Source organism: Micromonospora thermarum (assembly GCF_012034245.1).
In the GTDB taxonomy this organism is placed as follows: Bacteria; Actinomycetota; Actinomycetes; order Mycobacteriales; family Micromonosporaceae; genus Micromonospora; species Micromonospora thermarum.
In genome coordinates, this window is record NZ_JAATEO010000040.1 from 1 (window position 1) to 42,814 (window position 42,814).

39 protein-coding genes and 1 tRNA gene are annotated in these 42,814 nt (G+C 73.8%); 26 read left to right on the plus strand and 14 right to left on the minus strand.

Annotation, left to right across the window (positions count from 1 at the left end; all coding sequences use genetic code 11):
- Nucleotides 1-57 precede the first annotated feature (57 nt).
- The gene (locus HCJ94_RS26030) at nucleotides 58-975 is read right to left on the minus strand and encodes a cyclase family protein (protein ID WP_168003679.1); all 918 of its coding nucleotides are present in this window, start codon (nucleotides 973-975) and stop codon (nucleotides 58-60) included.
- Nucleotides 976-1,219: 244 nt separating this feature from the next.
- Nucleotides 1,220-2,104, minus strand: a complete 885-nt coding sequence (locus HCJ94_RS26035; protein ID WP_168003680.1) for a helix-turn-helix domain-containing protein — start codon at nucleotides 2,102-2,104, stop codon at nucleotides 1,220-1,222.
- A 152-nt stretch (nucleotides 2,105-2,256) separates the two neighbouring features.
- On the opposite strand from HCJ94_RS26035, the gene mfd reads away from it, so the two are divergent.
- The 4 genes from mfd to HCJ94_RS26055 all read left to right on the plus strand — a co-directional run bounded on the left by mfd (nucleotide 2,257) and on the right by HCJ94_RS26055 (nucleotide 9,522).
- Entirely contained in the window at nucleotides 2,257-5,973 is a 3,717-nt protein-coding gene (mfd, locus tag HCJ94_RS26040) for a transcription-repair coupling factor (RefSeq protein ID WP_168003681.1), read from the plus strand.
- A 13-nt stretch (nucleotides 5,974-5,986) separates the two neighbouring features.
- A complete protein-coding gene (locus HCJ94_RS26045; protein WP_168003682.1) occupies nucleotides 5,987-6,781 on the plus strand; it encodes a hypothetical protein in 795 nt (264 codons plus the stop codon).
- A gap of 2 nt (nucleotides 6,782-6,783) precedes the next feature.
- Nucleotides 6,784-7,773: a nucleoside triphosphate pyrophosphohydrolase gene (locus HCJ94_RS26050; protein ID WP_168003683.1), complete on the plus strand. Its 990-nt coding sequence runs from the start codon at nucleotides 6,784-6,786 to the stop codon at nucleotides 7,771-7,773.
- 129 nt (nucleotides 7,774-7,902) lie between these two features.
- Entirely contained in the window at nucleotides 7,903-9,522 is a 1,620-nt protein-coding gene (locus tag HCJ94_RS26055; RefSeq protein WP_168003684.1) for a DUF885 domain-containing protein, read from the plus strand.
- A 6-nt stretch (nucleotides 9,523-9,528) separates the two neighbouring features.
- Here the strand turns inward: HCJ94_RS26055 and nudC are convergent, their stop codons facing one another.
- Together nudC and HCJ94_RS26065 are read right to left on the minus strand one after the other, a co-directional pair.
- Nucleotides 9,529-10,368: an NAD(+) diphosphatase gene (gene nudC / locus HCJ94_RS26060; protein WP_168003685.1), complete on the minus strand. Its 840-nt coding sequence runs from the start codon at nucleotides 10,366-10,368 to the stop codon at nucleotides 9,529-9,531.
- A gap of 152 nt (nucleotides 10,369-10,520) precedes the next feature.
- On the minus strand, nucleotides 10,521-11,213 hold the full coding sequence (locus tag HCJ94_RS26065; RefSeq protein ID WP_168003686.1) for a hypothetical protein: 693 nt from the start codon (nucleotides 11,211-11,213) through the stop codon (nucleotides 10,521-10,523).
- Nucleotides 11,214-11,456: 243 nt separating this feature from the next.
- On the opposite strand from HCJ94_RS26065, the gene eno reads away from it, so the two are divergent.
- The 16 genes from eno (at nucleotide 11,457) to HCJ94_RS26145 (ending at nucleotide 25,527) form a co-directional block, all read left to right on the plus strand.
- On the plus strand, nucleotides 11,457-12,740 hold the full coding sequence (gene eno / locus HCJ94_RS26070) for a phosphopyruvate hydratase (protein ID WP_168003687.1): 1,284 nt from the start codon (nucleotides 11,457-11,459) through the stop codon (nucleotides 12,738-12,740).
- Nucleotides 12,741-12,772: 32 nt separating this feature from the next.
- Nucleotides 12,773-13,408, plus strand: a complete 636-nt coding sequence (locus HCJ94_RS26075) for an FtsB family cell division protein (protein ID WP_168003714.1) — start codon at nucleotides 12,773-12,775, stop codon at nucleotides 13,406-13,408.
- Nucleotides 13,409-13,449: 41 nt separating this feature from the next.
- Entirely contained in the window at nucleotides 13,450-14,007 is a 558-nt protein-coding gene (locus HCJ94_RS26080; protein ID WP_168003688.1) for a DUF501 domain-containing protein, read from the plus strand.
- Between the two features lies 1 nt (nucleotide 14,008).
- Nucleotides 14,009-14,521: an amino-acid N-acetyltransferase gene (locus HCJ94_RS26085; RefSeq protein ID WP_168003689.1), complete on the plus strand. Its 513-nt coding sequence runs from the start codon at nucleotides 14,009-14,011 to the stop codon at nucleotides 14,519-14,521.
- A 152-nt stretch (nucleotides 14,522-14,673) separates the two neighbouring features.
- Entirely contained in the window at nucleotides 14,674-15,603 is a 930-nt protein-coding gene (locus HCJ94_RS26090) for a Ppx/GppA phosphatase family protein (protein ID WP_168003715.1), read from the plus strand.
- A gap of 350 nt (nucleotides 15,604-15,953) precedes the next feature.
- Complete coding sequence (locus HCJ94_RS26095) at nucleotides 15,954-16,286, plus strand: PadR family transcriptional regulator (protein WP_168003690.1); 333 nt, start codon at nucleotides 15,954-15,956, stop codon at nucleotides 16,284-16,286.
- Nucleotides 16,283-17,329: an HAAS signaling domain-containing protein gene (locus HCJ94_RS26100; protein ID WP_168003691.1), complete on the plus strand. Its 1,047-nt coding sequence runs from the start codon at nucleotides 16,283-16,285 to the stop codon at nucleotides 17,327-17,329. Before HCJ94_RS26095 ends, HCJ94_RS26100 begins: the two co-directional genes overlap by 4 nt.
- A 153-nt stretch (nucleotides 17,330-17,482) precedes the next feature.
- A complete protein-coding gene (locus HCJ94_RS26105; protein ID WP_168003692.1) occupies nucleotides 17,483-17,965 on the plus strand; it encodes an LppU/SCO3897 family protein in 483 nt (160 codons plus the stop codon).
- A gap of 199 nt (nucleotides 17,966-18,164) precedes the next feature.
- Nucleotides 18,165-18,851 (plus strand): dienelactone hydrolase family protein, encoded by a 687-nt coding sequence (locus HCJ94_RS26110; protein ID WP_168003693.1) that lies wholly within the window; start codon nucleotides 18,165-18,167, stop codon nucleotides 18,849-18,851.
- A gap of 4 nt (nucleotides 18,852-18,855) precedes the next feature.
- A complete protein-coding gene (locus HCJ94_RS26115) occupies nucleotides 18,856-19,611 on the plus strand; it encodes a uracil-DNA glycosylase (RefSeq protein ID WP_168003694.1) in 756 nt (251 codons plus the stop codon).
- Nucleotides 19,612-19,690: 79 nt separating this feature from the next.
- Entirely contained in the window at nucleotides 19,691-20,422 is a 732-nt protein-coding gene (locus HCJ94_RS26120; protein ID WP_168003695.1) for a DUF4129 domain-containing protein, read from the plus strand.
- Between the two features lie 52 nt (nucleotides 20,423-20,474).
- Nucleotides 20,475-21,050 (plus strand): hypothetical protein, encoded by a 576-nt coding sequence (locus tag HCJ94_RS26125; protein WP_168003696.1) that lies wholly within the window; start codon nucleotides 20,475-20,477, stop codon nucleotides 21,048-21,050.
- Nucleotides 21,047-22,054, plus strand: coding sequence for an AAA family ATPase (locus tag HCJ94_RS26130; protein ID WP_168003697.1), 1,008 nt, complete (start codon nucleotides 21,047-21,049; stop codon nucleotides 22,052-22,054). The genes HCJ94_RS26125 and HCJ94_RS26130 overlap by 4 nt, the downstream gene beginning before the upstream one ends.
- On the plus strand, nucleotides 22,054-23,475 hold the full coding sequence (locus HCJ94_RS26135; RefSeq protein WP_168003698.1) for a DUF58 domain-containing protein: 1,422 nt from the start codon (nucleotides 22,054-22,056) through the stop codon (nucleotides 23,473-23,475). The genes HCJ94_RS26130 and HCJ94_RS26135 overlap by 1 nt, the downstream gene beginning before the upstream one ends.
- A gap of 58 nt (nucleotides 23,476-23,533) precedes the next feature.
- Nucleotides 23,534-24,094 carry a hypothetical protein gene (locus HCJ94_RS26140; protein ID WP_168003716.1) on the plus strand — a complete coding sequence of 187 codons (561 nt, stop codon included), beginning with the start codon at nucleotides 23,534-23,536 and terminating at the stop codon, nucleotides 24,092-24,094.
- Between the two features lie 101 nt (nucleotides 24,095-24,195).
- The gene (locus tag HCJ94_RS26145) at nucleotides 24,196-25,527 is read left to right on the plus strand and encodes an NAD(P)/FAD-dependent oxidoreductase (protein WP_168003699.1); all 1,332 of its coding nucleotides are present in this window, start codon (nucleotides 24,196-24,198) and stop codon (nucleotides 25,525-25,527) included.
- A 51-nt stretch (nucleotides 25,528-25,578) separates the two neighbouring features.
- On the opposite strand, the gene HCJ94_RS26150 is transcribed toward HCJ94_RS26145, so the two are convergent.
- Entirely contained in the window at nucleotides 25,579-27,474 is a 1,896-nt protein-coding gene (locus HCJ94_RS26150; RefSeq protein ID WP_309227438.1) for a hypothetical protein, read from the minus strand.
- Between the two features lie 147 nt (nucleotides 27,475-27,621).
- Between HCJ94_RS26150 and HCJ94_RS26155 the strand changes: the two genes are divergently transcribed.
- The 3 genes from HCJ94_RS26155 (at nucleotide 27,622) to HCJ94_RS26165 (ending at nucleotide 29,129) form a co-directional block, all read left to right on the plus strand.
- A tRNA-Leu gene (locus HCJ94_RS26155) sits at nucleotides 27,622-27,702 on the plus strand.
- A 103-nt stretch (nucleotides 27,703-27,805) separates the two neighbouring features.
- On the plus strand, nucleotides 27,806-28,621 hold the full coding sequence (locus tag HCJ94_RS26160) for a Bax inhibitor-1/YccA family protein (RefSeq protein ID WP_168003700.1): 816 nt from the start codon (nucleotides 27,806-27,808) through the stop codon (nucleotides 28,619-28,621).
- 181 nt (nucleotides 28,622-28,802) lie between these two features.
- Nucleotides 28,803-29,129 carry a hypothetical protein gene (locus HCJ94_RS26165; protein WP_168003701.1) on the plus strand — a complete coding sequence of 109 codons (327 nt, stop codon included), beginning with the start codon at nucleotides 28,803-28,805 and terminating at the stop codon, nucleotides 29,127-29,129.
- A gap of 204 nt (nucleotides 29,130-29,333) precedes the next feature.
- On the opposite strand, the gene HCJ94_RS26170 is transcribed toward HCJ94_RS26165, so the two are convergent.
- From HCJ94_RS26170 to HCJ94_RS26180, 3 genes are all read right to left on the minus strand, one after another.
- Entirely contained in the window at nucleotides 29,334-30,596 is a 1,263-nt protein-coding gene (locus HCJ94_RS26170) for an acetyl-CoA C-acetyltransferase (protein WP_168003702.1), read from the minus strand.
- Between the two features lie 89 nt (nucleotides 30,597-30,685).
- On the minus strand, nucleotides 30,686-31,489 hold the full coding sequence (locus tag HCJ94_RS26175) for an SGNH/GDSL hydrolase family protein (protein WP_168003703.1): 804 nt from the start codon (nucleotides 31,487-31,489) through the stop codon (nucleotides 30,686-30,688).
- Between the two features lie 31 nt (nucleotides 31,490-31,520).
- Nucleotides 31,521-32,573 (minus strand): SGNH/GDSL hydrolase family protein, encoded by a 1,053-nt coding sequence (locus tag HCJ94_RS26180; RefSeq protein ID WP_168003704.1) that lies wholly within the window; start codon nucleotides 32,571-32,573, stop codon nucleotides 31,521-31,523.
- A gap of 150 nt (nucleotides 32,574-32,723) precedes the next feature.
- Here HCJ94_RS26180 and HCJ94_RS26185 point away from each other — a divergent pair, with 150 nt between their 5' ends.
- Entirely contained in the window at nucleotides 32,724-33,080 is a 357-nt protein-coding gene (locus HCJ94_RS26185) for a YkvA family protein (RefSeq protein ID WP_168003705.1), read from the plus strand.
- A 77-nt stretch (nucleotides 33,081-33,157) separates the two neighbouring features.
- Nucleotides 33,158-34,528, plus strand: coding sequence for a cystathionine beta-synthase (locus HCJ94_RS26190; protein WP_168003706.1), 1,371 nt, complete (start codon nucleotides 33,158-33,160; stop codon nucleotides 34,526-34,528).
- Between the two features lie 62 nt (nucleotides 34,529-34,590).
- On the opposite strand, the gene HCJ94_RS26195 is transcribed toward HCJ94_RS26190, so the two are convergent.
- The 3 genes from HCJ94_RS26195 to HCJ94_RS26205 form a co-directional block, all read right to left on the minus strand.
- Nucleotides 34,591-35,547, minus strand: a complete 957-nt coding sequence (locus tag HCJ94_RS26195; protein ID WP_168003707.1) for a S1C family serine protease — start codon at nucleotides 35,545-35,547, stop codon at nucleotides 34,591-34,593.
- A gap of 61 nt (nucleotides 35,548-35,608) precedes the next feature.
- Nucleotides 35,609-36,118 carry a GNAT family N-acetyltransferase gene (locus tag HCJ94_RS26200; protein WP_168003708.1) on the minus strand — a complete coding sequence of 170 codons (510 nt, stop codon included), beginning with the start codon at nucleotides 36,116-36,118 and terminating at the stop codon, nucleotides 35,609-35,611.
- On the minus strand, nucleotides 36,115-37,044 hold the full coding sequence (locus tag HCJ94_RS26205) for a ribonuclease Z (protein ID WP_168003709.1): 930 nt from the start codon (nucleotides 37,042-37,044) through the stop codon (nucleotides 36,115-36,117). The genes HCJ94_RS26200 and HCJ94_RS26205 overlap by 4 nt, the downstream gene beginning before the upstream one ends.
- Before the next feature lie 402 nt (nucleotides 37,045-37,446).
- Here HCJ94_RS26205 and HCJ94_RS26210 point away from each other — a divergent pair, with 402 nt between their 5' ends.
- A complete protein-coding gene (locus HCJ94_RS26210; protein WP_168003710.1) occupies nucleotides 37,447-37,767 on the plus strand; it encodes a hypothetical protein in 321 nt (106 codons plus the stop codon).
- Here HCJ94_RS26210 and HCJ94_RS26215 read toward each other — a convergent pair.
- From HCJ94_RS26215 to HCJ94_RS26225, 3 genes are read right to left on the minus strand one after another with little or no spacing between them, the layout of a single operon-like run.
- On the minus strand, nucleotides 37,707-38,900 hold the full coding sequence (locus tag HCJ94_RS26215) for an osmoprotectant NAGGN system M42 family peptidase (RefSeq protein WP_168003711.1): 1,194 nt from the start codon (nucleotides 38,898-38,900) through the stop codon (nucleotides 37,707-37,709). The genes HCJ94_RS26210 and HCJ94_RS26215 overlap by 61 nt on opposite strands.
- The gene (ngg, locus tag HCJ94_RS26220; protein ID WP_168003712.1) at nucleotides 38,897-40,723 is read right to left on the minus strand and encodes an N-acetylglutaminylglutamine synthetase; all 1,827 of its coding nucleotides are present in this window, start codon (nucleotides 40,721-40,723) and stop codon (nucleotides 38,897-38,899) included. The genes HCJ94_RS26215 and ngg overlap by 4 nt, the downstream gene beginning before the upstream one ends.
- A 2-nt stretch (nucleotides 40,724-40,725) precedes the next feature.
- Nucleotides 40,726-42,510, minus strand: coding sequence for an N-acetylglutaminylglutamine amidotransferase (locus HCJ94_RS26225; protein WP_168003713.1), 1,785 nt, complete (start codon nucleotides 42,508-42,510; stop codon nucleotides 40,726-40,728).
- Between the last annotated feature and the right edge of the window lie 304 nt (nucleotides 42,511-42,814).

Here is a 42,814-nt window from a genome sequence, read left to right on the forward strand (position 1 = left end):
ACGGTGGGATACCGCGACTTCAGTGAAGTCGTGTGGATCTTGGCGGATTGTGCCGGGTCAGGGGCCGACGACGGCGAAGGCGCGCACCGGGAAGGTGCCCATGCCGGCCACCCGTGGCGGTGCGGCGGTGAACCGGAACCCGTTCGGGGGCAGGGCGTCCAGCCCGGTCAGGTGCTCCACGATCGGGATGCCGGCCGCCAGCAGGCCGCTGTGCGCGGGGCGCTCGCCGGCCGCGGCCGGGCTCATGTCGTCGATGTTGATCGAGTCGATGCCGACCAGGGCGGCACCCGCCTCGACCAGCGCCCGGGCGCCGTCGCCGGTGAGGTACGGGGCCTCCGGTGCGCCGTACCGGTCGGTGCCGAAGTGCGCCGACCAGCCCGTGTGCAGCAGCACCGCCCGGCCGGCCACGTCGTACGGGGCCAGCATCAGCCGGTCCACCGCGCGGGTGCCGGCGGGCACCCGGACCACCACGCCGGGCAGGTCGGCGAGCCGGTCCAGCGGGGTGCCGGCGAGGTCGGCGCCGTCGGCGTAGCGGTGCGCGGGGGTGTCCACATACGTGCCGGTGTTGGCGATCATGTCGATGCGGGCGACGTGGAACTCGGTGCCCGGCGCGTAGTTCGCGCGGGACGCCTCCCGGGTCAGCCAGTCGGTGATCCGCGGCGCCGGCCAGCCCGGCAGGGTGACCATCCCGTCCGTGATCGGGTGGCTCAGCTCGATCAGCCGGCGGCCCGGCGCGGCGTCGCCCGTCCGGGCCACGCCGCGCCCGCCCTTGTGCGATTCCTCGATGATCGTCTTGTTCGTGACGCGGACCTCGGCCACCATCAGCAGCCCGAGGTGCCGGACGAAGAGTGCGGCCACGTCCGCGTCGTCGATCTCCCGACCGGGAATGTCCAGCCGGAACCCCTCGGTGCGCAGCCCACCGCCGTTGGCGAAGGTCACCTCCGCGTCGAACTGCACGCGCCACTGTCCGCTCATGTCGCCCAGCCGATCATGGCTGCGGGGCCGGGTCAAGATCCACCAAGGGGCCGGAGGTGCCGCGAAGGGTGCGGCACCTCCGGTGACCGGCGTCGGGTCGCCGCCGGCGGTCCGCCCGGACAGGAGCTGCGGACCTCCCCGAACAGGTCCGCCCACCCCGACGTACCGGGTCGACGGGATCCATCCTCGGGTCCGCCGGGGTGTGAGGTCTTGAAGATTCTTGCTCGGTTGGCCCCGATGCGTCTCAGGCTGCGAGGAGTGCGCGCAGGCGCGCCGGCGGGTGGCCCACGTGGTCCCGGACCACGCGGGTGAGGTGCGCCTGGTCGGCGAAGCCGTACTGCGTGGCCACCTCCCGCAGCGGCGGCCCGTCCGCCTCGGCGAGCGCGTCCAGCACCGCCCGCACCCGCAGCCGGTTGCGGTACGCGGTCAGGCTGCTCCCGGTGACCCGCTGGAACACCCGGCTGAGGTGGTGGGGCGAGGCACCCACCTCCCGGGCGATCTCGTCGAGGGTGAGCGAGAAGTCGGTGCCGGCCAGGACCTCGCGCGCCCGGTCGGCCAACCGGCGGTGCGCCGCCAGGGTCGCCGCGCGTCGGCCGACCGCCCGGTCGAGATCCGTTCCGGGTCGGACGCCGGTGACGTGGCCGAGCAGCCGGTCGAGGAACCGGTGCAGGCGCTCGCCCATCTCGAACGGGTCCAGCCCCCGCCGGAACTCCGCGACCAGCAGCCGGTGCGCCAGGTCCAGTGACTCGTCGGTCGACCCCTCCCAGCCGGCCTCGTGCAGCCACCGGGCGGCGTCGGGCCGTTCGGCGAGCACCTCCGGGTCGACTTCCAGGCAGGTGTACGAGTCGCCGCCGCCGAACGGGTGTGCCACCGCCATCTCGTCCCCGGGCCGGGTGAGCAGCACGGCGGTGGCGTCGGAGAGGGCGGTACGGCCGTTCACCCGGCGCCGGTAGACGCCGGACCGGCCCAGCATGACCTTGTGCGTCGTCTCCGCCGCCGGCTCCGACCAGTCGTGGTGCTCGACGATGCACCGCACCTGGTACGCCAGGATTCCCTGGGGGTGGCCCAGCACCCGCCACCGGGCCGGCGAGGTCCGTCGTCGTGGATCACTGCCGATTCCCTCCGGCATCCGTCCTCCCCAGGTCGTGGCCGCCGGCACGGAGCGCGATCCACGCCACGCGGGCGTCGATCGTCTCCCCGGAGAGATAGTGTCGACTGGTGTACCCCCCGTCCAGCCCGGACGAGGGGTGATCGTCGTGCCGTCGCACTGGAAGTGATCACATGCTCACCGGACTCTTCGCCGCCGCCCTGGCCGACCCGGCCCTCGCCCGGGCCCGTGACCTGGCGCGATCCGGTGCGGCCCAGGTCGACGGGCTCGACCTGACCGCCCCACCGGCGCTGCGGCCGTTCGCCGTCGCCGCCGTCGCGGCCGACGAACCCTCGGGAGGCGCCGGCCGGCCGGTGCTGGCGGTCACCGCCACCAGCCGGGAGGCCGACGACCTCGCCTCGGCGTTGGGCAGCCTGCTCCCGTCGGAGCAGGTGGCGGTCTTCCCCTCCTGGGAGACGCTCCCGCACGAGCGGCTCTCACCGCGCTCCGACACGGTGGGCCGCCGGCTGGCCGTGCTCCGCCGGCTGGCCCACCCCGACTCGGCCGACGCGCACGGCCGCACCGGCCCGCTGCGGGTGGTCGTCGCCCCGGTCCGTTCCCTGCTGCAACCGCAGCTCAAGGGCCTCGGCGACCTGGAACCGGTGCGGCTGGCCGCCGGCGACGAGGCCGACCTCGAGGAGGTCGCGCGCCGCCTCACCGACATGGCGTACGCGCGGGTCGACCTGGTCACCAAGCGAGGCGAGTTCGCCGTACGCGGGGGCATCCTCGACGTCTTCCCCCCGACCGACGAGCACCCGTCCCGGGTCGAGTTCTGGGGCGACGAGGTCGAGGAGATCCGCACCTTCGCCGTCGCCGACCAGCGCACCATCGAGCAGGTTCCCCTGCTCTGGGCCCCGCCCTGCCGGGAGCTGCTGCTGACCCCGTCGGTGCGGAAGCGCGCCGCCGCGCTCGCCGAGGAGCACCCGGAGCTGGCGGAGATCCTCGACAAGCTGGCCGAGGGCATCCCGGTCGAGGGCATGGAGTCGCTCGCCCCGGCGCTGATCGGCGCCGACTCGATGGAGCTGCTGCTCGACACCATGCCGGCCGGCACCCACGTCCTGCTCTGCGACCCCGAGCGCATCCGCACCCGGGCGCACGACCTCGTGCGTACCTCCGACGAGTTCCTCCAGGCGAGCTGGGCCGCGGCCGCCGTCGGTGGCGCGGCCCCGGTCGACCTCGGCGCCGCCGCGTTCCGGACCCTCGCCGACGTCCGCGCGGCGGCCCGCGTCCTGGGCCAGCCCTGGTGGACCCTGTCGCCGTTCGGCCTGGCCGACGACCTTCATTCGGCCCGGAGCGCCGGCCACCGGCGCGGAGGCCGAATCATGGTCGACACCGCCGCCGCCCCCGCGCGACAGCCCTGGGAGGACGAGCCGGTCGAGGTCGACGTCACCCCCGACGACGCGATCGCGGTGACGCTGGCCGCCCAGCCCGCTCCGCTCTACCACGGCGAGACCGCCCGCGTGGTCGACGACCTCAAGCGCTGGGCGGGCGAGGGCTGGTCGATCGCGCTGGTCTTCGCTGGGCACGGTCCCGCCCAGCGGGCCGTCGAGGTGCTGCGCGACGCCGGCCTGGGTGCGCGGATGACCGAGGAGGTGCCCACCGCGCCCGCCCCCGGGGAGCTGCTGGTCACCTGCGGGTCGCTGACCGCCGGGTTCGTCGACGAGGCGTCCCGCTTCGTGCTGCTCACCGGGGACGACCTCACCGGCGGGCGGGGCACCTCGACCCGGGACATGCGCAAGATGCCGAGCCGGCGGCGCAACACCATCGACCCGCTGGAGCTGAAGGCCGGCGACCACGTGGTGCACGAGCAGCACGGCATCGGCCGGTACGTCGAGCTGGTGCAGCGGACGGTCAACGGCGCCAGCCGCGAGTACCTGGTCATCGAGTACGCCCCGAGCAAGCGCGGTCAGCCCGGCGACCGGCTGTTCGTCCCCACCGACCAGCTCGACCAGCTTTCCCGCTACGTCGGCGGTGAGCAGCCGACCCTGCACAAGATGGGCGGCTCGGACTGGCAGAAGTCGAAGGCCCGCGCCCGCAAGGCGGTCAAGGAGATCGCCGCCCAGCTGATCCAGCTCTACGCCGCCCGCAAGGCGTCCAAGGGGCACAACTTCGGGCCGGACACCCCGTGGCAGCGGGAGCTGGAGGACGCCTTCCCCTGGCAGGAGACGCCGGACCAGCTCGCCGCCATCGAGGAGGTCAAGCGGGACATGGAGCAGACGGTCCCGATGGACCGGCTGATCTGCGGCGACGTCGGGTACGGCAAGACCGAGATCGCCGTCCGCGCGGCGTTCAAGGCGGTGCAGGACGGCAAGCAGGTGGCGGTGCTGGTGCCCACGACGCTGCTGGTGCAGCAGCACTACAACACGTTCGCCGAGCGGATGAGCCAGTTCCCGGTGACGATCCGGCAGCTGTCCCGCTTCCAGACGCCGAAGGAGTCCGAGCAGACCCTCGCCATGGTCGCCGACGGCACCGCCGACATCGTCATCGGCACCCACCGGCTGCTCCAGGCGTCCACCCGGTTCAAGTCCCTCGGCCTGGTCATCGTTGACGAGGAGCAGCGCTTCGGCGTCGAGCACAAGGAGCACCTGAAGGCCATGCGGGCGGCGGTCGACGTGCTCAGCATGTCGGCCACCCCGATCCCCCGGACGCTGGAGATGGCGATCACCGGCATCCGGGAGATGTCCACCATCGCCACCCCGCCGGAGGAGCGGCACCCGGTGCTCACCGCCGTCGGGGCGTACGACGAGCGGCAGGTGGCCGCCGCGATCCACCGCGAGCTGCTCCGCGACGGTCAGGTCTTCTACCTGCACAACCGGGTCGAGTCGATCGAGCGGGCGGCGCGGAAGCTGCGCGAGCTGGTGCCCGAGGCGCGGGTCGCCGTGGCGCACGGCCAGCTGGGCGAGGAGGCGCTGGAGAAGGTCATGGTCGGCTTCTGGGAGAAGGAGTTCGACGTCCTGGTCTGCACCACGATCGTCGAGTCCGGCATCGACATCCCGAACGCCAACACCCTGATCGTGGAGCGGGCCGACCTGCTCGGCCTGGCCCAGCTGCACCAGATCCGCGGGCGGGTCGGCCGGGGCCGGGAGCGGGCGTACGCGTACTTCCTCTACCCGCCGGACAAGCCGCTCACCGAGCACGCCCACGAGCGGCTGGCCACCATCGCCCAGCACACCGAGCTGGGCGCCGGCATGTACGTGGCGATGAAGGACCTGGAGATCCGCGGCGCCGGCAACCTGCTCGGCGGCGAGCAGTCCGGCCACATCGAGGGCGTCGGCTTCGACCTTTACGTGCGCATGGTCGGCGAGGCGGTGCAGGCCTTCAAGGGGGAGCGTCCGGAGGAGGAGGTCGAGGTCAAGGTCGACCTTCCGGTGGACGCGCACCTGCCGCACGACTACGTCGGCGTGGAGCGGCTACGCCTGGAGATGTACCGCAAGCTCGCCGAGGCCCGCGACGACGAGCGGCTGCGCGAGGTGGTCGCCGAGATGACCGACCGGTACGGCGAGCCGCCCGCGCCGGTGCAGAACCTGGTGGCGGTGGCGCGGTTCCGGCTGCTCGCCCGCCGCTACGGCCTCACCGACGTCAGCATGCAGGGCAAGCACATCCGGTTCGGCCCGCTGCCGCTGCCCGACTCGAAGCAGCTCCGGCTCAAGCGGTACCACCCGGACGCGGTCTACAAGGCCGCGCTGGACCAGGTCAGCGTGCCGCGGCCGAGCACCCGCCGGGTCGGCGGCGAGCCGTTGCGCGACCAGGCGCTGCTGGAGTGGTGCGCCCAGCTCCTCTCCGACGTGCTCGGCGAGCCGGGGCGACCCGGTGAGGCGTGGGGGCCGTCACACCGCGCCGGGACGGCGTGAGAGAGTGACCCGCATGCGTGCTCGCCGTCTTGTCGCCGCCGCCAGCGTCGCGGTCCTCGCTGCCAGCTCCCTCGCCGCCTGCGGCCGGTCCGCGCCGGACATCGCCGCGTACGTCGGTGACTCCACCTACTCGCTGAGCCGGGTCGACGCGATCTACGACGAGGCTCAGGCGACGTACGAGGAGTCGGTCCGGACCGCGCTCCAGCAGCGCGGGGTGGAGCCGAGCCCGGAGCAGCTGAAGCTGAACGTGCAGCGGCAGGACATCCTCAACCTGCTGGTCGGCATCGACCTCGGCAAGCGGATCGCGGCCGAGAAGCAGGTCCAGGTGCAGGACCAGCTCAGCGCCGAGCAGCTCGGTCAGGAGCTGGGCGTGCCGAACACGGAGTACGCCACGCTCGCCGCCGAGTGGTACGACCTCTTCCTCGCCCTGCAGGCCGGTCTGCCGCCGGCCGACCTGACCGACGACTCGCGCGGCAGGCTCTACCAGGCGCTGGTCGACGCCGGGGTGGCCCCGGCCGGCTGGTCCGCCGACGAGCAGCGCCAGCAGCTCGAGCAGGCGCCGTTCACCAGGCAGGTCTCCGCGGTGAGCGTCGCGCTCCAGGACGAGGTGGAGAAGCTGGACGTCACGGTCAACCCGCGCTTCTCCTCGCTGGAGATCCCGGCGCTGCTGCAGACCCAGCAGGGTCTCCGCCAGTACAACCTGCCGTACGTCGACGGCTCGGACGCGGTCACCGACATCTCCACCCCGGAGCCGCTCCCGTCGGTCGAGCCGACCGGCGCCGAGGCGACCGAGCCGGTCGCCAGCTGAGCATGTCGGCGCGGATCGTCCTGCTGGTCACCTCGCCCCGGCTACCGGCCGGGCTGCTCACGGCGACCGCCTGGGACGTCGTACGCCGGCACCCGGTGCTGGCCGGGGCGGAGAGCGAGGTGACGGCGGCGCTCCGCGCGGCGGGCGCCGAGGTGACCGTGGTCGACGGCCCGGCCACCCAGGCGCTGCTGGACACGGTCGCCGCCCACGGCACGGCGGTGTGGCTCGCCGGCCCGGCCGGCGACGAGTCGCTCGCCCGCGAGCTGGGCCTCCGCCTGGCCCGGGAGCCCGGGCTCGCCGAGCTGGAGCTGATGCACGGCTCGTGGGACCCGCCGGGCGCCCGGCTGCTCGACGCGGTGGCCGTGATGGACCGCCTCGCCTCGCCCGGTGGGGATCCGTGGAAGCGGGCGCAGACCCACCAGAGCCTCGCCCGTTTCCTGCTGGAGGAGTGCTACGAGGCGTACGACGCGATCGGCGCCGGGGACACCGACGCGCTGCGCGAGGAGCTGGGCGACGTGCTGTTGCAGGTGGTGCTGCACGCCCGGCTGGCCGAGGAGCTGCCCCAGGACGAGCGGTGGACCGTCGACGACGTGGCCGGCGGCCTGGTCGACAAGATGGTCCGGCGTAACCCGCACGTCTTCGCCGACGGTCAGGCCGCTTCCATCGAGGAGATCGAGGCGAGCTGGGAGCGGATCAAGCGGGCCGAGAAGGCGCGCGACTCGGTGCTGGACGGCATCGCCATGAGCCAGCCCGCCCTCGCCCTGGCGGCGAAGATCCTCGAGCGCGCCGCCCGCATCGGCCTGGCGGTCCCACCCCCACTGGCGGAGTCGCAGGTAGACCCGGAAGCGCGCCTCGGCGCCAGCCTCCTGGCCACCGTCGCGGCGGCCCGCGAGGCGGGCCAGGATCCGGAAGCAGCCCTCCGCCGCGCCACCCTGGCCTACGCCGACGCGGTCCGCGCCGCCGAACGCACCATCGGGGACCAGCCGAGTTGATCATGAGGTTGGCGGGTGCGGAGGAGATCGAACCACCCGCCAACGTCATGATCAACGCGTCCGGGCGCGGGCGGGCGCGGGCGGGTCGTGCGGGCGGTGCGGTCACGTGGTGATCGGTAGGGTTCTTCCATGCAGGAGTTCGCGCCGCTGGCTGAGCGGATCGTCGACGCGTTGCTGGAGAGCCGGCCGGGACTGGCCGCCACGGCGGGGGACCACCGGTACGACGACCGGTTGCCGGATCTCTCCGCCGACGCCGTGGCCGCCGACCGGGCGATGCTCCGGGACGCCGCCGACGCGCTGTCCGAGGTGGACGGTGACGCGCTCGACGTCGACGACCAGGTGGACCACGCCCTGCTGACCGCCCTGGTCGACCGGGAGCTGTTCGAGCGGGACGAGATCCGCGCGCACGAGTGGGACCCGCTCCGGCACAACCCCGGCGGGCTGCTGCACGCGCTCGTCGCCCGCCCGTACGCCCCGGTCGAGGTCCGGCTGGACAGCCTCGCCGGCCGGCTGGAGGCCCTGCCCGACGCCCTCGCCACCGCGCGCGCGACGCTGCGCGACATGCCGCGGATCCACGCCGAGACGGCGGTCGGGCAGTTCACCGGCACCGCGGCGCTGATCCGCGACGAGGTGCCGGCGCTGCTCGACGCGGCGCCCGCGCGGCACGACCGGGTCGCGCCCGCCGCGGCCACGGCCATCGCGGCGATCGAGGAGTTCGTCGCGTGGCTGCGCACCGGCCTCGCCGCCGACGCCGGGCCGGGCCGCGACCCGCGCCTGGGGCGCCGCCGGTGGGAGGCGCGGCTGTGGCACACGCTCGACACCGAGCTGGGCGCCGCCGAGATCCAGCGGCGGGCCTGGGCCAACCTGGACCGGGTCACCGAGGAGATCCGCGCGGCGGCCGTCGAGCTGGTCGGTGGGCCGGCCGACGACGAGACGGTACGCCGGGCGCTGGACCTGCTCGCCGCCGAGCACCCGGACGACCACACCATCGTCGACCTCGCCTCGATCACGCTCGACGAGGCGAGCGATTTCGTCCGCGCCCACGACCTGGTGACCCTGGTCGACGACCCGTGCGTGATCCAGGTGATGCCGGAGTTCGCCCGGGGCGTGGCGGTCGCGTACTGCGACTCGCCGGGTCCGCTGGAGACGGCCGACGTGCCGACGTTCTACTGCATCGCGCCCACCCCGGCCGACTGGCCGGCGCAGCGGGTCGAGTCGTTCTACCGCGAGTACAACGACCACATGATCCGCAACCTCACGGTGCACGAGGCGATGCCCGGGCACTTCCTCCAGCTCGCGCACGCCCGCCGGCACGCCGGCGGCACCCGGGTGCGGGCCCTCGCCCGGTCCGGGCCGTTCATCGAGGGCTGGGCGGTCTACGCCGAGGAGGTGATGGCGGGGCAGGGGTTCGGGGGTGTGCCGGTGCGGTTGCAGCAGCTCAAGATGCAGCTGCGGATGACCATCAACGCCCTGCTCGACCAGCTCGTGCACTGCGAGGGGATGACCGAGGCGGACGCGATGGCGCTGATGACCGGGCGCGGCTTCCAGGAGGAGGGCGAGGCCGCCGGCAAGTGGCGGCGGGCGCTGCTCACGTCGACGCAGCTGTCCACGTACTTCGTCGGGTACAGCGAGGTCGCCGAGATCGCCGCAGCCCGCCCCGACGGGGTGTCCGTCCGGGACTGGCACGACGCGATGCTCGCCCACGACTGCCCGCCCCCGCGCCACCTGCGCACCCTGCTCGGGGTGTGAGCGGCGTCAGCGCCGCACGCCGGTGGCGGCCGCGTCGATCAGCCAGCGGGAGATCGAGTACGCGGGCGGCAGCTCCGCCGGCAGCCCGTCGAGCGGGAACCAGCGCGCCTCGGCCAGCTCCGCTCCGTCGACCACCGGCTCGGCCAGCGGGTCGGCGGCGCGGGCGGTGAAACCGGTCAGCAGCGTCCCTGGCCCGGACATCGCCCACGGCTGGCTGCCGAAGTACGCCACCTGAGCGACGGTCAACCCGACCTCCTCGCCGACCTCCCGGCGGACGGCCTCCTCCAACGTCTCACCGGCCTCCACGAAGCCCGCGACCAGCGCCCACAGGCCGGTCGGCCCGTACGCGTGCCGTACGAGCAGCAGCTCGTCGGGGCCACCGGAGGGGCCGGGCCGGGTGATCGCCACCAGCACGGCGGCGGAGAGTTGCATCGGCACGTACAGCTCGCAGCCGGGGCAGCGCCGCGCGGTCTCGCCGGGCACATCGGCCAGCTTCTCCCGGCAGGCCCCGCACCAGCGGTGCGTCCGCCGCCAGGTGACGACGGCCAGTGCCCGCCCGGCGAGCGTCGCGTACGGCTCGGGGACCTCGGCCGCGAGGGACGGCCAGCTCCGCCACCGGCCGGGCAGGCTCTCCTCGGCCGGCGCCTCGACGGCCCACACCGGGCGGCCGTCGAGCGTGCCGAGCGGCACCCACGGGCTGTCGGCGGGCAGGTCGGCGACCCGGAGGAAGGTGGCGTCCGGGCCGGTGAGCAGCTTCCGCCCGGCCACCGGCAGCGCCAGGTCACCGGCGTCGGGTGCGCCGGGGGCACCGGCCCCCGGGACGAACTCCGGGGATGCGGCAGCCACGGGAGGAGCCGTCCCGCCGGATGCAGACTGATGAGCTGTGTCGGGGACCGCCGCCGGCGGTGGGCCGCCGGTGCCGTTCCCGGCCGCCGGGCGGGTCAACGGCCGGTCGGCCGGCGTTGGGCCCCCTGTGCTGTTCCCGGCCGCCCGGTCGGTCACGAGCCGGCCGGGCGGCGGTCGACCACCCCCGCGCCGGCCGGCAGCTCGAAGGCCGTGCTGTCGACCGCCTCCCGGTAGCGGGTGAGAGCCAGCTCGACCGGCTTGCCGTCCACCCGGCCGGTGAAGCTGGCCAGCGCCCCCTCGGTGGTGACGCAGGCGCTGAAGTCGTCGGCGGTCTGCCGGACGTCGACGCAGGTGGCGTGCCGGCCGGCGAGGGTGGTGTCACTGTTGGTGATGACCGCGTCCGGGTCGAGGGCGGCGGCGGTCAACAGCCCCACCACCACCGGCGGGGTGACCAGGCCCTGCCGCTTGGCCTCGGCGAACACGGTGACCGACGGCTTGGCGGTGGTGGCCGGCGGCGGCTCCAGCGTGCAGACCGTCCGTCCGCCGGAGCTCTCGCACCGCGTGGTCGCCTCCTCGGTGACCGTCAGCTTGCCCCCGGGCCACGTGTACGCCGACCGGGCCGGCTCCTGCTCCTGGGCGATCGTCGCGGTCTTCCCGGCGGGGAGCTGGTAGTCGGCCGAGTAGGTCAGGGTCAGCGCCCGGTCCAGCCGGCTCGCGAGATCGTTGACGAGGTCGGAGCGGCCGATGGCCCGGCCGGCGTCGTCGAGGGTCTGACAGCCGGTGACCGTGAGCGACGCGATGACCGAGACGGCGAGCAGGCGGAGCGGGGTCGAGGGGGCGGCCATGGCGCACAGCCTTGCCGATGGGGTCAACCGCGCGCAAACCCGTTGCCGGTTGACGCACGAGAATACGGGAATGTCCGTCGTGCGGGCGGTTGCCGGACACAGGGCGTGACCGGTGGGCGCTCCGCCGTACGCCGGGCGACGCGGTGCGGTACGCCGTCGCCCGATACGCTGCGTGCAACAACTGCCTCAGCCGCACCGTCGCGGCCCATACCGGACCGGCACACACAAACGAGGAGCGACTCAGTGGCAACCATCGAGGGAATCGTCGCCCGGGAGATCCTTGACTCGCGGGGCAACCCGACGGTCGAGGTCGAGGTCGGGCTCGACGACGGCACGATCGCCCGCGCCGCGGTGCCGTCCGGCGCCTCGACCGGCGCCTTCGAGGCGATCGAGCTGCGCGACGGTGACAAGGACCGCTACCTGGGCAAGGGCGTCGAGAACGCCGTCTCGAACATCGAGGACAAGATCGTCGACGAGCTGATCGGGTACGAGGCCAGCGAGCAGCGCCTGATCGACCAGAAGATGCTCGACATCGACGGCACCGACAACAAGAGCGAGCTGGGCGCGAACGCGATCCTGGGCGTCTCCCTGGCGGTGGCGAAGGCGGCCGCCGGCAGCGCCGAGCTGAGCCTGTTCCGCTACCTCGGCGGCCCCAACGCGCACCTGCTGCCGGTCCCGATGATGAACATCCTCAACGGTGGCGCCCACGCGGACTCCAACGTCGACATCCAGGAGTTCATGATCGCGCCGATCGGCGCGCCCAGCTTCCGCGAGGCGCTGCGCTCCGGCGCGGAGGTCTACCACGCGCTCAAGTCGGTGCTGAAGAAGCAGAACCTGTCCACCGGCCTCGGTGACGAGGGCGGCTTCGCGCCGAACCTGCCCACCAACGCCGCCGCCCTGGACCTGATCGCGGAGGCCGTCGAGAAGGCCGGTTACCGGCTCGGCACCGACATCGTCTTCGCGCTCGACGTGGCGGCCACGGAGTTCTTCGAGAACGGCACCTACACCTTCGAGGGCGCCACGAAGACCGCCGACGAGATGAGCACCTACTACACCAAGCTCGCCGACCAGTACCCGATCGTGTCCATCGAGGACCCGCTGGCGGAGGACGACTGGTCCGGCTGGCAGACGCTGACCGCGTCCATCGGCGACCGCATCCAGATCGTCGGCGACGACCTGTTCGTCACCAACCCGCAGCGCATCGCCCGCGGCATCGCCGAGAACGCCGCCAACGCCGTCCTGGTGAAGGTCAACCAGATCGGGTCGCTCACCGAGACCCTCGACGCGGTGGACCTGGCCCACCGGGCCGGTTTCAAGTGCATGATGAGCCACCGCTCCGGTGAGACCGAGGACACCACCATCGCCGACCTGGCGGTCGCCACCGGCTGCGGCCAGATCAAGACCGGCGCCCCGGCCCGGTCCGACCGGGTCGCCAAGTACAACCAGCTGCTGCGGATCGAGGAGGAGCTGGCCGACGCGGCGCGGTACGCCGGGGCGGGCGCCTTCCCGCGTTACCGTTCGGCCTGAGGGACGCGAAGCCTCGGGGGAGGGGTGTGACGATGCAGCAGCGCCGCACGCCGGGTGGTCAGCGTCCCGCCCGCCGGCCGGGTCAGACCGGCCGGCCGGGCGGGGCCCGCGGTGCCCGGCCGGTCCGGGAGAGCGGCGTCCGCGCGGAGCCGCGGGCGACCCCCGGTCGCGCGCCCGGTGCGGCCCGGGCCACCGACGGCGTACGCTCGGCGAACCGGCCGGCCGCCCGGCGGACGGCTGCCGGCGGCGGCGTCAAGCGGCTCGCCGCACCCCACCCCCGACGCTTCACCGGGCGGGCCACCGTGCTGTTCGCGGTGCTGATCGCGCTCGCCCTCGGCTACACCTACCCGGTCCGGGTCTACCTGGACCAGCAGGCCGACATCGCCCGCATGGAGGCCGCCCAGACGGCCCAGCGGAAGGAGATCGAGCGACTCTCCGCCGAGGCCGTGAAGTGGCAGGACCCGAAGTACATCGAGACCAAGGCCCGGGAACGGTTCTTCATGGTCCGCCCGGACGAGAACATCATGGTGGTGCTGCGCGACCCCGAGGGCGCCGCCCGGGACGCGGGCCGGCCGTCGGCCCCGGCCGAGCCGGCAGCGCCCGACGCCTGGTACGACACGCTCTGGTCGAGCGTGGAGGCGGCCAACGGCGACCGGCCGGACGCCTGAGCGCCGGATCAGCACACCGCACCGAACGAGGAATGAGCAGCGTGACAGTCGTACCACCGCAGGAGCCGGCGGCGGCCTCCGTACCCCTGCCGCAGCGGGAACCGGCCACCGAGGCCGACCTGGCGGCGGTGGCCGCGCAGCTCGGCCGCGCGCCGCGCGGGACCCGGGCGGTGGCTCACCGGTGCCCGTGCGGCCTGCCCGACGTGGTGGAGACGACGCCGCGCCTGGCCGACGGCACCCCCTTCCCGACGCTGTTCTACCTGACCTGCCCCCGCGCGACCGCCGCGTGCAGCCGGCTGGAGTCGGCCGGGCTGATGAAGGAGATGGCCGACCGGCTCGCCGAGGATCCGGAGCTGGCCGCGCACTACCGGGCGGCCCACGAGGACTACCTGGCCCGCCGGGAGGCGATCGGTCACGTGCCGGAGATCGCCGGCATCTCGGCCGGCGGGATGCCGGGCCGGGTGAAGTGCCTGCACGTGCACCTCGGCCACGCGCTCGGCGCCGGTCCGGGGGTCAACCCGTTCGGGGACGAGACGCTCGGCCTGGTCGAGCCGTGGTGGGCGGCCGGGCCGTGCGTGGACGTGCCGGCGGACGAGTGAGATGACCGCCGCCGACGAGATCGTGGTGCGGCGTGCCCGGACCTCCGACGTCCGGGGCATCCGTCGCCTGGTCGACACGTACACCGACGACCGACGGCTGCTCAGCAAGGCGACCGTCACGCTCTACGAGGACGTGCAGGAGTTCCGGGTCGCGGTGACGCCGGACGGCACCGTGGTCGGCTGCGGGGCGCTGCACGTCATGTGGGAGGACCTGGCCGAGATCCGGACGGTGGCGGTCGACCCGGTGTGCCGCGGCCGCAAGATCGGCCACCGGATCGTGAACGAGCTGATCGACGCGGCCCGGGAGCTGGGCGTGGCCCGGATCTTCGTGCTGACCTTCGAGACCCGGTTCTTCGCCTCGTTCGGCTTCACCGAGATCGACGGCGCACCGGTGCCGCACCCCGTGTACGAGCAGCTGCTGCGCTCGTACGACGAGGGTGTCGCCGAGTTCCTCGACCTGGAGCGGGTCAAGCCGAACACCCTCGGCAACACCCGGATGCTGCTCCGGCTCTGAGGGGCTGGTGATCCACTCCATGCCGCCGGCATCGTGGAGTTGGCAACGCCCGGATGCCGCGATGCTGGCGGCATCGAGTCGATCACGCGGCCGCCCCGGTGTCACGGACCGGGCGGTCGGGCTGCCGTAGGGTTGCGGGCGTGACGACGCGCGTGGCCGCCATCGACTGCGGGACCAACTCCATCCGCCTGCTGGTCGCCGACCTGCCCGACCCGGCGGCGGGCCCCACCGCGCCGCTGGTCGACGTGAGCCGCCGGATGGAGATCGTCCGGCTCGGCCAGGGCGTCGACAAGACCGGCCGGCTGGCCCCCGAGGCGATCGAGCGCACCCGGGTGGCGCTCGCCGACTACGCCGCCGAGATCGAGAAGCTGGGCGCCGAGCGGGTCCGGATGTGCGCCACCTCGGCGAGCCGGGACGCGGAGAACGCCGCCGACTTCCGCGCCATGGTGGAGGAGACCCTGGGCGTCCCTCCCGAGGTGGTCACCGGGGACGAGGAGGCGCGGCTGTCGTTCACCGGCGCGGTCCGCGGGCTGCCCGCCGACGCGCGGGAGCCGTACCTGGTGGTCGACATCGGCGGCGGCTCGACCGAGTTCGTCGTCGGCACCCGCGCCGGCGGCGTCGACGCCGCGATCTCCATGGACATCGGGTGCGTCCGGATGACCGAGCGGCACCTGCACGGCGACCCGCCCGGCCTGGACGAGATCGCCGCGGCGCAGGCCGACATCGCGGTCGCCGTGGACCGCGCGTTGGAGGCGGTGCCGGGCCGGGAGGCCGCCACGCTGGTCGGGCTCGCCGGATCGGTCACGACGGTCGTCGCGATCGCCCGGGGCCTCACCGAGTACGACCCGGAGCGCATCCACCACGCCCGGGTGTCGTACGACGCGGTGGCCGACGTGACCGCCGACCTGCTGGCGAAGAGCCGGGACGAGCGGCTGGCGATCCCGGTGATGCACCCGGGCCGGGCCGACGTGATCGGGGCGGGCGCCCTGGTGCTCCGCGTGATCATGGAGCGGGCCGGCATGGACTCCGTCGTCGCCTCCGAGCACGACATCCTCGACGGCATCGCCTGGAGCGTGCAGTAGCAGCTTGATCGACTCGACTTCATGGAAGTCGCGGTGTTGGAGCGACCGGGATGCCGCGACTTCATGGACGTCGAGTGGATCAAGGGTGGCCCAGGTTCGTGCCGGCCTCTGGCCTGACGGCGGTCAGGCGCGTTCGGTGGCGAGGCGGGCGCCGAAGCCGAGCAGGGCCACATCCCGCGGCGCCGGCCCGAGGCCAGGGTGTTGCGGGTGACCACCGCGAAGTCCGGGCCGGGGATCAGGATCAGCACCAGTGCGAAGACCAGGAACGATCCGTAACTGCCCCACGACGTACCCCGACCTTACGGCGGGTCCGTTGACGCTACTTCGCATTGCACACTAGTGTGCATTGCGTGGACACCACACAACTCTTGAAGGGTGTGCTGGATCTCGCGGTCCTCGCCGTGCTCCGCGACGAGGATGGCTACGGCTACGACATCCTGCGCCGCCTGCGCGAGGCCGGCCTGGACGAGGTCGGCGACGCCTCCGTGTACGGCACGCTGCGGCGCCTCTTCGCCGCCGGCCTGCTCACCACGTACGTCGTGCCCAGCGAAGCCGGGCCGCACCGCAAGTACTACGCACTCAACGCCGCCGGCCGCGACCAGCTGACCCGGTCCGGCAAGCTCTGGCGTTCGTTCGCCACGACCATGGACGCACTGCTCGACGATCGGGGGTTGGCGGCATGACCGTCACGGAGCAGGAGATCACCGACTACGTCGCCCGGGTCCGGGCCGCGCTCGCCGACCTGCCGCCGGCCGTCCGGGACGAGCTGACCGAGGACCTCGCGGAGCACCTGGCCGAGGTCGCCGCCGAGGCCGACGGGTCGCTGGTCGAGCGGCTGGGCGAGCCCGAGGCGTACGCCGCCGAGCTGCGCGGGGCGGCGGGCGTCGGTGCCGCGGGCGGCGACCGTCGCTTCAGTCGCCGGTTCGGGGCCGTGGGGGACCGGCTCCGCGCGCGGGTGCGGCGGTGGGACGCCCAGCTCGGACCACCCCTCGGGTACGCCACGGCCAGCGAGTTCCTCCGGCTGCTCAACCCGGCCTGGTGGGTGGTGCGCGGCTACCTCGCGGCCATGCTGGTCACGGTCATCACCACCGGGGGTTCGTTCGGCCTGCTGCCGAGCCTCAACGGCAGTGAACTCGCCGGGCTGGTTCTCCTGGGCGGCAGCGTGCTCGCCTCGATCTGGCTCGGTCACCGCACGGCCGGGTTGAGCCGGCCGAAGCGCCGGCTGCTGCTCGCCGGGCACGCCGTACTGGTGGTCTTCGCCCTGGTCGGACTGGTCAGTGTGGACGACCGCGCCCGCTGGAACGACTACGGCGGCTACGAGCCGATCTCCGTCGACGGCCGGTACGACCACATCCGGGACGTCTTCGTGTACGACAGCGAGGGGCGGCTGGTGCAGAACGCCCGGCTCTTCGACCAGAACGGCGACCCGATCCGGCTCGGCTACCCGGACTGTCCCGACCTCCGGGATCCCCACGGCACGGGCAACCCGCTGCTCCGCGCGTACCCGTACTGCCCGGACGCGGCGCCGTTCGCGCCGCGCCCGACGGTGACGGCACCCGGGCCGGTGCCCCCGCCGCTGCCCACCGCGTCGGGCGAGCCGACCGCGACTCCCGCGCCCACGGCGACTCCCGCGCCCACGGCGACTCCCGCTACGTCGGCGCCACCCGCGCCGACGGGCTCCGCGTCGCCGACTCCGGCATCGCCGAGCGCCGGGCCCACCGGCTGAGCGTGACGAAGGCCCTTTCGTGACACCGGGTGTCACGAAAGGGCCTTCCTCCTTCCTGGGAAATGGCTGAAAGGATGAGGCGCACGGGGCGGCGGACGGTGCTGATGATCGCTACGGTGTCGTCCGCACATTCACCCCTCGGAAGGAAATCCCGTGTCAGAGCAGGTCGCACCGCCCCCCGCACCGGACGCCGCCCAGCCTCAGCCCGGCGCCCAGGTGCCGCCGCCGGTCGAGGAGCCGGCCAAGAAGTCCGGTGGCAAGAAGGTGCTCGGCATCGTCGGCGCGATCGTCGTCTTCCTCGTGATCGCCGGTCTCAAGTTCGGCCTCGGTTCGGCGATCGGGGGCTTCCTCAACAAGGACGAGACCGCCGACGCGAAGGCCGGCGACTGCATCGCCGAGCTGCCCGAGGTGACCGGCTCCGAGCAGGAGGAGGTCGACGGCGCCAAGGTGGTCGAGTGCACCTCCACCGACGCCGCGTACACCGTGGTCGGTCGGGTCGACGGCCAGACCGAGGCGCAGGCCCGCACCGGTGCGGCCTGCGACCAGTTCTTCAAGGAGGGCCAGGAGGGCTACGTCTTCTCCGCCATCGAGCCGGGCAAGACGGGCTACCTGCTCTGCCTGACCAAGAAGGCCTGAGCGACCCGACAGTCGGGACCGGCGGCGGCGCGGATCACCACCGCGCCGCCGTCGCCGTGCCCGGGCCACCGGGGAGCGAACGGGAGGTGAATGCCACTTCTCCCGCGTCTTCCCGGCACGGTCGCGGCGTGGCAGGCTACCGGCACGTAGGACCACTGGGCGACCAGCCAACGATGACTGACCGCTAGGAGGACGGCCGATGGGCGAGATGGTGACGTACCGGAGCAACGGGGGTACGGGCGAGGGGTATCTCGCGATACCGTCCGGCGGTGCGGCCAGCCCGGCGGTCATCGTCATCCAGGACTGGTGGGGTCTCGTACCCCACGTCCGGGCGGTCGTCGACCGGTTCGCCGAGGCCGGTTTCGTGGCCCTCGCCCCGGACTTCCGGCACGGCGGGCCGGCCAGCAAGCCGGACGAACCCCGCCAGATCCTGAACAGCACGCAGATGGACGAGGCCGCTGCCGACATCGCGGGCGCGGCCGACTACCTCGCCGGCCGCCTCGAGGTCACCGGCAAGATCGGCTGTGCCGGTTTCTGCGCCGGGGCCAGCCTGGCCCTGTGGGCCGCCACCCGCACCGAGCGCATCGTGGCGACCGCCGCGTTCTACCCCCGCCTGCCCTGGGAGGGGATGCGTCCCGAGTGGAGCGACTACGCGGGCAAGGCCGCGGTCATCCACTGTTCCGAGGCCGACGGCACCTCGGCGGCCGACGGCGTGCAGACCGTCCGCAGGGCCATCGAGACCGCCGGCGGCACCTGCCAGACGTACGACTACCCGGGCACCGCGCACGCCTTCTTCAACGAGGACCGGCCGGAGAACTTCGACCAGCGCGCCGCCGCCACCGCCTGGGCCCGCACCCTCGAACTCTTCCGGGCGAAGCTTGGCTGAGGGATTGCCGGGAAACCCCGGGGTGAGCGCGCGTACGCCCGAGGAGGTCGTCGCCCGCGCCGCGCGGGCGACCGACCTGGCCGACCTCGACGGCGCGGTGAGCGACTGCTTCGCCTGCCCCCGGCTGGTCGACTGGCGTGAGGAGGTCGCCCGCACCCGCCGGGCAGCCTTCCGCGACCAGGAGTACTGGGGCCGCCCGGTGCCCGGCTTCGGCGACCCGGCCGCCCGCATCGCGATCCTCGGCCTCGCCCCCGCCGCCCACGGCGGCAACCGCACCGGCCGCATCTTCACCGGCGACCGCTCGGGGGACGTCCTCTTCGCCGCCCTGCACCGGGCGGGGCTCGCGAACCAACCGACCAGCGTCGCCGCGGACGACGGGCTGTCGCTCCGGGACACCCGGATCTTCGCGGCGGTGCGCTGCGCGCCGCCGGACAACAAGCCCACCCCGGCCGAGCGGGACACGTGCGCGCCGTGGCTGCGCCGTGAGGTCGAGCTGATCCGGCCGACCCTGCGCGTCGTGGTCACGCTGGGTGCGTTCGCGTGGGCCGCGTGGTGGCCGACGCTACGTCAGGTGTACGGCGTGCGCCCGCCCGGTCCGAGACCGGTGTTCGCGCATGGGGCACACTGGTCCGGCACGGCCGTACCGGAAGTGCTGGGCTGCTACCACGTCAGCCAGCAGAACACCTTCACAGGGCGGCTGACACCAGGAATGCTGGACGACGTGTTCACCCGGGCGAAGCGGCTGGCCGGGGTGGAGTAGAGGCTGCGGGGCGATGGCGATGACGGACGGTACGCGTCGACCCCCACCGTACGCCCCGACGGCGGCAGGGTAGGCCGGCATGGATTTCAGCGTGCTGCGCAGGTGGTGGCCCGTCGCCGCGGTCGCCGCCCTGCTCGCCGTCGCCGCGATCACGGCCGCGCACTCGTCGCTCGGCGCGAGCCGCATCCCGCCCGCCGCGGAGAACGTGCCCTTCATCCCGGAGTACCCGACCGCCGAGCCGGCGCCCTCGATCCCCGTCGAGCCCCGCGAGTCGGCGGACGAGACCCGCACCCGCATCCCGCCGTGGATCGCCACGACGGCGCTGGTGCTGCTCGGCCTGGCGTTGCTCGCCGCGTTCGGCTACCTCGCCGTGACGCTGGTGCGCGGCGCGGTCCGGCGGGTCACCCGGCGGCTTCCCGCGCATCGCCCCCGGAGTACGGCGCAGGGCACCGCGCGAGAGGTCGTGGCGGCCCTCGACGCCGGCCTGGTCGACCTGGACGACGCCGACACCGACCCGCGCACTGCGGTCATCGCCTGCTGGGTACGCCTCGAAGAGGCCGCCGCCGGAGCCGGCGTGCCCCGGCTCGCCGGGGACACACCCACCGACCTGGTCACCCGACTGCTGCGCGGCGACGCGGCGGCGGGCGTCCCGGCCATCGCCAGCGCGGACGTGCTGGCCGAGTTCGCGCACGTCTTCCGGGAGGCCCGGTACGCGACACGGCCCGTGGACGAGAGCACCCGCGACCAGGCCCGGGCCGCCCTGCGCCGGCTGCGGGGCGAACTGACCGCCGTGGCGGGGGTGGGGGCGTGAACGAGCCGATCGGACGCGGTGCTCCCGCGCCGCGCGCCCGGGAGGCGGCGGCATGAGCAGCACGAGCATCGACGACCTGCTCAGTGCCGAGGAGGACCGGCCGCCACGCCGGCCGCGCTCCGGGGGCCGGGCCGGGCAGGTGCTGCGGACGCTCGTCGCCGTGGCCGCCGTCGTGGTCGTCCTGGTAGCCGGTCTCCGGGCCGTGGGCCTGCGGGTGTCGCTGCTGGTCCTCGTGGCCGGGGTGGTCGCCCTGTTCACGGTACGCCGGATCGTGGCCGCCCTGGCCCCGCCGCCACCACCAGGTCCCGCCGCTCGCCGGGCCGAGACGGACGAGGGCAGGGCCATGCCCACCGGAGACGCGCTGCGCACCGCGATCAACGGGTGGGAACGACCGCTGGACTGGGCGTCGGGCAACCGTGAGCGGTTCGCCGAGCGGATCCTGCCCCGCCTCGGTGAGCTCGCCGACGAGCGCCTGCGCCAGCGCCACGGCCTGACCCGGGAGACGGATCCCGCCCGGGCCCGGGCCCTGCTGGGTGACCCGCTGTGGACCTTCCTCGCCGCGCCTTCCCGCCGCCCCCCGTCGCCGCGTGACCTCGCGGCGATCGTCGCCGAACTGGAGAAGATATGAACGACGTGGCCCGGACCATGCCACCCGCCGAGGTCGGCCACCTCGCCCGGGCGGTGCTGGACGCGGTCGGCGAGGTCGTGGTCGGCAAGCGGGAGTCGCTGGAACTGGTGCTCGCCGGCATCCTCGCCGGCGGCCACGTGCTCCTGGAGGACCTGCCCGGCCTGGGCAAGACGCTGACCGCCCGCACCTTCGCGCAGGCGCTGGGGCTGGACTTCCGCCGCCTCCAGTTCACCCCCGACCTCCTGCCGGCCGACGTGACCGGCTCCTTCCTCTACGACCAGCGCAGCGGCGACTTCGCCTTCCGCGCCGGCCCGGTCTTCACCAACCTGCTCCTCGCGGACGAGATCAACCGCACCCCGCCGAAGACCCAGTCGGCGCTGCTGGAGGCCATGCAGGAGAAGCAGGTCTCGGTGGAGGGCGTCACGTACCGGCTGGACGAGCCCTTCCACGTGCTCGCCACGGCGAACCCGGTCGAGTACGAGGGCACGTACCCGCTGCCGGAGGCGCAGCTGGACCGCTTCCTGCTCCGGGTCTCCTTCGGTTACCCCGACCACGGGGAGGAGTGGGAGGTGCTGCGTCGCCGGATGGCCCGCCGCCGCGAGGAGGCCGAGATCAAGCCGGTCGTCGATTCGGCGACGCTGCGCGCCATGCAGGCCGCGCTGGAGGACGTGGTCGTGGAGGACTCGGTCGGCCGGTACATCGTGGCCCTGACCGCGGCCACCCGGGAGCACCCGTCGGTGCTGGTCGGCGCCTCGCCGCGCGGCTCGCTGGCGCTGCTCCTGCTGGCCCGCGTCCGGGCCGTCATGGGGGGCCGGGACTACGTCGTGCCGGAGGACGTGAAGGACGTCGCGGTGCCGGCGCTCGCGCACCGCATCACACTGCGCCCGGAGATGTGGCTGCGCCGGGTCGACCCGTCCTTCGTGGTCGGTGAGGTGCTGGCCGGCACGCCGGCCCCCGCCAGCGGTGCCCTCCCCAGCTACGCGGCCGGCCGGCCCGGGCTCTGATGACGGCGCCCGCCCCGCCCCCGTACGCGGTGGCCGAGCCGGAACCCGCGGTGCCGCCGACGGAGCCGGAGACCGGCTGGGTGCCGACCCCGGCGCTGGGCCGGGCCGTGCTGCTCACCGGGCTGCTGCTGATCGCCGGCGTCCTGCTGGGCCGGGTCGACCTCATCGTGCTGGCCGCGCCGATCGCGCTGGGCACCGCGTACGCCATGCGTCGCCGGCCCGGCACGGCGCCGCAGGTGTGGATCACCGCCGCCGACGGTGACCTGGTCGAGGGCGGGGAGCTGAGCGGCACGGTCAGCGTGGGAAACCCGGACCTCGTCGGGTACGACGTGGCGGTCCTGCGTACCCGGGTGTCGCCGTGGCTGCGGGTGGAGCGGGCCACGCTCGCCGGCGCCACCACCGCCACCGCCTCGGAGCGCGTCCCCTCGGTGGTGGACCGCCCGTTCGCGACCTCGGTGCCGCCCGACGCGGCGGTCGACCTGGAGCTGACCGGCACGGCCCGGCGATGGGGCCGGCACCCGCTCGGCCCGGCCGGCGCCCGGGTGGCCGCCGCGCAGGGCCTGCTCGTCTCCCGGGCGGTGATCGTCGAACCGGCCCGGGTCCGGGTCTACCCGGTCACCGAGCCCTTCGACGCGGTCGAGGCGATGCCCCGGGCCGCCGGGCTGGTCGGCGCCCACCACTCCCGCCGGCCCGGCGAGGGCGGGGAGCTGGCGGGTGTCCGGATCTTCGCTCCGGGTGACCGGCTGCGCCGGATCGACTGGCGGGTTTCCCTGCGCGCCCGGCAACTGCACGTGGCGGCGACCCTCTCCGACCGGGACGCCGAGGTGGTGGTGCTGCTGGACGTGCTCGCCGAGGCGGGCACGTCCGGCGGTGTCAGCGGAGCGGCATCGGTCCTGGACACCACCGTCCGGGCCGCCGCGGCGATCGCGGAGCACTACCTGCACCGCGGGGACCGGGTCGCGCTCCAGGAGTACGGGCCCGCGGCGCGGCGGCTGCGGCCGGGCACCGGCCGGCGCCACTACCTGACGGTGCTGGAGTGGCTGCTGGACGTCGAGGCCGGAGACTCGCCCCACGACCCCTCCGAGTTCGCCTTCGGCACCCAGATGATCTCGCCGGACGCGCTGGCGGTCGTCCTCACCCCGCTCCTCGACGAGCGGTCCGCGCAGATGCTCGCGCGGCTCGCCCGCTCCGGCCGGTTCGTGGTGGCGGTGGACACCCTGCCCGCCGACCTGCCGCCGCCGAAGGGGCGGGGCTGGGCCGAGGTGGCGTACCGGCTGTGGCGGCTGGACCGGGACACGATGATCGAGCAGCTGCGCGAGCACGGTGTGCCGGTGGTGCGCTGGGCCGGGGCGGGTAGCCTCGACCAGGTGCTGCGGGACGTGGCCCGGCTGGCCACCGCCCCGAGGGCGGGGACCCGGTGAGCGCGAGGAACGCAGCGGAGCGGAGTCCCGCGGTCGCGAACGAAGGCGGGCGCAGATGATCAACGTCGTCGTCGCGCGGGTGCGCGAGACCCGGGCGGCCGTGGCCCGGACCGGCCCGGTGCCGCTGCTGGTACGTGCCGGGATCTTCCTCAGCGTCCTGCTCGGGCTGGTGCTCGCGTACCCGTCGGAGGTGCTGCTCGGGCGTCCGCTGGCGGCGCTGCTGCTGGTGGCGCTCCTGCCGGCGCTGTCGCCGCGCCGCGTCTGGCCGACCCTCGCGGCGCTGGTCACGGTGGCGGGTTGGCTGGTCGCCACCGACGGGTACGGCCGCACGATCACCCTGTGGCGGCTGCTCGCCGTGGCGGCGCTGCTCTACCTGGCGCACACCCTGTGCGCGCTCGCCGCGGTGCTGCCGTACGACGCGGTGGTGGATCCGGACCTGGTCCTGCGCTGGTTGCTGCGGGCCGGTGCGGTGGTCCTCGGCGCCGCGGTGCTGGGTGTGCTCCTGGTGGAGTTGGCGGGCGTCGGCGGGGAGAGCGGTCTCCAGGCCGCGACGGTCGCCGGCCTGGCGGTCGCGGCGGCGGTGACGGCGTTGCTGGGGTGGCTGCTGCGGCGCCCCTGACCTGCGGGAACCAGGGTTACGCAGGTCACAGGGGTTGTGCTCCGTCACAACGAGGGGGCGCGCGCGGGATTAGCGGAGCCGCGCGGGGAAAGATAGATGACGTGAATCCGAAGCGGATCCTTGTGGTGGGTGCCGGTCACGTCGGCCTGTACGCGGCGCTGCGCCTGTCGAAGAAGCTCAGCTCGCGTGAGGCTGAGGTCATCGTGGTGGACCCCCAGCCCCACATGACGTACCAGCCGTTCCTGCCGGAGGCGGCGGCCGGCAACATCTCGCCCCGGCACTCCGTGGTGCCGCTGCGGCGGGAGTTGCGCAAGTGCAAGGTCCTCGCCGGCGCGGTGACCCGGATCGACCACGCCACCAGGACCGCGGTGGTCCAGCCGATCGTCGGCCCGACCCGCGAGATCCGGTACGACCACGTCGTGGTCGCCCCGGGTTCGGTCTCCCGGACGCTGCCGATCCCCGGCCTGCACGAGCACGGCATCGGCTTCAAGACCATCGGTGAGGCCATCTACCTGCGCAACCACGTGCTGGACCGGCTGGACGTCGCCGCCGCCACCCCGGACCCGGAGGTCCGCCGCAGCGCCCTGACGTTCACCTTCGTCGGCGGCGGGTACGCGGGCATCGAGGCGCTCGCCGAGATGGAGGACATGGCCCGGGACGCGCTGCGCTACTACCCGGAGCTGAAGCCGGACGACATGCGCTGGGTGCTCGTCGAGGCGACCCAGCGGGTGCTGCCCGAGGTCGACCGCGACATGGGCGCCTACACGGTGCAGCAGCTGCTCAAGCGGAACATGGACATCCGGCTGGACACCCGCCTGGAGTCCTGCGTCGACGGGGTGGTGAAGCTCTCCGACGGCGACACCTTCCGGTCCGACACGATCGTCTGGACGGCCGGCGTGAAGCCCTCGCCGATGCTGGACCGGACCGACTTCCCGCGCGACGAGCGGCGCCGCATCACCTGCCTGCCGACCCTCCAGGTGGTCGACGGCGACCGGGTCGTGGAGGGCGCGTGGAGCGCCGGTGACTGCGCGGCGGTGCCGGACCTGACGAAGGAGCCGGGCAACTACTGCTCGCCGAGCGCCCAGCACGCGGTGCGCCAGGCGGCCCGGATGGCCGACAACATCGTCAACGTCGTCCGCGGCCGGGAGCCGGTGGACTACAAGCACAAGCACGCCGGCAGCGTGGCGAGCCTCGGCCTGCACAAGGGCGTCGCCCAGGTGTACGGCGTCAAGATGAAGGGCTGGCCCGCCTGGTTCATGCACCGGACGTACCACATGAGCCGGATCCCGTCGTTCAACCGCAAGGTCCGGGTCGTGGTCGACTGGTCGCTGGCGTTCTTCCTCAAGCGTGAGGTGGTCGCCCTCGGCCAGCTGCACGACCCGCGCGAGGAGTTCGCGGAGGCCTCCCAGCCGGTCGGTGCCGGCGCCCGCTGACATGTGGGAAAGGGCCCCTTCCGCCTGGAAGGGGCCCTTTCGTATGCCTGGTCAGACCCGCCAGATCCAGGCGTCGGCGATCCGGGTCGAGGGTCCGTAGAGCTGCTCCAGCGTCCCGCGCAGGCCGTCGACGTGCCGCGTGTCGACGGCCAGCACCACGCAGGAGGCACCCCAGAAGTCGGCGTCCCGGGCGGCCTGTCGCCGCTGCTCCTCCTCGACGACCGGCTGGAGCCCCCGCTTCCACACCTGGTCGAGCAGGACCGCGGTGGGCCGCCGGGCGGTACCCATCGCCGCCGTGCCGTTCCGGCCGTACGGCCCGATGAAGAACCCCTCGGGCATGCCGAACTCGGCGTCGGCGGCCGTCGCCCAGCGCATCGGCCACGGTTCGCGGGGCGTGGCGAGCGGCACCGGGACCAGTACGCCGCCGGGCGCCACGCACTGCCGCCAGTGACCGGCCGTGATGAACTCGGGCACGGCCGGGCGGGCGGCGGTGGGCAGCGGAAGCGGGAACAGCGGCAGCAGCGCCGCGCCGACCGCCACCGGCACCCACGCGCGGGCCCGGCCGCCACCGCGCAGCGCGCGGTCGACCGCCAGCACCAGCACCGTGCCGATCAGCGGCAGCGCCGGGAGCGCGAACCGCATCGGCAGCGCGCCGTCCACCACCGGCAGACCGGCGAGCAGGGCGTACGGCCCGGGAAGGGCGCTCCGGTCGCCGTCGAGCACCACCCGCGGGCCGAGCGACAGCGACCCCATCACGAGGGTGGCGACCACACACGCCACCACGAGCGGGCGGCGGCCGAGCCAGAGCGCGCAGGCGGCGGCGACCAGCAGCAGCGGCCAGCCGAGGAAGGTGTTGTACTCCGCCGGGCCGGTGGTCAGCCGGGCGGAGGAGTCGGTGCCGAGGAGCGACAGCGGCGACACCGCCCACCAGCTGCGCAGGTCGGTCGAGAAGTAGTGGGGGCTGAACATCCCGTCGGCGACGCCCTGCGGCCCGGCGAACTGGAACCACAGCGGCCACCCCAGCACGAGCAGGGCGGTCCCGCTGGCGAGCATCATCCCGCCGGCGAAGCCGGACAGCGCGCGACGGGCGAGGTCCCGGTCCCGCACCGCGTACGTGACGGTCATCACCAGCAGCGTGAGTGCGGTGAGGAAGAGCACCTCCTCGCCGATGAACACCTGGACGCTGACCGCCGCCGCCAGACCCAGCGCGGACGTGACGACGCGCCGCCGGTCCGGCCCGGCGACGACCGTGGCCGCCGCGTCCCGGTCGGCCGGGTCCGCGGCGGCCGGGCCGGTGGCGGCCGGGTTCGTGGCGGGCCCCGGGTCGGCGGCCCGGAGCAGCCGGACCACCAGCCAGACGATCACCGGGACCAGCCACTGCGCCGTCATGTGCAGGTGGCTGTTGGCCTGGGACACCATGCCCGGGCCGAACCCGCAGAGCGCGGCGCCCACCGCGGCGGCGGCCGGCCGGGCCCGCAGCGTCCGGGTGTAGAGCAGGTACCAGGCGGTCGCCGTGCCCGCCAGGTTCGCCGCGGCCAGCAGGGCGAACGTGACCGGCGCGCCGAGCAGGAGGGTGACCGGGGCCAGCAGCATCCCCAGGGCGATCACCGTCGTGTTGGTCATCATGTTCACGCCGTCGGGGGCGTTCAGCCGATCCGTGAGCAGGTCGAAGTCGCCGAGTAGCGCCCGCGCGTCGACGGCGAGGAACCACTCGTAGAGCGCCTGGTCCTCGGGGTTGAGCGACAGGACGCGCGCCCCGGGATCGGGCCAGAGGCCCTGGGTGAGCCATCCGGCCAGCACCACGAACGACAGCGCGACGGCGAGATCCACGCGGCGGCGGGCGAGCGCGGCCGGCAGACGGGCGGGCCAATGCCGGAGCGAGAGCCTGTTGGCGGGGCGGACAGCCTGGTCGGCGGCGTCGGGGGCCGGAGGGGCTGCGCTGCTCACGGCCTCGACCCTAGTGCCGGCCAGGCGTCGGGGTACGCCGGGTCGCCGAGGAACCGCTACGGTGACACTGCACCAGGCGTGTCGGACGGGCCGGTGGCGCACGGCGCCGCAGCGTCCGGGTCCGTTCGTCGAACGCCGGTGACACCGGCCCGGGTGGTGGAACGGCAGACACGGCCGCCTTAAAAGCGGCTGCCGCAAGGCGTGCGGGTTCGACCCCCGCCCCGGGCACTTTCAGCCATCCCTCAGCTTTGCGATCTCCACGGAATGGCGGGGGCGTCTATCCTTGAGTCTGCACGTTGACGTGCAACGACCCCCTGAGGGAGGCCAGACAGTGAAGACCTCGAACCCGGTGCTCGCCCGGCTCGGCCAGGCGGCCGAGCGCGAGCGCGCCGCCGGGTACGCCCCGACCGGGCCGTACGGACAGCCCGGCTACCCCCAGCAGTACCCGACGGAGGCCGGCTACCCGGCCGCGCCGCCCACCGTCAACACCATGTCGGTCGACGACGTGGTCGTGAAGACCGTCACCCTGCTCGGCATCCTCGGCGTGTCCGCCGCGGCCGCGTGGGTGCTGGTGCCCGACTCGCTGCTCGGCGTCGCGTGGATCGGCGCGGCCGTGGTCGGCCTGGTGCTCGGTCTGATCATCTCGTTCTCGCGGATGGCGAACCCGGCCCTGGTCGTCACGTACGCCGTCGTCGAGGGTGTCTTCGTCGGCATGGTGAGCAAGTTCTTCGAGTCGTTCTACGACGGCATCGTGCTCCAGGCCGTCACCGCCACCTTCGGCGTCTTCTTCCTGATGGCCGTCCTCTACAAGGCGAAGGTCATCCGGGCGACCCCGCGGTTCGTGCGCGGCCTGATCGCCGTCATGGCCGGCCTGTTCGCGGTCATGCTGATCAACCTGGTGCTGGCGCTCTTCGACATCAACACGGGCCTGCGTGACGGCAGCCCGCTGGCGATCGGCTTCAGCCTGGTCTGCATCGTCGTCGCCTCGCTCAGCTTCGTGCTGAGCTTCAAGGAGGTCGAGGACGGCGTCCGGATGGGTCTGCCTCAGCGCTACTCCTGGGTCGCCGCGTTCGGCATCCTGGTGAGCCTCGTCTGGCTCTACATCGAGATCCTGCGCCTGCTCAGCTACTTCCAGGGCGACGACTGACCGCCCACCCCGTAGACGGCGACGCCCGGCCCCGCTCCGCGAGGCCGGGCGTCGCCGTCTTCGCCCCGGGCTCCCTCCCCGCGATCTTGCACTTTCTGCCCCGACAGAACGCCCCTAGCCGGACGAAACGGGGGCCGAAACTGCAAGATCGCGGGAGAGTGGGGGGCGTAGACTCCGCGGGGTGGGTGATCCGGGGGAGCAGTTGACGCGGGGCGTCGAGCTGTTCGTGCGGCAGGTCGGGCACTGGCAGCAGCCGCGGTGGGCCGCCGTCGCCGCCGCGGGCAACGTGTCCCGGGCGGATCTGGTGCACCGGCTGGTGCAGGAGATCGCGAACCTCGCCGCGGACGCCGAGGGCGAGCCCCGTCGCACGGTGCCCCGCCTCGCCAACGACCTGGTCCTGCCGGACCAGCTCCGCGTGGTCGCCGCGGATCTCGTGGCCGCCCGCCCCTCCGCCGAGACGCTGGCCCGCGCCGCCGACGAGGTGGCGGCGACCCGTACCGCGCTCTGACCCGAGCCGGCCGCGCCGCCCGGGATCGGCCCGACGCCAACCCGCCGGCGTGCCGGCACGTCGACCCGTCGACCGACGAGGCGACCGCCCACCAAGGCGACGGCCGGCAGTCGACGCGACGGCCCGCCCACGAGGGTGACGACCGCTGTTCGACGCGACGGCCCGCCGACCCGGGGTGGGTCGGCGGGCCGGACGCGGGGTCGGTCAGCTCAGGCGCTCGAGGACCATCGCCATGCCCTGGCCGCCCCCGACGCACATGGTCTCCAGACCGATGCTCTTGTCGTGCCACTCCAGCGCGTTGAGCAGCGTGCCGGTGATCCGGGCGCCGGTCATGCCGAACGGGTGGCCGACGGCGATCGCGCCGCCCATCACGTTCAGCTTCTCGACCGGGATGCCCAGCTGCCGGTACGAGGGGATCACCTGCGCGGCGAACGCCTCGTTGATCTCGACCAGGTCGACGTCGTCGATGGTCATGCCGGCCCGCTTGAGGGCCTGCTTCGACGCCTCGACCGGGCCCAGGCCCATGATCTCGGGGGAGAGCGCGGTGACACCGGTGGAGACGATCCGGGCCAGCGGGGTGAGCCCGAGGTCCTTCGCCCGCTGGACGCTCATGATCACCACGGCGGCGGCGCCGTCGTTGAGCGGGCAGCAGTTGCCGGCGGTGATCCTGCCGTCGGGCCGGAAGACCGGCTTCAGGCCGGAGACGGCCTCCAGCGTGACACCCGGGCGGGGGCCGTCGTCGGTGCTGACCACGGTGCCGTCCGGCGTGGTCACGGGGGTGATCTCGCGGGCCCAGAAGCCGTCGGCGATCGCCTTCTCGGCGAGGTTCTGGCTGCGTACGCCGAACTCGTCCATGTCGGCGCGGGTCACGTCGTACACCTGGGCCAGGTTCTCCGCGGTCTGCCCCATGGTCAGGTAGATGTCCGGCAGCTCGCCGGACTCACGCGGGTCGGTCCACACCTCGGCGCCGCCCTGCGCGCGGGCCTTCGAGCGCTCCTGTGCGGCGGCGAAGCGCGGGTTCTCCCAGCCGCCGCCGACCAGCGCCTGCGCCTCCGGGGGCAGGCCGTCCGAGTTGCCCCGGGCGTACCGGGAGACGGTCTCGACACCGGCGGAGATGAAGACGTCACCCTCACCGGCCCGGATCGCGTGCATCGCCATCCGGGTGGTCTGGAGCGAGGACGCGCAGTAGCGGGTCAGGGTGGCGCCGGGCAGGCCGTCCAGCCCCATCAGGGTGGCGACCACGCGGGCCATGTTGAAGCCCTGCTCACCGCCGGGCAGACCGCACCCCAGGTGGAGGTCGTCGATCTCGGTCGGGTCGAGCTGGGGGATCTTGTCGAGGGCGGCCTGCACGATGGTCGCGGCGAGGTCGTCCGGGCGGACGTCGCGCAGGGACCCCTTGTGCGCCCGGCCGATGGGGGAGCGGGCGGTGGCGACGATGACGGCGTCGCGAGACGACTCAGTCGGCATGAACTTACGTTAACCCGCCAGTAACATCGTGCGGAAGCCGCACGGGCGGCGGGAAATGTCACCCCGGACGCGGGGAGGGGCGCCCCGGGTCAGTGGCGGGAGGCGACCTCGCCGGCGGCCGCGACCGCCGGGAGCAGGGCGTGGGCCCACACCCGGTAGCCGTCAGCGGACGGGTGGAACCCGTCGTGACAGAGGGTGCCGGCGTCGGCGCGGAAGACCGGCCCGGTCTCGGTCGCCAGGTCGACCACCGTGCCGCCGGCGTCCAGCACCGCGACCGTCTGCGCCCGGCTGACCCGCCGGCCCGACCAGCCAACCAGGTGCCGCAGCGGCGGTGCGATCGCGCGGACCGCACCGAGGTCGGGGCAGGTGCCCACGACGACCTCCACGCGGGCCTCGCGGAGCCGGTGCACGGCCGCCCCGAGGTACGCGGCGGCGTCGGCCGGCCGGCGCATCGTGGTCGCGTCGTTGGCGCCGATGAGGATCACCGCCACGTCGGGACGCTCGCCGAGCAGCGCCCGGGCGACCTGCGTGGCCAGGTCCGTCGAGCGGGAGCCGGAGACACCGACGCTGGACAGGTGCACCAGCCGCCCGGTCGGGCCCTCGGCGAGCAGGTGCGCGAGCTGGCCGCCGATCGTGTCCTCGAGCCGGTCGACACCGACGCCGAGTGCCGACGAGTCGCCGAGCAGCACGAGCCGCAGCGGTGGCGCGTCGGCGCGCCCGATCGTGGCCCGCAGGGCCAGGCCCAGCTCCGGCTGGGCGTACGGCCGGTGCCGCGCGGCGAAGGCCTGACCGGCCAGGACGGCCGCGCCGCCCACCGCTCCCGCCGCCAGCGAGAGCGCCGCCGCCCGACCCAACCGGCCGGCGAGGCCCGAGGGGATGAGGTGGCCGGTCACGACGACACCGGCCGGGGGTCGATTCGCTCGGTCATGCCAGTCCCTCCACAGTCGGTGCGTCCGCGGCCGGACCGGGTTGCGGCACGGCGCCGACACCGAAGAAGGCCCGTCGGCGAAGCTGTGCCCACCGACCGGCCGGGCCGCGGTCGCGACCCCGGACCTGGGCGCCGCTGACCTCGGTCCCCGCGTGCCGCGCCGCCTCCTGGGCGGCCTCCGGCAGCGACCGTACGCCTTCCACCCGGGTCAGCGCAGCCCTGCGTTCCTGACCGGCGCCCAGGGCGGAGAGGAGCGTCGGCAGCAGCGCGGCGGCGGCCACGGCGTACCCCTCGGCGGACGGGTGGAACCGGTCCCAGGCGAACATCCGGCCCGGCTCGGCGGCGAACCGGGGGCCGAGCAGGTCACCGAGGGAGACCGTCCAGCCGCCGGCCTCGACCACGGCCACCGTCTGGGCGGCGGCGAGCTGCCGGCTCCACCGGCGGGCCAGCCAGCGCAGCGGCGGCTGGATGGGCCGGATCGCGCCGAGGTCGGGGCAGGTGCCGACGACCACCTCGCAGCCGGCGGCGCGCAGCGCGGTGACCGCCTCGACCAGGTAGCGCACGGCGAGCGCGGGCGGGGTGCGGTTGGTGACGTCGTTGCCGCCGACCAGGATCACGGCGATGTCGGGGTGGCACTCCAGCGCCGCCTCGACCTGGTGCCGCAGACCGGCGGAGAGGGCGCCGACCACGGCGAACCGGTGCAGCCGGACCGGCCGTTGCAGCCGCCGGGACAGGCCGGTGGCGAGCAGCGAGCCCGGCGTCTCGCGGCGGCGGTGCACGCCGTACCCGGCGGCGGAGGAGTCGCCGAGGATGACCATGGTGATCGCGGGGCCGGGCAGCTTGGCGCCGTACACCCCGTCACAGCGCGGCGGCGGGGCCTCGGCCATCGGAATGGTGCGGCGGGCCTGGCGGGCCTGGCCGATCAGCACCCCGCCGGTGGCGACGGCGGCCGCCGCGGTCGCGCCCGTGCCGAACGCGACCATCCGGGCGACCCGCCGGACGGTGCGCCAGCGCGGACCGGCCGGAACGACGGAACCAGCGACCCCCATGCACCGACATTATCGCGACCTTGCGACATGCCGCTGTCACCGTCACGGCACGCCGGTGCCTGGAAATCGACGTGTCCGGGTACCTGTTCCCACGACCCCCGCCGCGGTTGCGCCGGGGCGGCACCCTGACGTTCGGGAGGGAGCGACGAGATGGGGAAGACACTGCAACGGCGCGCGGCGTTCACCGCGCTGGCCCGCGCGCTCATGGTCGGGGCCCGGGGCGGGCCGTCACTCGGGGCGCGGCTGGCCGCGCTGCCCCGGATGATCCGGGCGACGGCCCGGGGGGAGTACGACGGCGGCCTGCGGCTGGCCCTGATGACGGCGGCGACGGCGTACATCGTCTCGCCGGTCGACCTGCTGCCGGAGATCCCGTTGGCGATCTTCGGCCTGGCCGACGACGCAGTCATGGTCACCTGGCTGGCCGGCAGCGTGCTGGCGGAGACCGAGCGCTTCCTGGAGTGGGAGAAGCGCCGCGCGTCCGTCGTCCCGGGCGAGGTGGTCGGCTGACGGCACGTAGGCTGGGCGCGAGTATTCGTCTGCCCGGCCGCCCACCCGGCGGCGCCGGAGGAGAAGGGCACAACCAGGTGCAGTACTACGACAACGTCGTCGAGTTGATCGGCAACACCCCGCTGGTACGGCTGCGCAACGTCACCGAGGGCATCCAGGCGACCGTCCTGGCGAAGGTGGAGTACCTGAACCCCGGCGGGTCGGTCAAGGACCGGATCGCCCTGCGCATGGTCGAGGACGCCGAGAAGGCGGGCATCCTCAAGCCGGGCGGCACGATCGTCGAGCCGACCAGCGGCAACACGGGCGTCGGGCTGGCACTGGTGGCCCAGCTCAAGGGCTACCGGTGCGTGTTCGTCTGCCCGGACAAGGTGAGCCAGGACAAGCAGGACGTGCTGCGCGCGTACGGGGCCGAGGTCGTGGTCTGCCCGACCGCCGTCGCCCCGGAGGACCCGCGCTCCTACTACAACGTGTCGGACCGGCTGGCCCGGGAGATCCCCGGCGCCTGGAAGCCCAACCAGTACGCGAACCCGGCGAACCCCCGCTCCCACTACGAGACCAGCGGGCCGGAGCTGTGGAAGCAGACCGAGGGCCGGATCACCCACTTCGTCGCGGGTGTCGGCACCGGCGGCACGATCTCCGGCATCGGCCGCTACCTGAAGGAGGCGTCCGAGGGGCGGGTCCGGATCGTCGGCGCGGACCCGGAGGGCTCGGTGTACTCCGGCGGCACCGGCCGCCCGTACCTGGTCGAGGGCGTCGGCGAGGACTTCTGGCCGGAGACCTACGACCGGGGCGTCGCCGACGAGATCATCGAGGTCTCCGACAAGGCGTCGTTCGAGATGACCCGCCGTCTGGCGCGCGAGGAGGGGCTGCTGGTCGGCGGCTCCTGCGGCATGGCGGTCGTCGCGGCGCTGGAGGTGGCCCGCAAGGCCGGCCCGGACGACGTGGTCGTGGTGCTGCTGCCGGACGGTGGCCGGGGCTACCTGTCCAAAATATTCAACGACAACTGGATGGCCCGGTACGGCTTCCTGGACAACTCCGGCTCGGAGCCGACCGTCGCCGACGCGCTCGCCGCCAAGCCGGGCGCTCTGCCCGAGCTGGTGCACGTGCACCCGACCGAGACGGTCCGCGACGCGATCGACTACATGCGCGAGTACGGCGTCTCGCAGCTGCCGGTGCTGAAGGCCGAGCCGCCGGTGGTGACCGGCGAGGTGGCCGGGTCGATCGCGGAGAAGGACCTGCTCGACGCGCTCTTCACCGGGCAGGCCCACCTGCACGACACCATCGAGCGGCACATGGCCGACCCGCTGCCGATGGTCGGCGGCGGCCAACCGGTCAGCGAGGCGGTGGCCCTGCTGGAGAAGTCCGACGCCGCCCTCGTGCTGGTCGACGGCAAGCCCAAGGGTGTGCTCACCCGGCAGGATCTGCTCGCCCACCTCGGCGCCCGCTGAGCGGTGAGAGAAGGGCCCCTCGTCAGACCAGGGGCCCTTCTCTCACGCCGCCGCCGACCCGGTCAGCGGTTCAGTTCCATCGGCACCGCGACCACGTCGACCAGCGCGCCCTTGCGGAGCACGGTCACCGGAAGCCGGCTGCCGATGGCGTCGCCCAGCATCAGCCGTTGCAGCCCCTGGCCGTCGCTGACCGGCCGGCCGCCGGCGGACAGGATCACGTCGCCCAGGTAGATGCCGGCCATCCCGGCGGGGCTGCCCGGCACCACCTCCACGACCCGCAGGCCGCGCCGCTGGCCGGTGCGCGCGACGATCTCCGGGGGCAGCGGCATTGGCACGCTCGCCACCCCCAGCCAGGCCCGGCGTACCCGCCCGTGGGCCGTGAGGTCGCGGATGATCTGCCGGGTGGTGGCGTTGATGGGTACGGCGAGGCCCAGCCCGTACCCCGCGACCGCGGTGTTCACCCCGACCACCCGGCCGGCGGAGTCGGCGAGCGCGCCGCCGGAGTTGCCCGGGTTGAGCGCCGCGTCGGTCTGGATGACGTCCTCGATGAGGCGGGTGACCCGGCCGTCCCGCGCCGGCAGCGACCGCCCGAGCCCGGACACGACCCCGGCGGTGACCGAGCCGGCCAGCCCCATCGGGTTGCCGACGGCCACGACGAGCTGGCCGATACGCAGCCCGTCGGCGTCACCCAGCTCGACCGGCGGCACGGTGGTCTCCTCGACGCGGAGCACCGCCAGGTCGGAGAGCGGGTCGGCGCCCACGACGCGGAACCGGGTCTCGGTGCCGTCGCCGAACGTCGCCGAGCCGTCCCGCGCGCCCTCCACCACGTGGGCGCTGGTCAGCAGCAGGCCGTCGGTGCCGACGGTGACGGCGGAGCCGGCACCGCCGCCGCGGGCGGTCCGCACGGAGAGCGCGGCCACGCTCGGCAGCACCCGCGCCGCCACCGCCGTGACGACCTGGGAGTACGCGTCCAGCGCGGCCTCCTCGGCCGGGCCGGAGGCGGTGCGATCGATGTCCATGCCGCTGGCAACGCCGCCGGGTCGGGGCGCATGCCCGGATCCGCTCAGAGCGAACGCTCCCTCACACCTCGCGGGCGTAGCGGAGCTGGGGGGTGAGGACGGACCCGATCCGGTCCTCACGTTCCGCGCCGGTCGGCGTCCAGCCCCCGCGCTCGTAGAAGCGCCGCGCGTTGGTGTTCTCCCGCAGCACCCAGAGCGCCGCGCGACGCCAACCGCGCGCCCGCATCGCGGCCAACGCGTCGATCATCAGCTCGCGTCCCACGCCGCGGCCCTGCTCGGCCGGCTCCAGGTGGATCGCGTACAGCAGGCCGGTGGCGGGGTCGCCCTCGTCGTCGGGGCCGACGTAGCTGAAGCCGGCCAGCGTGCCGTCCCGCTCGGCGAGCGTCATCCGGTGGCTGTCCCGTTCCCAGCCCCACCGCTCGGTCCAGTACCGCCCCATCGCCTCGCCGGTGGGCTCGGCCAGGGCCTCGGGCGGCAGGAAGAAGGAGTACGCCGCGACCCGGGACCGCTGGTGCAGCGCACCGACCGCCATCAGGTCGTCCGCGGTGGCGGGACGCAGCGTGATCGTCATCCGGCCGAGGGTACCCGCCGGGGCGGGACCGGCACGGTCATCAGGTCCTCGGCGATCACCAGGTCACCGTCGAAGTGCTTCCGGGCCTCGTCGGCGAAGCGGGCCAGGTCCGCGTACCGCTGGGAGAAGTGGGTGAGCACGAGCCGGCGTACGCCCGACTCGCTGGCCACCCGCGCGGCCTGCGCCGCCGTGAGGTGGCCGGCCTCGGCGGCGAGCGTGGCCTCCGACTCCAGGAACGTCGACTCGATGACCAGCAGGTCGGCGTGCTCCGCCAGGGCGTACACCCCGTCGCAGAGGCCGGTGTCCATCACGAAGGCGAACCGCTGCCCCGGCCGGGGGACGCTCACCTCGTCCCGGGTGACGCGACGTCCGCCGACGTCGAGGTGGCCGACGCGGAGCAGCTCGCCGACGGCCGGGCCGACGATCCCGTACGCGGACAGCTTCTCCGGCAGCATGCGGCACCCGTCCGGCTCTACCAGCCGGTAGCCGTACGTCTCGATGGGGTGGCGCAGCCGGCGGGCCTCCAGCGTGCCGCCGCGCAGCGTGATCCGCTGCCCGTCGGCGTCGATCGGCTCGACGGCCAGCTCGGCGGTCTCGTGGAAGCTCGACGCGTGCCGCAGCCGGGCGAAGTACTCGGCGCCGCCGGCCGGGAAGTGCACCGCCACCGGACGCGGGACCCGGTCGAGGGAGAGGCGCTGGATCATGCCGGGCAGCCCGAGGCAGTGGTCGCCGTGGAAGTGGGTGACGCAGATCCGGGTCAGGTCGGTGGCGGTGACCGTGCTGTGCAGCAGCTGCCGTTGGCTGCCCTCGCCCGGGTCGAAGAGGATCACCTCGTCGTCCCAGCGCAGCACGTACCCGTTGTGGTTGCGCACCCGGGTCGGCGCCTGGCTGGCCGTCCCGAGCACCACCAGCTCGCGCATCGACACGGTGATCTCCCCGGAGATGAAACGACCCCCGGGGCTTCCGCGCTCGCGCGCGGGCCGGCTGGACTGGGCCGGCACCCCGGGGGTCGGGTGGCTGTCGTGGATTCGCCGCACCGCTGCCACACGGTCTCGACGATGGTGCCTGAGCCCACCCCTCGCGGGGCGGACGGATTTACTGTCGAGGACAGCGGCTAGCGGACAGCCACCTCACGAGTCCGATTGCTATACAAGTCTGGACCACCTCCTTTCCCGTGTACCGCCACGCTATCCAGAGCCCGATGGCCCGGGCAACGGATTTCGATCACAGGCACCACCGGGAGTGCGTTCCCGCTGTTCACCGTCCCGCCGGCTACTCGACATGCGGAACTGCCTGCGCGGGAGTGAGCCGCGGGTCATCATCGGCTCATGGTGACGAGGGAAGCGGGATCCGGGCCGCCGCGACCGGCCCGCGGAGCACGCCGGCGGGTCCGGGCGTGGGTCGCCTGGGCCGCGGCGGTGCTCGTCCTCTGGATCCTCAGCCAGCCGATCGGCGCGGCCGCCGGCCCGGAGTGGGCCGAGGAGGTGGCGCTGGTGCTGGTGATCGCCGTGGCCGTCGTCTCCGCCCCGCCGGTGCTCGCCCGCATCAGCACGCTGCCCGTCGACCTGCCGCCCGCCGACGGGCGCGGTCAGGAGGCGGCGGTGATCCCGATCGGTCCCTCGCGCGGGCCCTCCTCGTTGGCGGGCTGAACGGCCAGCGACGGGAAGTCCGCCAGGTCGCCCTCCGGCTCCGCGTCCCACTCGGGGAAGACCAGGTCGCACTGGAGGTAGAGGCAGAGCAACTGGGTCAGGTGGCGCAGCCCGTCCAGGTGGGTGCGCTCGTGGCCGTGGGTGGCGTCCACCCCGAAGCCGAGCAGCGCCACCCGGGCGTGGGCGCCCGCCTCGACGGCCGCCGCCACGTCCGAGCGGTAGTAGTCGAACACGTCACGGACCAGGTCGACCTGGTGCTCCCGGGCGATCGACGCCAGGTTGCGGGTCAGGTGGTAGTCGAACGGGCCCACCCCGTCGCCCATGGCCAGCGTCGCCGCGTTCTCCCGGGACTGCTGACCGGGGGCCACCACGGCCGCGTCGACCGAGACGATCTCCGCCACGTCGGGGTCCAGGCCGTGCGAGGCGCCGTGGCCGATCTCCTCGGTCACCGTGATCAGCAGGTGTGCGGTGACCGCCGGGGTGACGCCCGCGTCGACCATCGCCTTGAACGCGGTCAGCACGGCGGCGACGCCGGCCTTGTCGTCGAGGTGGCGGGACTTCACGTACCCGGACGGGGTGATCTGCGGGTTGGGCAGCAGCGCCACGAAGTCGCCCGCGTCGATGCCCAGCGCGCGCAGCCCGGCGATGTCGTCGACCGGCTCGTCCACGCGCACCTCGACCAGTTCCCAGCCGATGCCCTGGGAGTCGACGGCCTCGTTGTAGCGGTGGCCGCTCGCCTTCAGCGGGAGCACCTGGCCGGTGATCACCCGGTCCAGGTCGTCGGTGAAGATCCGGACGTGCGCGCCCTCGGCGAAGCGGGCGCTGTGCGTACCGATCGGCTTCAGCTCCAGCCGGCCGTTCTCCTTGAGCCGCTTCACCATGCCGCCGATGGTGTCCGTGTGCACCACGATCGCCCGGTCCGCGCCGGTGGTACGGGGACCGGGCAGGCAGGCGCTGAGCGCGCCGCGCCGGGTCAGCGTCGACGGGATCCCGAGCGCGGCCAGCCGTTCGCCCACGTACTGCTGCACGTGGTCGGTACGCCCCGACGGGCTCGGGATCTCCAGCAGCTCCAACAGCACCTGGCGCAGGTAGTCGAGGTCGAGGGGGAGCGGAGCGGGCTTGTTCGCGGTCATGTCCCCGAGCTTGCCGCACCCGCCGGGGACCACAACCGCTGAGGGGCCCGGGTGCCGGGGAAGAGCAGGTCGACGAAGCGCTCGGCGGTCGGCTGCGGCTCGTGGTTGGCCAGGCCCGGGCGCTCGTTGGCCTCGATGAAGACGTGCTCCGGCCGGTCCGGCGCGGGCACCAGCAGGTCCAGCCCGGTCACCGGGATGTCCAGTGCCCGGCTCGCGGTGACGCACGCCTCGGCGATCGCCGGGTGCAGCTCGGCGGTGACGTCGTGGATGGTGCCGCCGGTGTGCAGGTTGGCGGTCCGCCGGACGGCGAGCACCTCCCCCTCCGGCAGCACGTCGTCGAGCGCGTACCCGGCCTCGGTCACCACGTCGCGGGTCATGTCGTCCAGCGGGATGCGGGACTCGCCGCCGGTCGCGGCGGCGCGGCGTCGGCTCTGCCGCTCGATCAGCTCGGCGATGTCGTGCACCCCGTCGCCGGTGATCGACGCCGGCCGGCGTACCGCCGCGGCCACCACCTCGTGGTCGATCACGACGACCCGCAGGTCCTCGCCCGTGCACAGCTCTTCCAGCAGCACCTCGGGACAGAACCGGGCGGCCAGCTCGACGGCGGCCTTCAGTGCGTCGGGTGTCGTCACCCCGACCGTGATGCCGTTGCCCTGCTCACCCCGGGCCGGCTTGACGACCAGGTGGCCCACCTCGGCGAGGAACGCCGCATCGGCCTGGTCACCGGTGGCGGTCCGGCCGCGCGGCACCGAGAGCCCGGCCCGGGCGAGGATCCGGCGGGTGACGCGCTTGTCGTCGCAGCGGCTCATCGCCACGGCCGACGTCAGCTCGGACAGCGACTCCCGGGTGAGGATCGTCCGGCCGCCGCTGCTCAGCCGCAGCTCGCCCCAGGAGGGGTCGGTCACCTCGACCCGGATGCCGCGGCGCATCGCCTCGTCCGCGACGATCTTCGCGTACGGGTTGAGCCGGTCGTACCCCTCGGGCATGGCGGGCAGGAAGAGGCGCTCGTTGATCGGGTTCTTCCGCTTCACGCAGAGGGTGGTCGTCCGGTAGAAGCCGAGCCGCTCGTAGAGCCGGATCGCCCCGGCGTTCTCGGCGAGCACGGACAGGTCCACGTACGCCCGGCCCCGCTCGACCAGCCGGGCCGCCAGCTCGGTGATCAGCGCCTGGCCGGTGCCGGGCGGCGCGGCGTTGAAGTCCACGGTCAGGCACCACAGGCTGGCGCCGTTGTCCGGGTCGTCGAAGACCGCCACGTGGTCGACGCCGGTGATGGTGCCGACGATCTCGCCGGCCGCGTCCTCGGCGACCAGGTGCAGGAAGCGGTCGTTGTCCGCGTTGGCCACCAGCACGTCCACCGGGGCGGTGACCATGCTGTTGGCCGCGTAGATCCGGTTGACGTCGTCGGCGTCGTCCGCGTCGCGCAGCGGCCGGATCCGCAGCCCGGGAACCTCCGGGGCGTCGGGCCGCCCGCCGTCCAGCGGCAGCCGGTAGGTCAGCGACGGGTCGATGAACAGCTCGTCCGGCAGGCGGGAAACCAGCACGTGCGGGTCACGCAGGTAGATGCAGATGTCCCGGGCGCCGGCCGCCTCCGAGCGCAGCACGTCGGCGACGGCGGCCTGGTCGGTGAACGTCTGGCCGAAGACCAGCCGGCCCCAGCCGCAGTCCAGCACCACGCCGTCGGCGCGCTCGTCGCCGGCGCCGTCCTCGGCCGGCCCGGCGGTCGCCGCCACCGGGTCGCCGCCCGGCCCGACCCGCTCGAACCGCCGGCTCCGGCCGCGCACCTGGTCCGCGATGGCCACCCCGGTCGCGAGGGTGTCCGACACGGTCAGGCGATTCCGTGGCTCTGGAGCCACATTTCCAGGAGTCCGAGTTGCCACAGCTTGTTTCCGTTCAACGGGGTCAGTTCGGCGTTCGGGTCGGCGAGCAGCGTGTCGACGTAGTCGGCGCGGTACAGGTCCCGGCGGCGGGCCTCCGGTGCGGTGAGGGCGTCGCGTACCCGGTCGAGGAGCTTGCCCTCCAAATGGGTGAGGCCCGGGACCGGGAAGTAGCCCTTCGGCCGGTCGATGACCTCGTACGGGAGGACCCGGCGGCCGATCTCCTTCAGCACGCCCTTGCCGCCCTGCGCCAGCTTCAGCTCCGGCGGGCAGCTCGCGGCCAGCTCCACGAACTCGTGGTCCAGGAACGGCACCCGGGCCTCCAGCCCGTGCGCCATGGTCATGTTGTCGACCCGCTTCACCGGGTCGTCGGTCAGCATCACCTGGGTGTCGATCCGCAGGCCGGCGTCGACCGCGGTCTCCGCGCCCGCCCGCGCCAGGTGTGCAGCCACGAACTCCCGTGCCGGGTCGCCGCCGGCCAGCCACTCCCTGTTGAGTACGCGGGCCAGCCCGGCCGCGTCCCGGTCGAAGAACGCCGCCGCGTACGTGTCGAGCGCGTCCTCCCGGGCGACCCGGGCCAGTGGCGGGTACCAGTGGTAGCCGCCCAGGATCTCGTCCGCGCCCTGGCCCGACTGCACGACCTTGACGTGTCGGGCGACCTCCTGGCTGAGCAGGTAGAACGCGACGCAGTCGTGGCTGACCATCGGCTCGCTCATCGCGGCGACGGCCGCCTCCAACGGCGGCACCAGGTCCCCGGTCGGCACCTTGATCTGGTGGTGGTCGGTGTCGAAGGTCTTCGCCACCAGGTCGGAGTAGCGGAACTCGTCGCCCTCCCGCCCGCCCACGGCGTCGAAGCCGATGGAGAACGTGGACAGCCCGCGCTGGCCCTCGCCGGCGAGCAGGGCCACCACCAGGCTGGAGTCCAGGCCGCCGGAGAGCAGCACACCGACCGGCACGTCGGCGACCATCCGCCGGCGTACGGCGGTGGTCAGCGACTCCAGCAGGGCGTCCTGCCAGTCCTTCTCGGACCAGCGGGCGTGGTCGGCGTTGCGGGTGAACGACGGGTCCCAGTAGACCCGCTCGTGGGTACGGCCGCCCGGCTCGTAGACCCGGACGGTGGCCGGGGGCAGCTTGGCCACACCGCGCAGGATGGTCCGCGGCGGCGGCACGATGCTGTGGAAGCTCAGGTAGTGCGCGAGCGCGACCGGGTCGATGGAGGTGTCGACCCCGCCGCCGGCCAGCAGCGCCGGCAGGGTGCTGGCGAAGCGTACGACGCCCGGCGACTCGGCCACGTAGAGCGGCTTGATGCCGAGGCGGTCCCGGGCCAGCACCAGCCGGCCGGTGTCCCGCTCGCTGATCGCGACGGCGAACATGCCGATCAGGTGGTCGACGAAATCGAGGCCCCACTCGGCGTACGCCTTGAGCACGACCTCGCTGTCGCCGGAGGAGAAGAACCGGTGGCCCTTGGCCTGGAGTTCGGCCCGCAGCTCCCGGTAGTTGTAGATGCAGCCGTTGAAGACGCCGGTCAGCCCGGCGGCGGCGTCCACGAGGGGCTGTCCGCTCGCGGCGGAGAGGTCGATGATCTTCAGGCGGCGGTGCCCCAGGGCGGTCGGCCCCTGCGCCCACACGCCGCTGTCGTCCGGCCCCCGGTCACTCATCGTGGCCGCCATGCGCTCCACCGCGCCGACATCGGCACGTGAACCGTCACGGCGGAACTCTCCCGCAAGTCCGCACATGCCAGCCGATGCTGCCAGAAGATGTTGCGATTCGCCTGTTGAGATGATGACGGTCGTGTAAAGGGTTGCTAGAATTCGCGCCCCTCAGTAGCGGAGCGTGACGGCTGGGGCGCGACGGTGGCGGTTCGTGCCGGCGACCGTCACACTGCGACGATCGGATCGCCTCACCGAATGTGACAATCAACGCATCGACGAGACTCGGGGCGGGCGCAAGTTCACGAGGAACATCTACGACGAGGGTGCGCCGACCACCGGGGGGCCGTACAACCTGATCACCAAGCAGGAGGTCGGCGTTCGTTGGTAT

Excerpts from the sequence above, each read along its gene's own strand:
- HCJ94_RS26075 (WP_168003714.1), top strand. The coding sequence starts at position 12,773 with ATGCAGCAGCGCCGCACGCCGGGTGGTCAGCGTCCCGCCCGCCGGCCG.
- HCJ94_RS26180 (WP_168003704.1), bottom strand. The coding sequence starts at position 32,573 with ATGGGGGTCGCTGGTTCCGTCGTTCCGGCCGGTCCGCGCTGGCGCACC.
- mfd (WP_168003681.1), top strand. The coding sequence starts at position 2,257 with ATGCTCACCGGACTCTTCGCCGCCGCCCTGGCCGACCCGGCCCTCGCC.
- HCJ94_RS26055 (WP_168003684.1), top strand. The coding sequence starts at position 7,903 with ATGCAGGAGTTCGCGCCGCTGGCTGAGCGGATCGTCGACGCGTTGCTG.
- HCJ94_RS26110 (WP_168003693.1), top strand. The coding sequence starts at position 18,165 with ATGGGCGAGATGGTGACGTACCGGAGCAACGGGGGTACGGGCGAGGGG.
- HCJ94_RS26030 (WP_168003679.1), bottom strand. The coding sequence starts at position 975 with ATGAGCGGACAGTGGCGCGTGCAGTTCGACGCGGAGGTGACCTTCGCC.
- HCJ94_RS26120 (WP_168003695.1), top strand. The coding sequence starts at position 19,691 with ATGGATTTCAGCGTGCTGCGCAGGTGGTGGCCCGTCGCCGCGGTCGCC.
- HCJ94_RS26085 (WP_168003689.1), top strand. The coding sequence starts at position 14,009 with ATGACCGCCGCCGACGAGATCGTGGTGCGGCGTGCCCGGACCTCCGAC.
- HCJ94_RS26045 (WP_168003682.1), top strand. The coding sequence starts at position 5,987 with ATGCGTGCTCGCCGTCTTGTCGCCGCCGCCAGCGTCGCGGTCCTCGCT.
- HCJ94_RS26225 (WP_168003713.1), bottom strand. The coding sequence starts at position 42,510 with ATGTGCGGACTTGCGGGAGAGTTCCGCCGTGACGGTTCACGTGCCGAT.
- HCJ94_RS26100 (WP_168003691.1), top strand. The coding sequence starts at position 16,283 with ATGACCGTCACGGAGCAGGAGATCACCGACTACGTCGCCCGGGTCCGG.
- HCJ94_RS26210 (WP_168003710.1), top strand. The coding sequence starts at position 37,447 with ATGGTGACGAGGGAAGCGGGATCCGGGCCGCCGCGACCGGCCCGCGGA.
- HCJ94_RS26050 (WP_168003683.1), top strand. The coding sequence starts at position 6,784 with ATGTCGGCGCGGATCGTCCTGCTGGTCACCTCGCCCCGGCTACCGGCC.
- HCJ94_RS26195 (WP_168003707.1), bottom strand. The coding sequence starts at position 35,547 with ATGGACATCGATCGCACCGCCTCCGGCCCGGCCGAGGAGGCCGCGCTG.
- HCJ94_RS26130 (WP_168003697.1), top strand. The coding sequence starts at position 21,047 with ATGAACGACGTGGCCCGGACCATGCCACCCGCCGAGGTCGGCCACCTC.
- HCJ94_RS26185 (WP_168003705.1), top strand. The coding sequence starts at position 32,724 with ATGGGGAAGACACTGCAACGGCGCGCGGCGTTCACCGCGCTGGCCCGC.
- HCJ94_RS26065 (WP_168003686.1), bottom strand. The coding sequence starts at position 11,213 with ATGGCCGCCCCCTCGACCCCGCTCCGCCTGCTCGCCGTCTCGGTCATC.
- HCJ94_RS26035 (WP_168003680.1), bottom strand. The coding sequence starts at position 2,104 with ATGCCGGAGGGAATCGGCAGTGATCCACGACGACGGACCTCGCCGGCC.
- HCJ94_RS26135 (WP_168003698.1), top strand. The coding sequence starts at position 22,054 with ATGACGGCGCCCGCCCCGCCCCCGTACGCGGTGGCCGAGCCGGAACCC.
- HCJ94_RS26170 (WP_168003702.1), bottom strand. The coding sequence starts at position 30,596 with ATGCCGACTGAGTCGTCTCGCGACGCCGTCATCGTCGCCACCGCCCGC.
- HCJ94_RS26125 (WP_168003696.1), top strand. The coding sequence starts at position 20,475 with ATGAGCAGCACGAGCATCGACGACCTGCTCAGTGCCGAGGAGGACCGG.
- HCJ94_RS26200 (WP_168003708.1), bottom strand. The coding sequence starts at position 36,118 with ATGACGATCACGCTGCGTCCCGCCACCGCGGACGACCTGATGGCGGTC.
- HCJ94_RS26215 (WP_168003711.1), bottom strand. The coding sequence starts at position 38,900 with ATGACCGCGAACAAGCCCGCTCCGCTCCCCCTCGACCTCGACTACCTG.